Origin of the sequence: Streptomyces sp. NPDC127114, assembly GCF_042677525.1 — a bacterium.
GTDB lineage: Bacteria > Actinomycetota > Actinomycetes > Streptomycetales > Streptomycetaceae > Streptomyces.
Window position 1 is genome coordinate 221,310 of the sequence record NZ_JBHXTJ010000004.1, and the last position, 57,671, is coordinate 278,980.

General features: G+C 69.5%; 49 protein-coding genes and 3 pseudogenes (1 of these 52 only partly in view). 43 read left to right on the forward strand and 9 right to left on the reverse strand.

Annotated features, from left to right (window positions below; all coding sequences use genetic code 11):
• Positions 1-157: 157 nt before the first annotated feature.
• Together ACFVGS_RS06540 and ACFVGS_RS06545 are read left to right on the forward strand one after the other, a co-directional pair.
• The gene (locus ACFVGS_RS06540) at positions 158-550 is read left to right on the forward strand and encodes a hypothetical protein (RefSeq protein WP_385691005.1); all 393 of its coding nucleotides are present in this window, start codon (positions 158-160) and stop codon (positions 548-550) included.
• Between the two features lie 330 nt (positions 551-880).
• A complete protein-coding gene (locus ACFVGS_RS06545; RefSeq protein WP_385691007.1) occupies positions 881-2,479 on the forward strand; it encodes an ISL3 family transposase in 1,599 nt (532 codons plus the stop codon).
• 18 nt (positions 2,480-2,497) lie between these two features.
• Here the strand turns inward: ACFVGS_RS06545 and ACFVGS_RS06550 are convergent, their stop codons facing one another.
• The gene (locus ACFVGS_RS06550; protein WP_385691010.1) at positions 2,498-2,764 is read right to left on the reverse strand and encodes a hypothetical protein; all 267 of its coding nucleotides are present in this window, start codon (positions 2,762-2,764) and stop codon (positions 2,498-2,500) included.
• 325 nt (positions 2,765-3,089) lie between these two features.
• Here ACFVGS_RS06550 and ACFVGS_RS06555 point away from each other — a divergent pair, with 325 nt between their 5' ends.
• Positions 3,090-3,911, forward strand: a complete 822-nt coding sequence (locus tag ACFVGS_RS06555; protein ID WP_385691012.1) for a hypothetical protein — start codon at positions 3,090-3,092, stop codon at positions 3,909-3,911.
• 75 nt (positions 3,912-3,986) lie between these two features.
• Here ACFVGS_RS06555 and ACFVGS_RS06560 read toward each other — a convergent pair whose 3' ends face one another.
• Positions 3,987-4,190, reverse strand: a complete 204-nt coding sequence (locus ACFVGS_RS06560; RefSeq protein WP_385691146.1) for a helix-turn-helix domain-containing protein — start codon at positions 4,188-4,190, stop codon at positions 3,987-3,989.
• 41 nt (positions 4,191-4,231) lie between these two features.
• Here ACFVGS_RS06560 and ACFVGS_RS06565 point away from each other — a divergent pair, with 41 nt between their 5' ends.
• From ACFVGS_RS06565 to ACFVGS_RS06670, 22 genes are all read left to right on the forward strand, one after another.
• A complete protein-coding gene (locus tag ACFVGS_RS06565; protein ID WP_385691014.1) occupies positions 4,232-5,047 on the forward strand; it encodes a hypothetical protein in 816 nt (271 codons plus the stop codon).
• 151 nt (positions 5,048-5,198) lie between these two features.
• On the forward strand, positions 5,199-5,594 hold the full coding sequence (locus ACFVGS_RS06570; RefSeq protein WP_385691016.1) for a DUF6221 family protein: 396 nt from the start codon (positions 5,199-5,201) through the stop codon (positions 5,592-5,594).
• A 358-nt stretch (positions 5,595-5,952) separates the two neighbouring features.
• The gene (locus ACFVGS_RS06575; protein WP_385691019.1) at positions 5,953-6,930 is read left to right on the forward strand and encodes a conjugal transfer protein; all 978 of its coding nucleotides are present in this window, start codon (positions 5,953-5,955) and stop codon (positions 6,928-6,930) included.
• A gap of 14 nt (positions 6,931-6,944) precedes the next feature.
• Entirely contained in the window at positions 6,945-7,259 is a 315-nt protein-coding gene (locus ACFVGS_RS06580) for a hypothetical protein (RefSeq protein WP_385691021.1), read from the forward strand.
• A complete protein-coding gene (locus tag ACFVGS_RS06585; RefSeq protein ID WP_385691024.1) occupies positions 7,256-7,783 on the forward strand; it encodes a hypothetical protein in 528 nt (175 codons plus the stop codon). The genes ACFVGS_RS06580 and ACFVGS_RS06585 overlap by 4 nt, the downstream gene beginning before the upstream one ends.
• A complete protein-coding gene (locus ACFVGS_RS06590) occupies positions 7,780-10,368 on the forward strand; it encodes an ATP-binding protein (protein WP_385691026.1) in 2,589 nt (862 codons plus the stop codon). Before ACFVGS_RS06585 ends, ACFVGS_RS06590 begins: the two co-directional genes overlap by 4 nt.
• Positions 10,365-10,754, forward strand: coding sequence for a hypothetical protein (locus tag ACFVGS_RS06595; RefSeq protein WP_385691029.1), 390 nt, complete (start codon positions 10,365-10,367; stop codon positions 10,752-10,754). The genes ACFVGS_RS06590 and ACFVGS_RS06595 overlap by 4 nt, the downstream gene beginning before the upstream one ends.
• Positions 10,751-13,105 (forward strand): hypothetical protein, encoded by a 2,355-nt coding sequence (locus ACFVGS_RS06600; RefSeq protein ID WP_385691032.1) that lies wholly within the window; start codon positions 10,751-10,753, stop codon positions 13,103-13,105. The genes ACFVGS_RS06595 and ACFVGS_RS06600 overlap by 4 nt, the downstream gene beginning before the upstream one ends.
• Positions 13,102-14,223, forward strand: coding sequence for a C40 family peptidase (locus ACFVGS_RS06605; RefSeq protein WP_385691034.1), 1,122 nt, complete (start codon positions 13,102-13,104; stop codon positions 14,221-14,223). Before ACFVGS_RS06600 ends, ACFVGS_RS06605 begins: the two co-directional genes overlap by 4 nt.
• Positions 14,220-14,867, forward strand: coding sequence for a hypothetical protein (locus ACFVGS_RS06610; RefSeq protein ID WP_385691037.1), 648 nt, complete (start codon positions 14,220-14,222; stop codon positions 14,865-14,867). Before ACFVGS_RS06605 ends, ACFVGS_RS06610 begins: the two co-directional genes overlap by 4 nt.
• Before the next feature lie 220 nt (positions 14,868-15,087).
• Complete coding sequence (locus ACFVGS_RS06615; RefSeq protein WP_385691039.1) at positions 15,088-15,675, forward strand: hypothetical protein; 588 nt, start codon at positions 15,088-15,090, stop codon at positions 15,673-15,675.
• A 227-nt stretch (positions 15,676-15,902) separates the two neighbouring features.
• Positions 15,903-16,544, forward strand: a complete 642-nt coding sequence (locus tag ACFVGS_RS06620) for an ATP/GTP-binding protein (protein WP_385691042.1) — start codon at positions 15,903-15,905, stop codon at positions 16,542-16,544.
• 38 nt (positions 16,545-16,582) lie between these two features.
• On the forward strand, positions 16,583-17,290 hold the full coding sequence (locus tag ACFVGS_RS06625) for an SAF domain-containing protein (RefSeq protein WP_385691045.1): 708 nt from the start codon (positions 16,583-16,585) through the stop codon (positions 17,288-17,290).
• Positions 17,290-18,132, forward strand: a complete 843-nt coding sequence (locus ACFVGS_RS06630; protein ID WP_385691047.1) for a hypothetical protein — start codon at positions 17,290-17,292, stop codon at positions 18,130-18,132. Before ACFVGS_RS06625 ends, ACFVGS_RS06630 begins: the two co-directional genes overlap by 1 nt.
• Positions 18,122-19,618, forward strand: a complete 1,497-nt coding sequence (locus ACFVGS_RS06635) for a CpaF family protein (protein WP_385691050.1) — start codon at positions 18,122-18,124, stop codon at positions 19,616-19,618. The genes ACFVGS_RS06630 and ACFVGS_RS06635 overlap by 11 nt, the downstream gene beginning before the upstream one ends.
• Positions 19,618-20,526, forward strand: coding sequence for a type II secretion system F family protein (locus tag ACFVGS_RS06640; protein ID WP_385691149.1), 909 nt, complete (start codon positions 19,618-19,620; stop codon positions 20,524-20,526). Before ACFVGS_RS06635 ends, ACFVGS_RS06640 begins: the two co-directional genes overlap by 1 nt.
• Positions 20,523-21,404 (forward strand): type II secretion system F family protein, encoded by an 882-nt coding sequence (locus ACFVGS_RS06645; protein WP_385691053.1) that lies wholly within the window; start codon positions 20,523-20,525, stop codon positions 21,402-21,404. Before ACFVGS_RS06640 ends, ACFVGS_RS06645 begins: the two co-directional genes overlap by 4 nt.
• 45 nt (positions 21,405-21,449) lie before the next feature.
• A complete protein-coding gene (locus ACFVGS_RS06650; protein WP_385691056.1) occupies positions 21,450-21,686 on the forward strand; it encodes a hypothetical protein in 237 nt (78 codons plus the stop codon).
• An 83-nt stretch (positions 21,687-21,769) separates the two neighbouring features.
• Positions 21,770-22,129, forward strand: coding sequence for a TadE family protein (locus ACFVGS_RS06655; protein WP_385691059.1), 360 nt, complete (start codon positions 21,770-21,772; stop codon positions 22,127-22,129).
• Entirely contained in the window at positions 22,129-22,578 is a 450-nt protein-coding gene (locus ACFVGS_RS06660; RefSeq protein ID WP_385691062.1) for a TadE/TadG family type IV pilus assembly protein, read from the forward strand. Before ACFVGS_RS06655 ends, ACFVGS_RS06660 begins: the two co-directional genes overlap by 1 nt.
• Positions 22,575-23,036, forward strand: a complete 462-nt coding sequence (locus ACFVGS_RS06665) for a pilus assembly protein TadG-related protein (RefSeq protein WP_385691064.1) — start codon at positions 22,575-22,577, stop codon at positions 23,034-23,036. Before ACFVGS_RS06660 ends, ACFVGS_RS06665 begins: the two co-directional genes overlap by 4 nt.
• Before the next feature lie 4 nt (positions 23,037-23,040).
• Positions 23,041-26,382 (forward strand): LysM peptidoglycan-binding domain-containing protein, encoded by a 3,342-nt coding sequence (locus ACFVGS_RS06670; protein WP_385691066.1) that lies wholly within the window; start codon positions 23,041-23,043, stop codon positions 26,380-26,382.
• A gap of 658 nt (positions 26,383-27,040) precedes the next feature.
• Here the strand turns inward: ACFVGS_RS06670 and ACFVGS_RS06675 are convergent.
• Complete coding sequence (locus ACFVGS_RS06675; protein WP_385691069.1) at positions 27,041-33,268, reverse strand: DNRLRE domain-containing protein; 6,228 nt, start codon at positions 33,266-33,268, stop codon at positions 27,041-27,043.
• Between the two features lie 604 nt (positions 33,269-33,872).
• On the opposite strand from ACFVGS_RS06675, the gene ACFVGS_RS06680 reads away from it, so the two are divergent.
• Together ACFVGS_RS06680 and ACFVGS_RS06685 are read left to right on the forward strand one after the other, a co-directional pair.
• Positions 33,873-35,660 carry a helicase HerA domain-containing protein gene (locus ACFVGS_RS06680; RefSeq protein ID WP_385691072.1) on the forward strand — a complete coding sequence of 596 codons (1,788 nt, stop codon included), beginning with the start codon at positions 33,873-33,875 and terminating at the stop codon, positions 35,658-35,660.
• Positions 35,661-35,949: 289 nt separating this feature from the next.
• Positions 35,950-36,810 (forward strand): annotated as a pseudogene (locus tag ACFVGS_RS06685) (IS5 family transposase); the annotation flags it as partial.
• Here the strand turns inward: ACFVGS_RS06685 and ACFVGS_RS06690 are convergent.
• Together ACFVGS_RS06690 and ACFVGS_RS06695 are read right to left on the reverse strand one after the other, a co-directional pair.
• Positions 36,799-37,149: a hypothetical protein gene (locus ACFVGS_RS06690; protein WP_385691074.1), complete on the reverse strand. Its 351-nt coding sequence runs from the start codon at positions 37,147-37,149 to the stop codon at positions 36,799-36,801. The pseudogene ACFVGS_RS06685 and the gene ACFVGS_RS06690 sit on opposite strands and share 12 nt — an antisense overlap.
• A 51-nt stretch (positions 37,150-37,200) precedes the next feature.
• Positions 37,201-38,004: a hypothetical protein gene (locus tag ACFVGS_RS06695; protein WP_385691076.1), complete on the reverse strand. Its 804-nt coding sequence runs from the start codon at positions 38,002-38,004 to the stop codon at positions 37,201-37,203.
• Between the two features lie 160 nt (positions 38,005-38,164).
• Here ACFVGS_RS06695 and ACFVGS_RS06700 point away from each other — a divergent pair, with 160 nt between their 5' ends.
• From ACFVGS_RS06700 to ACFVGS_RS06715, 4 genes and pseudogenes are all read left to right on the forward strand, one after another.
• Complete coding sequence (locus tag ACFVGS_RS06700) at positions 38,165-38,428, forward strand: hypothetical protein (RefSeq protein ID WP_385691079.1); 264 nt, start codon at positions 38,165-38,167, stop codon at positions 38,426-38,428.
• A gap of 1,364 nt (positions 38,429-39,792) precedes the next feature.
• A pseudogene (locus tag ACFVGS_RS06705) lies at positions 39,793-40,412 on the forward strand (IS5 family transposase); the annotation flags it as partial.
• A gap of 98 nt (positions 40,413-40,510) precedes the next feature.
• Complete coding sequence (locus ACFVGS_RS06710; protein WP_385691081.1) at positions 40,511-41,116, forward strand: SMI1/KNR4 family protein; 606 nt, start codon at positions 40,511-40,513, stop codon at positions 41,114-41,116.
• Positions 41,117-41,393: 277 nt separating this feature from the next.
• Positions 41,394-42,071 carry a hypothetical protein gene (locus ACFVGS_RS06715; protein WP_385691083.1) on the forward strand — a complete coding sequence of 226 codons (678 nt, stop codon included), beginning with the start codon at positions 41,394-41,396 and terminating at the stop codon, positions 42,069-42,071.
• 1,018 nt (positions 42,072-43,089) lie between these two features.
• Here the strand turns inward: ACFVGS_RS06715 and ACFVGS_RS06720 are convergent.
• From ACFVGS_RS06720 to ACFVGS_RS06730, 3 genes and pseudogenes are all read right to left on the reverse strand, one after another.
• Positions 43,090-43,287, reverse strand: coding sequence for a DUF397 domain-containing protein (locus ACFVGS_RS06720; protein WP_385691085.1), 198 nt, complete (start codon positions 43,285-43,287; stop codon positions 43,090-43,092).
• Entirely contained in the window at positions 43,284-43,790 is a 507-nt protein-coding gene (locus tag ACFVGS_RS06725; RefSeq protein ID WP_385691151.1) for a DUF5753 domain-containing protein, read from the reverse strand. The genes ACFVGS_RS06720 and ACFVGS_RS06725 overlap by 4 nt, the downstream gene beginning before the upstream one ends.
• Positions 43,791-43,992: 202 nt before the next feature.
• A pseudogene (locus tag ACFVGS_RS06730) lies at positions 43,993-44,220 on the reverse strand (helix-turn-helix domain-containing protein); the annotation flags it as partial.
• 284 nt (positions 44,221-44,504) lie between these two features.
• Here ACFVGS_RS06730 and ACFVGS_RS06735 point away from each other — a divergent pair.
• The 10 genes from ACFVGS_RS06735 to ACFVGS_RS06780 all read left to right on the forward strand — a co-directional run bounded on the left by ACFVGS_RS06735 (position 44,505) and on the right by ACFVGS_RS06780 (position 51,970).
• A complete protein-coding gene (locus ACFVGS_RS06735; RefSeq protein ID WP_385691087.1) occupies positions 44,505-44,684 on the forward strand; it encodes a hypothetical protein in 180 nt (59 codons plus the stop codon).
• Positions 44,681-45,190, forward strand: coding sequence for an ATP-binding protein (locus ACFVGS_RS06740; protein WP_385691089.1), 510 nt, complete (start codon positions 44,681-44,683; stop codon positions 45,188-45,190). Before ACFVGS_RS06735 ends, ACFVGS_RS06740 begins: the two co-directional genes overlap by 4 nt.
• Entirely contained in the window at positions 45,187-45,357 is a 171-nt protein-coding gene (locus ACFVGS_RS06745; protein ID WP_385691092.1) for a hypothetical protein, read from the forward strand. Before ACFVGS_RS06740 ends, ACFVGS_RS06745 begins: the two co-directional genes overlap by 4 nt.
• Before the next feature lie 86 nt (positions 45,358-45,443).
• On the forward strand, positions 45,444-45,842 hold the full coding sequence (locus ACFVGS_RS06750) for a hypothetical protein (protein WP_385691095.1): 399 nt from the start codon (positions 45,444-45,446) through the stop codon (positions 45,840-45,842).
• A complete protein-coding gene (locus ACFVGS_RS06755) occupies positions 45,839-46,984 on the forward strand; it encodes a hypothetical protein (protein ID WP_385691097.1) in 1,146 nt (381 codons plus the stop codon). Before ACFVGS_RS06750 ends, ACFVGS_RS06755 begins: the two co-directional genes overlap by 4 nt.
• The gene (locus ACFVGS_RS06760) at positions 46,981-47,865 is read left to right on the forward strand and encodes a lactate dehydrogenase (protein ID WP_385691100.1); all 885 of its coding nucleotides are present in this window, start codon (positions 46,981-46,983) and stop codon (positions 47,863-47,865) included. Before ACFVGS_RS06755 ends, ACFVGS_RS06760 begins: the two co-directional genes overlap by 4 nt.
• 5 nt (positions 47,866-47,870) lie before the next feature.
• Positions 47,871-48,977 carry a hypothetical protein gene (locus tag ACFVGS_RS06765; protein ID WP_385691102.1) on the forward strand — a complete coding sequence of 369 codons (1,107 nt, stop codon included), beginning with the start codon at positions 47,871-47,873 and terminating at the stop codon, positions 48,975-48,977.
• 328 nt (positions 48,978-49,305) lie between these two features.
• Entirely contained in the window at positions 49,306-49,584 is a 279-nt protein-coding gene (locus ACFVGS_RS06770) for a hypothetical protein (RefSeq protein ID WP_385691105.1), read from the forward strand.
• Positions 49,578-50,168 (forward strand): RNA polymerase sigma factor, encoded by a 591-nt coding sequence (locus tag ACFVGS_RS06775; RefSeq protein WP_385691106.1) that lies wholly within the window; start codon positions 49,578-49,580, stop codon positions 50,166-50,168. The genes ACFVGS_RS06770 and ACFVGS_RS06775 overlap by 7 nt, the downstream gene beginning before the upstream one ends.
• Entirely contained in the window at positions 50,165-51,970 is a 1,806-nt protein-coding gene (locus tag ACFVGS_RS06780) for an IclR family transcriptional regulator C-terminal domain-containing protein (protein WP_385691109.1), read from the forward strand. Before ACFVGS_RS06775 ends, ACFVGS_RS06780 begins: the two co-directional genes overlap by 4 nt.
• 791 nt (positions 51,971-52,761) lie before the next feature.
• On the opposite strand, the gene ACFVGS_RS06785 is transcribed toward ACFVGS_RS06780, so the two are convergent.
• Positions 52,762-52,959, reverse strand: coding sequence for a hypothetical protein (locus tag ACFVGS_RS06785; RefSeq protein WP_385691111.1), 198 nt, complete (start codon positions 52,957-52,959; stop codon positions 52,762-52,764).
• Positions 52,960-53,568: 609 nt separating this feature from the next.
• On the opposite strand from ACFVGS_RS06785, the gene ACFVGS_RS06790 reads away from it, so the two are divergent.
• Both ACFVGS_RS06790 and ACFVGS_RS06795 read left to right on the forward strand, forming a co-directional pair.
• Positions 53,569-57,183, forward strand: coding sequence for a LamG domain-containing protein (locus ACFVGS_RS06790; protein ID WP_385691113.1), 3,615 nt, complete (start codon positions 53,569-53,571; stop codon positions 57,181-57,183).
• Between the two features lie 221 nt (positions 57,184-57,404).
• On the forward strand, positions 57,405-57,671 hold the start of the coding sequence (locus ACFVGS_RS06795) for an RHS repeat-associated core domain-containing protein (RefSeq protein ID WP_385691115.1). The gene runs 6,192 nt beyond the window's last position; only the first 267 of its 6,459 coding nucleotides appear in the window; its start codon is at positions 57,405-57,407; the stop codon falls past the right edge of the window.

Consider the following 57,671-nt stretch of genomic DNA (forward strand, 5'->3'; position numbering starts at 1 on the left):
TTGGAAGAAGGCCGGAAACGCCGGCCAGGGCAAGCGGCCCCCAGGTATTCGCGCGTTCCGCGGCAGCCCTCTGAGCGAGGGCTCATTCAGCGGGGTGTGGCTCCGACTGGGAGTTACCGGTACATCCAGCGTTAACCCGTTTTCAAAGGAGACGAACGTGCGATCCATCCCCTGGCCCCGCAAGACCGCCCTGACTGGCCTGGCGCTGGCCGCCGGCGCCAGCGCCGTTTTGGCGGGCGGCTCGCCCGCGGCCGCTCAAGACACCAACTGGGTCTGCTGGGCTTCCGCCGGCAGCACAGTGGGCTGCGTCCGGGTAACGACCAGCCACACCAAGATCGAAGTGTGTGACACGGCCAAGAACAACATCGGCGTCTACGCCGAGTTCTACCTGAAGAACAACCGAAGCGGCGAGATCGCCCACGACGTTGTCAGCGACTCCAATGGAGCCGACCCCGGTTGCGGAACCTACTGGACCGAGACCGGCTGGGTGATCACCAGCTTCCGCGGCATCGAGCGCGGCACGACGAGCAGCCCCTGGATCACCGCCTGACGGCACGCCCCACACCCTTGAACCCTGGTGGGCCGTAGCCGTGCCGCGCGGATGAGCTGACCGTGGCGGGCCTTCGGCAGGATGCGAACCGCCGCGTCCCTGGCAGATGGAATGCCGGGGACGCGGCGCCAGTGCAAGAGGCTGGCCTACAGCTCGATCTGGATGGGCTCCACGTCGGTGAACTCCACGTGGCTTCGTTCACTTCATGCGGTTCTGGTCCAACTTCTGTGGTGTGCCTACTGCCTGTGACCGTTGATCTTGCTCGCGCGTCTTCCGAGATCGTCTGGAAACGGCCGGTGACGGCGGCGTTCGGGCTGATGGTTCTGGGCTGTGCGCGAGGTACTGCTCCGGCTAGAAGAGCTGCTCTTCCTGTCGGCTTCGGAGATTAGGGTCGTGTCGGTGCAGGACGACGGCGACGTGATCCGGATCGGTGTCAGATCCCGGACGGCCAAGGCTCGCTGCCCGGGCTGCGGAGGCTGGTCGGGGCGGGTGCACGGCTCCTACCTGCGGTTTCCCGCCGATCTTCCCGTGGCAGGACGGCGGGTGGTGCTGCGGCTGCGGGTCCGGCGGTTCACGTGCGAGGACGCCTCATGCGGGCGGCGGACGTTCGTCGAGCAGGTCACGGGCCTGACCCGCCGACACAGCCAGCGGACCGAACGAATGCGGTCGGCGCTGGCCGAGGTCGGCCTCGCGGTGGCCGGCCGAGCCGGCGCCCGGCTGGCCGACGTCTTCGGGGCGAGGGCCAGCCGGAACACGGTCCTGCGACTGGTCGACGCGCTCCCGGAGCCTCAGCGGCGGACCCCGCGGGTGGTCGGTGTCGACGAGTACGCGATACGCAAGGGACGTGTCTACGGGACAGTCCTGGTCGACGTTGAGACCCGCCGACCAGTTGACCTGCTGCCGGATCGCGAGGCGGGCACGGTCGCGGCCTGGCTGGCCGAACGCCCGGGGATCGAGGTCGTCTGCCGTGACCGTGCTCCGTTCTTTGCAGAAGGTGCCGGCATCGGGGCACCCACCGCCGTCCAGGTTGCCGACCGTTTCCACCTTTGGCGCAACCTTGGCGAAGCCGCCGAGCGGTGTATCTCCCGCCATCGCTCGTGCCTGCGCGCGACTACCTTCGAGACTGCCCCGGAGAGGGCAGAGGTCCAGGCACCGGCGGACGGCGGCTCGCCATGGCCCACCGGACACCGCTTCGCCGACCGCACCCGTGCCAAGCACGCCACCGTCCACGCGCTGGTGGCCGCCGGCCACAGCCGACGTTCCATCCAGCGTCAGCTCGGCATGACCTACCGCACCGTCCAACGGCTGGCGGACGCCGCGGCCCCGGAAGACCTGTTCCAGGGACAGTGGCAGAACCGCAGGACCAAGCTCGATGACTTCAAGCCGTACTTGAACGAACGGTGGGTTGAGGGCTGCACGAACGCCTGGACCCTCTGGGAAGAGATCAAGGCACACGGCTACCGCGGCGGCTATGGAGCCGTCCGTGCCTACCTACAGCCGTTTCGCACCACCCCGACCGCACCGGCAGCCCGACCACCGTCGCCGCGGACCGTCGCCGGGTGGATCCTGACCCACCCCGACACCCTGCCGGAGAACGAGCGACTCAAGCTGAAGTCAGTGCTCGCGCACTGCCCTGAACTGGACGCGCTCACCCGCCACGTCCGCGCGTTCGGGAGGATGATCACCGAGCTCCAAGGCGACCGGCTCCCGCAGTGGATCGAAGCGGTCCGCGCCGACGACCTGCCGAGTCTCCACGCCTTCGCAAACGGTCTGGAACGAGACCTTGCCGCGGTCACTGCCGGACTGACCCTGCCCTGGAGTTCGGGCGTCGTCGAGGGCCACGTCAACCGGATCAAGATGCTGAAGCGACAGATGTATGGACGCGCCGGCTTTGCGCTCCTGCGGAAGCGAGTTCTCCTCGCGTCCTGAACCTGAGCCGGTCGGCAGCTACTCCACGAGACCGAAGCCGTCGGGGAACGCCTCCAGGAATTCACGGCGGCCGGGATCTGTCTCGGCCGCCGTCATCGCCTCGATCAATTGCTGGAACTCTCCACGCTGGGAGTCCGACAGGCGATCCACCATCGCGGCGACACCCTCCAGTGCCTTCACCGCATCGTCCTGATCCAAGTGATCATCGTCCGCGCTCTCGACGAACCAAGCGAGGTCCACAAGCGCCTCCGCCAGGGCGCGGGTCAGCGACGGGTACTGCGACATGGACGATCCCCCCGAAGGCGACGGCTGCCGAACTCTCCGCGCACCCAATCACATGCGGCTGACAACACTCCCTGTCACCTCGCCACAGAAGTTGGACCAGAACCCATTCTCATCGACAAAGCCACGCGCGTACGTCGCGAATGCATGAGCATTCCATTTCCCTGTCATCTATTGCGGATTTAACTGAATCGACGCAGTGTTGCTATCGTTCATGCGCGGTCGTAGCGTCGAATAGTGGGGACAAACGCACCTCCTCAGCGTGGCAGCCTACCGATGTTGACCACGCGACCAGGCTGCACCACTCAGATACCCCCTGGAGACGGGCATGGTTGACTACAACGAACCCGTGAGAGCGACCGTAGACAACGGCACAGCGCTGTCGGGCGACAGCAAAAACTGGCATGGCGTTTTCGGTAAATCCACCGGGGGATACGGAGTCAAGGGGGAGGCTGTCGGGACCGCAGTCGCCGGAGAGAGTTCTTCCTGGTACGGCGTCTACGGGGCTACCACCGGTCAGGCGTCCAACGGTGCCGCAGGCGTGTATGCAAGCGGTGGCTCCAACGGATACGGGATCTACGCCAAGGCCTATCTTTGGGCAGGAGTCTTTGAGGGGCGCGTCAGGATCTCACCGTATGTCGAGGTACCAGGCTCCTTCATGGCCACCACCGCTGGGCAGTTCTCCGCCTTCTTCGAGAAGCCCATCAAAGTCAAGGGCGGAGTCCGAGCGTCTGGCGCATACGCGGAGATGTTTGACGTGGAGAGGGAGGTCCATCCCGGTGCTGTGCTGGTCATAGGAGACGACGGCCTTCTCGCACCGTGCACCGCGGAGTGTGACACCAGGGTGGTTGGCGTGGTGCTGGGCGACGGCGACATTCCCGGGACGGACAGCGATGGTGAAAGCGAGCTGGAAAGCGCGGAGGTGAGTTCGCATCAGGTAGCGGTCGCGCTGGCTGGCCAGGTCTACGTGGTGGTTGACGCGCAATATGGGGCGATTTCTCCGGGTGACCTGCTCACCACTTCGCCGTCGCCCGGGTGTGCAATGCAGGTGAAGGACAGGGCGCGCGCCTCAGGCGCGATCATCGGCAAGGCTCTGTCGTCGCTGGACAAGGAAACCGGGGTTGTTCGCATGCTGGTGATGGTGACTTGACGAGCCCGGTCAGACGGCTGCGCTCGCAACTGCTGCGCTAGGGGACCGGGTGCGAGTAGTTGAGGTTCAGAGTGCCTACTGTGTGGGGGCTTCGAGCTGGCGGGGCACTGCGCCGGCGCGCAGCTCGCGCAGGTCCGAGATGTGGTTGTAAAGCGTGCCCGGGGAGACGCCGAGCAGCTTGGCGATCGAGGTGATCGAGCGGCCGCGGTCGGGCAGCAGGTCGCGGGCGGCCTTGATGACTTCCTCGGTGGCGACGGTGGGGCACCTCGGGTGGCAAATTCAAGCCCAGAACATGCCCTGTACTACGTACGATCAACGGCATGACGGACAAAGAGGGCCAGTACATCCGTCAGTTGCTGTCCCTTCTGGACGGCACGCGGCGGCTCGATGCACACACCCAGGAGAACCGCGGTCAGTGGGAGGTCCAGCCCCGCAGCTCCTTGGCGGGTGACGATGCCAAGAGCCACCCTCACCAGGTGTCCCACAGCGCGTGGCATGCCCTGACGGTGGCTGTCGACCACCTGCAGTGCCTCCGCTCGTCTCTCATCACCAACCGCGGCCCGAGAAGCGCTTCCGCCCTGATCCACACCCACGCCCAGGCCTCTCTGGCACGGGGTGTTTTCGAGAACGCAGCCCGCGCGGTCTGGCTTCTGGAGCCGGCGAGCCGCCTGGAGCGCATCACCCGACGACTGGGACTGCAGGCAAAGGAGGTGGAGAGCGGGCACCGGGTGCGGGAGCTGGTCGGAGCACCGATCGTCAAGACGAAGGAGGAGCGCCTCCAGAGCCTGGAAGACCTGCTTGTCGCTGCTGGCGCTGCGCCCGCCGACGCAAGGAAGGCCCTGCGGGGCAGTAACCGCCCCTCCTACAAGCGCATCGTCCGAGCAGCAGGCCTGGAGTTGGGCATGGGCGAGGACGAGGCTGAAGTGATCTGGAGCGCATGCAGCTCGCTTGCGCACGGGGACGTCACCGGGACGCTGGCGTTCCTGGACCACCAGGTCGTGGCGTCAGATGGGAGCGTTGCCCTGGCGCAGGTCACCGGGAGCATCTCTCTGTTGTACTACGCCACGCACTTCGGGGTGAAGATGGTCGACCGAGGCTTCCGTCTGTACGAAGAGCGGGCGACGGCGCACATCTAGGTTCGAGCTTAGGATCGCTCTCACAGAAGTCGTTCGTAACGAAACTATTGAGTGTGATGCCCCCGGATCGCTGATCGTTCGGGGCATCGGTACGTCTGGCTCCAGATAATCTTTCTTCTCAAGAGCCAAGATCGACGCAGGGGAGAAGCTGTTGGAGACACCCCAGACTGACCCCATTCAGGAGATCTTCGACTTCGTCAACGACCAGCTCGACGCCGACGAGCGGGTCGCGCGCGAGGTGGGGTACGACCGGATCGAGGCCGTCGACTACCTATGGGGATCCCAGCACCTGCTCCTCCAGCAGGACCAGGGCGAGTCGAAGACGACGATCGAACTGCCCGCCGGTCTCGCCCAGCACATCGCGCGCCACGACCCGGTGCGGGTGATGAGCGAAGCCGCCTTCAAGAGGGCAGTGCTGGAGGTCTACCGGCCCCGGCCGGTAGAGCCGTCCCGCCAGGAAGGCGCCGCGGAGATCCCGCAGATGCTTCGTCTGCTCGCCGCGCCCTATGCGTCACAGCCCGGATACCAGGAACGGTGGAGGCTGTGAGCTGGGACGAAGAGGTAGTGGACGCCGAGGCCATCGGCGTTCTCCTACCGGCGCGTCGTGATCAGAGCGTCATCGCACCGGAGTTGGGAACCAAGTCGTAGGGCGTCCGACTCCACAAGGAGCGGGCGCCCTACGTCGTACTCGCCACCTGCACTGTTACCGAGCTGTCGGCCTCTGGCGTCGGCGACGCGTCGCCATGGCGAGTGATTTTCCACAGCCACCCACGTACTCACCATCAGGGATACCAATAGGAGTTATGGCCACGTGACGCCTGGTGCGTACTGGTGGTCAGCGGCATGGTGAGTGGCCTGTCGAGAGTCGGAGTGTCCACTTCCTCCGAGCTCTCCCGGGAGCCACCATGGCCCTCTCCTCGCCCCGCCGTGACCGGCGGGGCACCCGTTCTGTCGACACCGCGGACACTCCGCGTCTCCTGCGGATGCGGCGTGCCGCCCTCGTAAGGGCCGGGGTGTGGGCGGCACTCGCCGCCGGCCCGGTTGCCCTGCTGACCGGATGGTCGCGGCCCGCCCCGGCAGGGCCCACCCAGCCCGCACCTGTGGTCCGCCCGTCGACACTGTCGGCCCCGTCCGACAGCCAGGGGCCGGCCGGGTTCGCGGAGCTTTTCCTCGGCGTGTGGCTGCGCAGCGGAACCAGCGAGCAGAACCCAGCCACCCGCACGTTGAAGACGATGGCGCCCTCCGTGCGGCCGCCCGCGTGGGGTGAGAGCCCCGTTGCCGTCGACGAGATCGTCGCGGTGCGAACCGTCTCCGCAGGTGACGGCGCTTGGACCGTGACCGTCGCCGCCGACATGTCGGACACGGCGGGGGAGAAGAGCAACGAGGGTGCCGGCGTGCGGTACTTCACCGTCCCGGTCACCGTCACCGCTCAGCGCGGCACCGCCGGCGATGCGTGGGGTTTCACGGCCGGGTCGCCGAGCGAGGTCGCTGGCCCCGCTCTCGCGCGGCTGCCGGACTCCCCGTTCACGACGGCGGTGACCGAGCGGCCGCTCGCCGAGAGCGTGACGGGGTTCCTTACCGCCTACCTCGGCAGCGCGGGCGGCGCCGAGCGCTATCTCGCCCCCGGGACCGTCCTGCCGCCACTGCCGCCGACCACCTACCTCACCGTCGAGACACAGCGGGTCCTTGCCGACCGTCCGGACCGTGACCACAAGCCGAGCCAGGACGGAGCACGCATCCGGGTGCGGGCCGACGTCGTCGCGACCGACTCGGCAGGCCGACGGTGGCCGCTCACCTACGCGCTCACGCTGACCGCCCGCGCCGGCCGCTGGGAGATCGCCGCCCTCGACTCCGGTTCCTCCACCTCCACGACCGCCTCCTGAAGGAGACCACTGCCATGAACACCAGCCCCGTCGTGCTCGCCGCCGCTTTCGAGAACATCGGCAACGGCCTGTTCAGCCTCGGCGAGAACTGGTCCGAGCGGGCCCTGAAGCTCTTCCTCATCGCCATCGTCGCCATCACCGTCATCAAGAAGATGTCGATCAAGGCCGGCATCGGCGCCGTCCTCGGCCTGGCGATCTGCCTCGGCATCTACTACGCCCGCACCGACCTCGCCGACGCCTTCAAGCAGGAGATCACCGACCTGCAGTCCGCCCCCGCCGCCCACCACACCCCGCACAACGGCGACGGGGCACCCGGGCCCATCGCATGAGCACCACCACCGCGCGCACGGGCCGCAGCTACACCCTGGCACGGACCTTCCCCTGGGTGATGGGGAAGATCGGCGACTTCGTGCTGTGGCTCGGCCCCTACAACGCACCCCAGCTGATCATCCTCGGCGTCGGTGTCTTCGCACTGATCAAGACCTTCGCCTGGTGGTGGCCGGTCCTCGGACCCATTCCGCTCGGGGCCCTCGGCTTCGCCGTCTGGGCAGCCCGCGCCAGCCGGATCGGCGGACGCATGCCGCTGTGGGTCGCCTACGGACTCCTCCAGCGGGCCCTGCAGCCGGCCTCCGGACGTATCGCTGGCCGGACTGCCCGCCCGGCCGGTGCCCACGCGCTCACCGGCTCCTTCCTCATCGAGCACACGGCCCCGGGCCCGGTCCGCCCGTCGTCGCGCAGCGCCCGCCCCACCGCGCACACAACCAGGCCGTCCACCTCGCGTACCGCTTCGGGCCCGCTCCCGACCCCGCTCCAGCAACTCCTGCACACCCGACGAGAGGAGAGCCCACGATGAAGGTGCAGATCCGCCACATCGTCGACCACCTCGTGTGGTCGACCTCCGGCACTGTGTGGGCGATCTGGTCGCTCGCGCCCCACGGCTCCCGCTACATGAGCGACCGCACCCGCGACGACCTCCAAGCCCAGCTGACGACTCTGGTCCGCTCCCTGCCCGGCAGCGCGAGCATCTACGGGCTGTGCGCCAGGGTCGACCCGGCCGAGGTCGTCGCCCGCACCGTCGAAGGCGTCGACTATCACCGGCACGCGGCATGGGCCGAGGTCGCCGACGCCCAGCTGCGCCTGCTCGCCGGGGAGGACCTGGACGAGCCGGTGGAGATGCACCGCCGCACCCTGTGGCTCGCGGTCCCGCTCACTCAGGCCGGGACCAAGGCCCAGTGGTTCGCCGGCGTCGGCTCCGTGTGGTCGGAGCTGTCTGGTCTGCTCGGCCTGGCCCCGGCGCCGGTCTCCGCGCGCGAGGTCACCGAGTACCGCGAGCAGGCGGCGCGTCTGGAGGCGGAGCTCGCCGGAGCGATCCTGCTGCGCCGCGCGCTGCCCGCCGAGATCGTGTGGATGCACCAGCATGCCGTGGCGCGCGGCCTGGACGGCGAACTCCTCGGTGAGGCCGAGCAGTCTGCCCTGCGCGGCAGCCGCCTGGAGCGCGGGAAGCTCCGGTCCCCGTCGCACGCCGACCTCGGGCACGTACGCCTCCTCGAGGGCGGCACCGGCACCAGGCTGGCCAATGAGGCCGGTCTTCTGAGCCGGCAGGGCCGGGTGGCCGGTATGGTCACCCGCCGGTGGCTCCAGGTCGACTGCGAGTCCGGCACGTCCTTCCAGGCCCACCTCGCTCTCGCGGAGATCCCTCGCCACTTCACTGCGGTCGGGGCGGAGTTCTTCGCCGAATTGGACCGGCTCCCGTTCGGCGTTGACTGGGTCGTCGACATGACGCTCCTGGCGGCGGAGAAGGTCGTCGCCGCCGTCACCAAGAAGAAGCGGGACCTGGTCGACCAGGCCGAGCAGTACGCCGCCCGCCGCGCCACTGGCCTGCCCGAGGCGATGCACGATGCCGCCGACGACCTCGGTGACCTCTCCGCCCGGGCCTCGCGCACCAGCGTCGAGGTCGAAGTCCAAACCGTGACCGCGATGACCGTCTGGGGTGCGACCCCGGCGGAGTGTGACCAGCGCGCCGCCGCGCTCCAGGCACGGCTGCGCGCCGCGAACTACCGCCTGGTCCGCCCGGTCGGCGGCCAGGAGGAACTGTTCACCCTCGGCCTGCCGGCCACCGCGACGCCGCCGGCCGTGCGCCAGTACGTCCAGCACCAGCTGGGGGAGGACTGGGCGATGCACCAGGCGCTCACGGGCCAGTCGTTCGGCGACCCGACCGGGGCGATGGTCGGCTTCTCCCAGGACATCGGCACCGCCCACCCGGTCCTGCTCGACATCGCCGACGCCCCCGCGAAGAACGCCTCCGCCTCCCTCGGCCTCGCCGGCGACCTGGGCGGCGGCAAGTCCACCCTCCTCAAACTCTTCGCCGGCAGCATCGTCGACCGCGGCGGCAGGGTCATCGCGATCGACCGCACCAAGAGCCGCGAATGGGCCCGCTACGCACGCGCCGCAGCCGAGGGCCGATGCCAGGTCGTCGACGCCGCGAGCGCCGAGCTGTCCATCGACCCCCTGCGCGTCTTCGCCGATCCGGCCGTCGGCGCCCGCTACGCGCTCAGCTACCTGACCGTGCAGCTCGGCGTCGGCCCGATGACCGAACACGGCGCGCTGCTGAAGAGCGCTGTCAAGCAGGCCGCGTCCTCGGTCACCCCGTGCATGGCCGGCGTGCTCACCGCCCTTGAGGAGATGGCCCAGGAGGACAGCCCGCGCGGGCAGCGCGCCGATGCCCTGGCGGAGTGGCTGCGGGTTGCCGCCGACGAGCCGCTTGCGGCGTCCGTGTTCGACCCTGCCCTGCCGCCGCTCGACCTGCTGTCCGCTGTCTCCTCGGACTTCGTCGTTATCACCACGACCGGGCTGACCCTGCCGCCCAGAGAGGCGGCCACGAACCCGGAGCTGATGCGCGGCCAGCCGCTGGAGGCACTGATCGGCCGGGCCGTGCTCTACCTGATCGCAGCGATTGCCCGCGAGACCGCGTTCACCGACCCGCGCTTCACCTTCCTGCCGCTGGACGAGGCCTACTGGCTCACCTCCTCCGCCGAGGGCCAGGCGCTGATCGACGAGATCGTCTACGACGGACGCAAGCACGGCGCCGGTACCGGCCTTGGGTGTCACGACGTCGACGAACTCGGCACCTCCACCACCCGCGGCCTGCTCGCCTACCGCTTCCTCGGCCGCACCGCCGACCCCGTGCTCGCCGCGCGTGGCCTGGACTGGCTCGGTCTGGACGGCACGGACGAGGACCTGGTCCGCGTGGTCACCACCGACCTGTCCCCGTTCGGCAAGACCGAGCGGGCCGGCGAGTTCCTCGCCCGCGACCCGCGCATGGCGATCGGCCGCTTCAAGGTCCTCGTCCCCGACGTCGACCGGATCCTCGCCGGCATCTTCACCACCCCCGCCTCCACCACGACTTCCGAGCCCGCGACAGCAGGGAGCACACGATGAGCCACACCTTCGCCCGCCCGCGCTCGGAACGCGCTGCCCGGTGGCTCACCGCAATCCTGCTCGTGGCCGCTGTGTTCGGTGCCGTCATCGCGGTCAACACGGCCCTTCCCAGCGCGTGGTGGCCCCGCACCGGACAGGCCTTCGCCATTGAGCCGACGACCCCTCTCGACCCCGCGCAGGAGGAGGCGTGCGACCTGATCGTCGGCCCCGCGCACGCCTTCTGCCTCCAGGCCGGCCGCCCAGACACCGTCCGCGCCGCCCCGCCGGCCCCGGCACCCGCCGCCGCGGACAGCTCCCACATGCTCGCGGCCGGATCGCTAGCCCTGGTTCTGGCCGTCCTGGCCGCCCTGGCCGGCGTCGGCACTGGGCGCCGGAGGGCTCGATGAACCGCACCATCTGCCGATTCCTCACCGTTGCCTCGATGGCCGTCCTCGTCTGGGCGGCCGGCGCGGGCGACGCCTTCGCCGCAGCGAGCACCAGTGGTGGTGAGGGCGGGATCCTGGGGCCGCTGAACGTTCCCTCGTCCGAAGGCGTCCCGCTCGACCGCTACGAACTCGACCCAATGCCCTCAGGCGCCGACTTCCCCGACCCGGCCGGCGCCGCGACCGGCACCGTGATGGAGATGGACGACTTCGGCGACCAGGTCCGCCGGTTCCTCGGCAGCGGCATGTTCGCCTTCGCCCGTACGACCACCGGCTTCTCGAGCTGGCTGATCGACTGGGTCTACCGCTTTCCCGTCATCGACAAGCTCACCGGCCCCGCGCAGACCCTCTCCGACGCCTACGAGCGCCAGATCATCGGCCCCCTCGGGCTCGCCGGGCTCTGCCTGGCGTGGGCGTTCGTCTTCGGCCTGGTCCTCGTCATGCGCGGCCGCGTCGCCCGCGGCGCCGGTGAAATCCTCCTCACCCTCCTCATCGCCGGCATCGCCGCCACCACCGCCGTCCAGCCGGCCGTCCTCCTCGGCTACGACGGACCCGTCCAGCAAGCCCAGCGCGCCGCCCTCGAAGCCGCCACCATCACCGCCCACTCCGGCAACCCCACGCCATCGGCATCCAGCCCGTGCGACAGCATCGCCGGCCCCGCCCGCACCCTCTGCCTGCAAAACCAGGCCAAGACCAGCCCCGGCACGCCGGCGAAGCCCGACCAGACGAAGCAGTGCGCGGGCGTGGCCGGCCCCGCCCGCGACACGTGCCTGACCGGCGAGCGGCCGCTGAACGCCGCGGACGTGTCCAAGCCGATCAGCGACACCCTCACCGACACCCTCGTCGTCAAGCCCTACATGCTCCTGCAGTACGGGCAGGTCATCGACAAGAACAGCCCCCTGTACGCGGTGCACCTGAAGTCCGTCACCCCGCCCGCCCCGCCCTCGGAGAAGGCGCGGGAGGAGTGCCGGCTCATCAAGGGCCCCGCCTACGACTACTGCCTGGCCAAGGACGCGACCTGGACCAACCGGGCCGAGGAGTTCAAGAAGCTCGGGCCCGACGGCGAGGCGGTCTTCGCCTACATGCGCACCAACGAGTGGGACAAGGTCATCGGCGCCTTCCTCGTCCTGGTCGCCGCGATCATCCTCGCGCTCGTCGTCGTCCTGCTCGCCGTCGCCCTGATCACCGCCCAGTTCGGATGCGTCATCGCCGCTGTCGGCACCGTCGTCGTCTTCGCCCTCGCCCTCCTGCCCGGCCCCGGCCGCGGCGTGCTGTGGAGGTGGTGCGGTTACCTGGCCGGCTCGATGCTCGTCCTGTTCGCCGTCGCCGTGTTCATCCCGCTGTTCGGCGTCGGAGCCCGCGCTGTCCTCGCCGACAGCGACAGCTCGCTGATCGAACGCCTCGTCGTCCTCGACTCCCTCGCTGTCACCGCGATCGTCCTGCAGCGCCGCATCATCCAGGGCAGCCGGGCCTTCGGGCAGCGCTTCGCCCAGCGCATGCGCTACGCCAAGGTCGGCGGCAGCCACATGATGGGGGAGAGCGCCGCGCAGACCGCGGCCGCGTTCTCCGCCCTCGGCTACGGGACCGGCACCGCAGGCGGCGTGCTCCCCGCACACGCGGCCCTGCTCGGTCGCTCCGGCTCGTTCGCCTCCGAAGCCCTCACCGAAGGCCGACGGGCCCTCGCCCCGCTCGCGCTCGGCGCCCGCGCCGCCAACACCCTGCTCATCGGGCCGCCGCGCCAGCCCGTCCAGCCCGACCTGGTCGGCCCCGACGGCCTGGTCCTGGCCCCCGACCACGCGGGCCGCGGCCCCCAGGGCCGTCGCTCCACGACCGCTGGGCTCGTGCCGGCAGGAAGCCGTCTCGAGGCCTCGCTCAAGCGCACCCGCGTCGGACGCGTGCTGGTTGGCACCACCAAAGCCGCGTTCTACTCGAGCGTCGGCGCCCCCGCCACCTTCACGCGCCTGCGCCGCTTCAACACCGCCGCCTCCCAAGACCTCCACCACGAACTCGGCCGCCAGCGCGCCCACTACGGCCGCGTTGCCGACCGGTGGTTCGACGACACCGCCGCCGCGTTCGGCGCCGGCCCGGCCGCGGCCGCCCCGGCACCGGGCGAGCAGCGGCGCTCATACGGGGCCACCGCCACCCATGCCCCGCCGCGCCGCCGTAGGCGTCGCGCTCACGGGCCGACCGCCACAAGCCCGGCCACCGCGCCTGCGGCACAGGGCGAGGACGAGCCGCCGCGTTCCTGGCGCCGGACCTGGCGGGACAACCACGGCCCGACCGGCGGCATCGAGCGCGCGGGGGAGGGCGAATGAGGCGGCGTGGACTCGGATGCGGCGCCGTGCTCCTGGCCGCGCTCGTGCTTCCCGTGGTGCTCCTGGCGGTCGCCGCCGCACAGAACACCCAGCCCAGGGCGCCGGCGATGCAGACGGTCGGGCAGGTCGCCGGGATCCCGCAACGGATGCTCGCCGCCTATCACAACGCCGCCAGCCGCTTGCCCCGCGAGGTCCCGTCCTGCCGCGGCCTGACCTGGGCCGTGCTCGCCGGGATCGCCCGCATCGAGTCGAATCACGCCACCGGCCGCACCATCAGCCCCCAAGGGGACATCGCCCCGCGCATCCTCGGACCCCTCCTCGACGGATCCGGCACCGGCGGCAACACCACCGCCTTCCCCGACACCGACCACGGGCGCTTCGACGGCACCGCGACCGCCGAACGCGCCGTCGGCCCCTTCCAGTTCCTGCCCTCCACCTGGACCACGACCGGCCGCGACGGAAACGACGACCAGGCAGTCGATCCCCACAACGCCGACGACGCCGCGCTCGGCGCCGCCGTCTACCTCTGCGGCCGTGACCGCAACCTCACCGACCGCACTCAGCTCAGGGCCGCGATCTACCAGTACAACCACTCCGATGCCTACGTGAGCGACGTCCTGGGCTGGATCGACCGCTACAGCCAGCTCGCCACCGGTCAGATCCCCATCGGGCAGGGTGCCACCGGCACTGCCCGCACCGTCATCGACGCCGCCCTCGCGCGCACCGGCACCCCGTACTCCTGGGGCGGGGGCAACGCCCAAGGACCGAGCACCGGCATCTGCTGCTCACCGAGCGGAAAGAGCGGCACCCAGATCGTCGGATTCGACTGCTCCGGTCTCACCCTCTACGCCTACGCACAGGCCGGCATCCACCTGCCCCGCACCGCAGCCCAGCAGGCCGGAGCCGGCAACCGCATCCCCGCCACGGCAGGCGTCGGCGCCCTCAAGCCCGGCGACCTCGTCTTCTTCGCCTACGACCCCACCAGCGACTCCACGATTCACCACGTCGGCATTTACCTCGGAAACAACCAGATGATCAACGCCCCCCGCCCAGGAACCCTCGTCCGCACCGAACCCCTCTGGGACCACGGGTTCGCGGGAGGGACCCGGCTGCTGTGACCGGCCACCCCGCCCTGTGCCGGCGCCTCCTGCTCACTGGCGTGCTGCTCCTAGTCGCGGGGATCGCCATCCTCACCCACGGCCGCCAGGAAGAGGCCACCACCACCGCGGCCCCAGACGAACACCCCGCTACCAGCACCTCCCTCGTCCCCCGCACCCCAGCCGGCATGACGCCAGCTAGCCAGCCGCCCGCGACGGGACCCGCCGCGACCGTCACCCGCGCGCTGGCACCCGGCCCGGCCGACACCGAGCCCGAGCTACCGCCGAGCGGTCTGCCGCTGTCGGGCGAGGGCCCCGCAGGCGACCCGGTCATCCAGAAAGTCCTCGACGACTCGTTGCCCGCCGACCTTCCCGCACCCACCGCCCGCCGACTGGTCGCCCTCGCCGTGCGCATCTGGCTCGCCGAGACCACCGGCGCCGGCCGCGAACAATGGCCGACGTACTTCACCGACCGGACACTGCGCGCCCCGTACCGCGACGTCCGTGTGCAGGCCGCGATCGCCCGCCGCGGCGACGGCCCCGGCGAGCGTGCCACGGTCCGGCTGGTGTGGGCCGGAACCAGCGCCTCGGGGGAGACCCAGGACGGTCGTCCCGCCACCGTCATGCTCGAACAGCGCGGGGAAGAGTGGGTGCCGGTCCGATGACTGACCACGGAAATTGCCGGCCGCCTGGAAGACGCTGTGCCGAAATCGCCGGATTCATTGCGGTACCGGCCCGCATAGTCCGTCAAGTTCGCTTACCGGCTGTGTAGTTCGAGCCAGTTGAGCGTAACCTTGTGAACCGACCTTGCGGTTTGTTTCTGTAGCGGCGAGCGCGGTACGCGCAGGTGAGACCGGTCGGCCGCATATGCCCAGGAGGAACTCGATGCAGCGCACGACTACTTCGAAACACCTGCGAAAGGCCGCAGTTGTTGCCGCTGCCGTAGTGATGGCAACCGGCTGCACGACGAATGAGCCGACCTCTTCCAAGCCGCCGGCCACGGTTTCGGCCACGCCTACGCCCGCGACGGCCTCGCACACTCCGGAGAACCCGGAGGAGTCGGCCAAGAAGCAGGCCGTCGACACCTACCTTTCTCATTGGAAGGAGGTGGAGAAGCGCTACGCCGATAAGACGGGCAAGGCAGGTGACCTGAAGCAGTACGCAGCCTCCGCTGCTCTGTCGCAGGTAGAGACCGACAGCGCGAACATGCGGAAGAAGAACGTGCTCATCCTCGGCACGGTCTCCGTGGACAACCCGACCGCTGTGAGCGTGGACATCAACCGCAAGGTCCCGAACGTCGTCATCTCCAGCTGCATGGACATTTCCCACTGGCGAGTCGTCGACGCGGAGACCCAGAAGCCGGTCTCCCTCCCCAAGGAACGGCTCCTTCGGTACGTCATCAAGGCCACTGTCGAGAAGTGGCCCGAAGGCTGGCGCGTCATCCGTGACGAGCCGCAGGGCAAGAAGTGCTGACGCGTCGACGCGCGGCGGCCGCGGCCGTCCTCGTCCTCGGCGCTGCGACGCTTGCCGCCGTCCCCGCCTCCGCGGACACCCCCGGAGGCGGAACGGGCGATACGAAGTGCGGCCCCTTCATCTGTCAGGTGGAGGTTGACGTGCCGGGATCGACGGGCGGTAGCGGCGGCCCATCCGGCTCGGGCGGTAGCTCGGGTGGCGGTGGTGAGAAGCCCGCCACGCAGCGTGTGTGCACGTACAAGAAGCTGGACCCGCAGCCGCCGGCCGACAGCCTGGACTGGGAGGGGCACAAGCCCGGCGACGGCGCCGTATACACGGAGAGCTGCACTACCGACGGCGGATTGTTCACGGTCACCAGGAACGTCTGGGCGGCCACGCCGCCCGGCCCGGCCGCTGTCGATCCGGCAGTTCTGGCACAACAGGCCGTGGATCAAATGGTGCTGCGCGGCCCGCAGATCGGGATCACCCCGAAGCCCGGCGGGATGGGCCTGGTCGGCATGCCCGTCTACCTGTGGACCGAGACCGGTCCAGAGACGTACGGCCCGAACGTCGCCTCGGCGTCCGCCGGCGGCATCACGGTCACCGCGACGGCGAAGGTCGCGCGGATCGCGTGGCAGATGGGCGACGGGAAGACCGTCACCTGCACCACCCCTGGGACGCCCTACAAGGCGTCGTTCGGTGCCCGGCCTTCGCCGGACTGCGGCTACCGCTACACGAAGGCGTCCACCGAGGGCTCGTACCACGTGGTCGCGACGTCGACCTGGGCGATCGACTGGCAGGCCTCGTCCGGGCAGGGCGGGCAGCTGACCCAGACCCGGCAGAGCTCGGTCGACATCCGTGTGGGCGAGCTCCAGGCCGTTGGCAGCTGAATCCCTGCGTCGCATTCATGAGGAAAGGCGAGAAGAGCGTGAGTAAGACGGCTGTTCCGGCCGGTGCGGGCTCGGTGCCCGCGCAGGCGGCGCCCCCGCAGATCCCCAGCGCTACGGCCGGGTTTAGGGCCCGCAGGCGGCGCCCCGGCATGTACGCGCTCGCCGTGGCGCTGATCGCCGCCGGCGGCAGCGGCGGGTTCCTCGCCTTTCAGGCGACGGGGGAGCGGACCCCGGTCCTTGCCGTGGCCAAGTCCGTCCAGGCCGGCGACGTCATCAAGGACGCCGACCTGATCGAGGCCCAAGTGCAGCTCGACCCGGCCCTCAAGCCGGTCCTGGCATCCGACCGCGACGAGATCGTCGGCAAGCGGGCCGCGGTCGCCCTGACCCCGGGCTCGATGCTGACCCAGGGCCAGGTCACCACCCGCACCCTGGTCAAGCCGGGGGAGCGGCTCGTCGGCATCGGGCTGAAGGCCAGCCAGATGCCGGCGACCCGCCTGTCCCCGGGAGACAAGGTGCTCGTGGTCGCCACGCCTGCCGACGGGCAGACCACTGTTGCCGGTAAGGACGGCGAACGCCCGGAGCCGCAGCAGATCGCCGCCCGGATCGTGCGCGTGGGGGAGAAGCAGGCCTCGACCGGCGACACGGTCGTCGACGTCGCGGTCCCCTCCCAGTTCGGTCCCGCACTCGCCGCGCAGGCCGCGACCGGGAACGTCGCCCTGGTCGTCGACGCCCCCGGAGAGTCCTGATGGCCGTGATCACCCTGGTCGGGCTGCCCGGTGCCCCCGGCGCGACGACCAGCGCCCTTGCGCTGTTGCGGACCTGGCCCCTGGAACCAGGCCGGCGCATGGTGCTCGCCGAGTGCGACCCGGACGGCGGGGCGGTCCTGCCCGGCGCTTTCCAGGGCGAAGTCGGAGCCGAATGGGGACTGCGGAATCTGGCCCTGTCCTCCCGGACCCAGGACCTCGTCACCGCGTTCTGGCCGCAGCTGATCGCCGTGGAGAACGACGAACGCCGCAGCGAGCGCAACCGGCTCCTGCTGCCCGGCCTGACCTCCATCGACCAGGCCCCCAGCCTCACGCCCGTATGGGGGCAGCTCGCCGACCTGTTCGCCGGCATCGAGCAGCACGGCCACGACGTCATCGTCGACCTCGGGCGCGCGGGCGCCTTCGGCCCGGCAGGCGTCCTCGCCCTGCGCGCCGACCTGGTCCTCGTCGTCGTCCGCGGAACCATCCGCAGCCTCCACGCCGCCAACTCGAGGATCAAGGCCCTGCGCACGCTGATGGACGGCGAGACCGGCCGCGGTGCGGGAGCGCTCGGCCTGCTCCTCATCCGGCAGGGGCCCAACGGTCCCCGCGAGGTCGAGAGCGAGCTCGGAGTGCGTGTCGTGGCGAGCCTGCCGTACCGGCCGGACGAGGCCGCGGTGCTGTCCGACGGCGCCCCCGAGGGCGGCAAGTTCATGACGTCGAAGCTGATGGCCGCCGCTCGTGACGCGACCACGCCGATCCGCCAGCACATCGCCACCCGCCGGGCCCGGCTGGCCTCCCCGCTCCAGCAGCGTCTGCAGGGAGGTGTCCCCGGTGCGCGCTGACCCCCTGCACCCCGCTCCCGTCCCGCACAGCACGCCGACCGCGCAGCCGATGCCGCCCCGCCCGGCGGGACCTCCCGCTCAAGACCCGCGTCGCACGGCCCGCGCCGGCAACTCGGTCCTGGCCGCCTACGAGGCCGGCCGGGCCGCCGCGCCGCGCGTCCGGGTCGACGCGAAGGCTGCCGGCGAGCTCAAGCGGCAGGTCAACAACCAGCTGCTGGCCGAGGCGAAGACGAATCCGTCGCTCGTGGGTAAGGTCCGTGAGCAGCGGGCCCGTGCCCTGATCAGCGAGCGCGTCGCCGTCTGGGGAGATGCCGCGCGGCAGACGCGCGTCGTCACCCCGGCAGAGGAAGACCAGCTGGCCGCGCTCGTCTTCGACATGCTCTTCCGCTCCGGCCGTCTCCAGCGCTACCTCGACGACCCGCGCATCGAGGACATCTACATCAACGGGCACGACCGGGTGTTCCTGAAGTACGCCGGCGACGGTGACCCGGTTCCCGCCGAACCGGTCGCCGAGTCCGAGGAAGAGCTCCAGGAGCTCGTGCGCGACCTGATCCGCAATTCCGGGCAGTCCGGCCGGACCTTCTCCACCGCGAGTCCCGACGCCGCGATCCGCCTGCCCGACGGCTCCCGCCTGCAGGCCCTGCACCCCGAGATCACCGGCGAAGGCACCTTCGTCACGATCCGCCGCCACGGCCTGCAACACGCCACTCTTGAGGACCTCGTCCAGGCCGGCACCATGGATGCCACGATCGCCGCCCTGCTGCGCGCCTGCGTGAAGGCCCGCCGCAACGTGATCGTCGTCGGCGAGCAGTCCTCCGGCAAGACCACCCTGATGCGCGCCCTGCTGCGCGAAATCCCGCAGCATGAGCGGTTCGGCACGATCGAGACCGAGTTCGAGCTGTGGGCGCACAAGAACGGCTACCACACCCAGGTCGTGCCGATGGAGGCCCGCGAGTCCAACGGCGAACGCGTCAACGGCCAGACGACCGGCGAGATCACCCTGCTCGACCTGATGTACCGGGCCAAGCGCATGAGCCTCAAGCGCGTGGTCGTCGGAGAGGTCCGCGGCCCGGAGATCACCGCGATGATGCAGGCCCTGACCAGCGACCGGCCCGGCAGCATGTGCACGATGCACGCCTCCGAGCCGCACGTCGTCTTCGACCGCATCGCCGAGCTGTACCTGCTGGCCCGCGGCAACTTCTCCGAGCAGCTCGCCTACCGGCAGATCGCCAACGGCCTGCACTTCGTCGTCTTCATGTCCGTCGACGACACCGGCCGACGCCTCGTCTCCCACATCCTGGAGATCACGGGCATCGGCGAGATGGGCCGCCCCGCCTACAACGAGATCTTCCGCCCCGCCTCCGAAACCGACCTGCGGCCGGTGCCCGCCGCCCCGCTCTCGGCGCGCTCGCGCCGGCGCCTGGAGGCAGCAGGGTTCCCCGCGCACGTGCTGGACCAGCAGCCGGCCTGGGGAGTGGGTGCGTGATGGGGGCTCTCTGGTGGACGCTGTGCGGCTCGCTTGTCGCCGGCGGCGTGCTCGCCGCGATCGTCGCCACGATCGGGACGACCGCCCCCAAGGCCGCGGGGCCGGCCGCGCGCCTGCGCACGGCGTGGTCCGGTGGCCCCGGTACCCAAACGCAGGCCGCCCGGCGCCGCGCCCTACTCACCTCCGCCGGGGTCGTCTTCGTCGTGGTGTGGTTCGCCTCCGGCGCGTTCGTCGCCGCGCTGCTGCTGGGCGCGGGCGTCATCGGCGTCCCGTGGCTGCTCACCCCGACCGCCGGCGGCAAGGCACGCATCACCAAGCTGGAGGCGCTCGCGGACTGGACCCAGCGTCTGTCGGAGATCCTGCGCCTCGGCTTCGCCCTGGAGCAGGCGCTGATCACCAGCCGCAAGAACCCGCCGCCGGCGATCGGCACCGAGGTCGCCGAACTCGCCGACAAGATCAAGGCTGGCTGGCAGAGCGCGGACGCGCTGCGCGACTTCGCCGACCGCCTCGACGACGTCACCGCCGACAAGGCCTGCGCGGCCCTGATCCTGTGTGCCGTCGACCCCGGCCCCGGTCTCGCTCAGGTCCTTGAGGACACCGCCGCCCAGCTGCGCGAGGAAGTCTCCGCCCGCCGCAAGATCGAAGCCGACCGTGCCAAGTCCCGCACTGCGGTGCGGACCATGACCCTCATCTGCGCCGGCCTCGTCCTGGCCGGCTTCCTCATCCCCTACACCGCCCCCTACACCACGCTTTTGGGCCAGATGGTTCTCGCGCTGCTCGGGGTCGCGTTCGCCGCCGTGCTGTGGTGGACCCGTCGCCTCGCCAGCCACCAGCCCGTGCCCCGCTTCCTGATCAACGACCCGCGCAGCCGCGTCAAGCAGCCCGACACGGTGGGGGAGAGGCCATGAGTCAGACCGCGCTGATTGTGTGCGGCGCCGCCATCGGCGCCGGAGCGGCCCTCCTGGCCGGCGAACTGCTGCCCTCCGCACCGCGCCTCGGCCCTGCCCTGCGGCGCCTGGACCCGCCCGCTTCCCGCCCGGGACAGCAACCTGCCCGGCAGCCTGCCCTCGGTGGTGCGTGGGCCGGACGTCTCGCCGAGCGTATGCCTGGCCGGCTGCCGCGGGCCGACCTTGACCTGCTCGCCCAGAGCCCGGAGCAGTTCGTCACCAACAAGGTCGCCCTGGCCCTGCTCGGACTGCTCGTGCCGCTCGTCCCCGCGCTCGGCTGGGTGCTCATGGGCCTCAGCGTGCCGCTCTACCTGCCTGCGGTCGCCGGTGTCCTGCTCGCGCCCGTGCTGTGGTTCGTGCCTGACTGGGCGGTCAAGTCTGAGGCGGCCAAGGCGCGCACCGAGTTCGCGCACGCGGCCGGCGCCTGGATGGACCTCGTCGCCACCCGCATGGCCTCCAACGTCGCCGCCGACCAGGCCCTCGAAGACGCCGCCCGCATCGGGCAAGGGTGGGCCTTCGCCCGCATCCAGGAAGCCCTCCTGCGCGCCCGGACGGAGAAGTCCTCGCCCTGGCAGGCCCTCGACGACCTCGGCGTCCAGCTGAACCTGCAGGTCCTCACCGACGTCGCCGACATCATGCGCCTGTCCTCCGACGACGGCGCCTCCGTCTACGACACCCTGCGAAACCGCGCGAAGAGCCTCACGGGCGAGCTGCTCACCGCGGAGGCGGCCCGCGCCAACGCCGACAGCGAGAAGCTCCACACCCCAGCAGCACTGCTGGCCGTCATCGCCATGATCGCCATGGCGTTCCCGGCCGTCCTCAACATCTTCTCCATCTGACTGAACCGCCCCGGGCTCCGCCCGGCCGACCGGAAGGATCCCCTCGTGAAGAGCCCGCTCCTCTACGCCCAGGCCGCACTCACCGTCACTGCCGCCGCCCTTCGCGCCCGCCTCGAGTCCGCGGCGCAGCAGGTCAAGGACGACGGTGACCGCGGCGACAGCCCCATCTCCACCGTCGTCATCATCGTCGCGGCCGTCGCCGGAGCCCTCCTCATCGCCGGCGGACTGGCCGCCGCCTACGGCCGGGCCAACGGCAAGCTCAACGGCATCCTCGGCGGCTGACGCCCGGATACCTGGACGCCACCATGCCCCCGCTCAGCCGTCTGATGCCCGCGCCGAACGACCGGGATCGAGGATCCGCCCCCTTGCAGGTGGCGATCATCTTCCCGGTCGTCATCCTGCTCATCTTCGCGATCGTGCAGGGCTTCACCATCGCCTGGGCCCACAACGCCGTCGCCACCGCAGCCCGCGAAGGCGTCGCCGCAGGGCGCATGTACGAGGCGAGCCCGCAGGACGGCGCTGCCAAGGCCCGCCAGGCAGCCGCCGACCTCGGGGGCAACCTCCTCACTGACGTCCATGTCTCCACCACCGGCAGCTCCACCGACCGGTTGCGCATCCGCGTCGAAGGGCAGGCCGTCTCCCTCGTGCCCGGACTCGCCGGAATCACCGTGACCTCCACCGCGTCGGGCCCCGTCGAAAAGTGGACCGTTCCGGGAGGCGACTGATGCTCGGCCGTTGGAAGGCCGCGCTGCGACGCGGCGATCAGGGAGATGCGGCGATCGAGGCTGTCATCGTTGTCCCGCTGCTCCTGGCGCTCGCCCTGGTTGTCATTGCCGGCGCCCGCCTGTCGCTGGCCGGGCAGAAGACAGACGCAGCCGCGCAGGCCGCCGCCCGCGCCGCCTCCCTCGAACGCGACCCCGCCGCTGGGCAAGCCGCCGCTCAGGCCGCGGCCGCCGACGTCCTCGCCCACCAGGACCAGCCCTGCACCTCCACCCGTGTGCGCGCTACGACCAGCGGACTGGGTGCGCAGCTCGGCCAGGTCTCCTCCGTCACCGTCACCGTCTCGTGCACCGTCCCCCTCGGCGACCTGCTTCTGCTCGGCGGAGGCCCCGGCGTTCGCACCGTCTCCTCCTCCTTCACCTCCATCGTCGACGCCTACCGGGGACGCGGATGACCACGAAGAACCGTTCGCTCCGCCGCCACCTCGCGCGCCGTCTCGACCGCGCCGACGACCACGGCGGCATCGCCCCCTTCGTCGCCATCGTCACCGTCCCGCTCCTGCTGCTCGGCGGTCTCCTCGCCATCGACGCCTTCGGCGTCAGCCGCGCCCATGAACGCACCGACGCCGTCGCCACCGAAGCCGCCCGCGCCGCCGCCCAGGCCATCGACCCCGCACGAGCGGTCACCGGCGAAGCCGTCGTCGCCGACCCCGCCAAGGCCGCTGCGGCCGCGCGCGCCTACCTCCAGCGCGCAGGCGCCGACGGCACCGTCACCGTCACCGACGCGGGCCACCGGATCACCATCCGCGCGACCGGCACGTACACCGGCGTGTTCGTTCCCAAGACCTGGACCGTGAGCGCCACCAGCTCCGCCACCCTCCTCCACGGCATCAACCAACCCGAGAAGGACTGACCCGATGCCCGCTCACCGCTCCCTCGGGCGGCGCCTGCCCCGCGCCCTGGCCAGCGCGCTCGTCCTCGCCGCCGCTACCGCCGGCCTGCCGTGGCTGCTGTGGCAGGCCACCGCCGCCGTCTGGGCACCCGGCATCGACGCGGTCACCCACCTGCTCACCCGCCCCGACACCGGCAACGCCTTCGTCCTCGCGCTGTGCGTCGTCGGCTGGATCGCCTGGGCGAGCTTCACGCTCTCGCTCCTGGTGGAGATCCCCGCCCAGCTCCGCGGCCGCACCGCTCCCCGCCTCCCAGGCCTGCGCCTGTCCCAGCGCGCGGCCGGCACCCTCGTCAGCGGCATCATCGTGCTGTTCGCCTCCAGCACCCTCGCCTCCGCCACCCCGGCCCTGGCCAACCCCACCGCCAGCCAACCCGTCACGGCGGCCGCGCCCGCCGCCGTCACGCCCCAGCCCAGCACCACCCAAGCAGCCACCACCGCGGCGCCGGCCGCCGAGCACACCTACACCGTCCGCGCCGTACGACCGGCCGAAAGCCTGTGGTCCATCGCCGAAAAGCTCTACGGACACGGCGAGCTGTACACGAAGATCGCCGACGCCAACGAGGGCCGCACCATGGCCGACGGACGCGTCTTCCACGCCGACGCCCCCATCCAGCCCGGCTGGATCCTGCGCCTGCCCGACGAACCCACCACCGCACCGGCCGCGCCCGCCCACCCCGCCGACAGCCACACCGTCGGGATGGGCGAGACGCTGTGGGACATCGCCGAGGAGGAACTCGGCGACGGCGAGCGATACAACGAACTCTTCCAGGCAAACAAGGGCGTACGGCAGCCGGACGGCGCCCGCCTCACCGACCCCGACGAACTCCAGATCGGCTGGAAGCTCCAGATTCCCCACACGACCGGCCCAGCCGAACGCCCCGCGCACGACAAAACCGTGCCGCCCGAGCCGCGCCCGGACGATGACATCCCCACTGCCGACACGGCCACACCGCCCCCGGCCAAGCCCACGGCCGAAGCCACCCCGCCCCCGACCGAAGCGGCTCCGACGCACGCGGCATCGCCCACCGCCACCGCGACGGCCGCTCCGACCACGCCTCCGGCCTCGACCGCACCTCCCGCTCCCGCCCCGGCCACGAGCGTCCCCGCCCAGACCGGCGCCACCACCACGCCGGCCACATCCGCGCCCGCGGCGCCGACGTCGCAGCCGGCCGACGACCAAGAGGATGGGATCGGCGTACGTGAGGCCGCCGGAATCGGGATGCTCGCCGCCGGCGGGCTGCTTGCCGCCCTGGGCACCAAGCGCCTGCTGCAGCGCCGCCGACGCAAGCCCGGTGAACTGCCCGCCACCACCGAGCACGCCGCCGAATACAGCCTGCACGCCGCCGCCGAGCCAGGCAGCCTGCAGCTCCTTGACCTTGCCCTGCGCACGCTCGCCCGCCACGCCGCCGACCAGCACGTCGAACTGCCCCAGGTTGCCGGAGCGCGGATCACCGCCCGCACGGTCGAACTCCTCCTCGCCCCCGCAGAAGCCGACCGCGACGACGAGGACAATACGACCGCCGGCGAGGTCGTCCTCGCCCCCTTCACCCCGCAGGGCACCGACCGCTGGGTACTCGACCGCGCGCAGGACCTGCTCGACCCCGACGACGCCGCTCTCGTGTCCGCCCCCTACCCCGGCCTGGTCACCCTCGGCACCGACCCCGACGGCAACCACCTGCTCATCAACCTCACGGTCTCCCGCGTCCTGCTCCTCGACGGCACCCCCGACGCGGTGCGCGACACCGCCCGCGTCCTCGCCCTGGAAGCCGCCACCAGCACCTGGAGCGACCACTCCGAGATCCTCACCGTAGGCCTCGGAGACGAACTGCCCGCCCTGCTCCCCACCAGTCGGCTGCGCACGCTTCCACACCTGAAGGCCGCCCGCACCGACCTCGCCGAACTCCTCCTGGAACAGCGCCAGACCGCCAGCTCCGACGACGCCCCGATCCGCCTGCCCTGGACGCTCGTGTGCGCCGCCGACATAGACGAAGACGAAGCGCGGCTCCTCGCCGACACCCTCACCGCCGCCCGCGAACTCCCCGTCGCCCTGGTCCTGCCCGCCCAGGGCACCGCCGGCGCCTTCGGAACCTTCGACGACGCCATCCACCTCGCCGTCGGCACCACCACACCCCAGTACATCGACGCCCTCGACAGCGACCTGATCGTCCAGTCCCTGCCGGAAGCCGACCTCGAAGACGTCCTCGACCTCCTGCGCACAGCAGACGAACCCGCCCGCCCCGCCGAAGGGGCATGGACCTCCGTCCCGCCCGTCCAGATCACCGTCACCACGTCGAGCAACGGCGAGCCCGATCCGGCCGGCCTGTCCGCGACCCCGTTCGCCGCTCTGAGCTCGAGTACGAGGCCCCTCGCCTCCGTCCCACCGCTCACCCCGCCTGCCCCCGAACAGCCGGAGCCGCCTCAGGCAGCCCCGAGGCCGGACACCAGCCACGGCCCGGAGGCCCGGCAGGGGAAGGCGGAGCCGGAGCCCGAGCGGTCCGTCGACAACACCTCCGAGACGGACAACCCCACCGGACCCTTCACCGTCCCCGCGCCGACCGTCGAGCCGCCGACTGAGCCGGTCGACCTGCATGCTCCCGAGGTCCAGGTCCTGGGACCGGTCACCGTCACCGGCATCTCCGCCTCCGGCCACGGACCCAAGCTCGCCCAGCTCGCCGCATACCTTTACTTCAAGCCCAGCAGCCCCGACGCCGTCGCCGAGGCCATGGACCCGCGCCGCCCCTGGTCCAAGACCACCCTGCAGACCCGGATCTCCGAACTCCGCAACCGCCTGGGCGCCGACCAGGACGGCAACCTGTACCTTCCGCGCGACCGGTCCGGCATCTACAAGCTCTCGCCGAAGGTCCGGTGCGACTGGGACCGCTTCACCAAGCTCGCCGAACGCGGCCTTACCAAGGGGCCCACCACCGGAACCGCCGACCTCGAAGCCGCCCTCGGCCTCGTCCGCGGCCGCCCCTTCGGCGACACCCCGCCCGCCTGGGCCGCGACCCGCGTCCAGGAGATCCTCGCCCGGATCACCGACACCGCCCACACCCTCGCCACCTGGCACCGCACCGGCCCCCACCCCGACCTCGACGCCGCCCGCCGCGCCATCCGCCTCGGGCTCGACATCGACGACAGCGCCGAACTCCTCTACCAGGACTGGATGCTCATCGAGGACCAGGCCGGCAACCACAACGGCGTCCAGACCGCCTACGAAACCCTGCTCACAATCAACCGGCGCCTGGACGTCAGCACCGAACCCGACACCGAGGCCATCTACGAGCGCATCGTGACTCGCAGCGCCTGAGCAACTCACTACGCCTGGCCCACGCCTCACCAGTCCTCGACCCCACTGAAATCGCGCCATGGTAGATCGATCTCGATCAAGAGCGGCCCTCTTCGTCCAACCCTGGCTCCCCATGAGGCGGCCACGACCGGGCGACGCTGTCATCGGCTACGTCGCCCGGATACTTCAGAGACGTTCGACCGCTGTCAGAAGACCGCGAGAAGGAGTCCTGCTGCGACGAGAGTGACGGCCACGACAGACCGTGAACTCAGCAACAAGGCGACGCTCCGGGTGCGGAGTGTGTTCGTATTCAGCCGTGTCGCAGCCGCCGGCTGGGGCTGTGCGCTTACGGTGCTGAATCTTGAGAGTCGTCCCGTTTGTGATTCCGGCGATCGTGAAGGTTATCCACGGTCCAGAACGTGAACGCCACAAAGACTACGGAGTACAGCATTGTTGGCACTACAGACGGGCCACTGTCTCTGAAAATTTGCTCCAAAAGCAACCAGAGAACCAAGGCGGCGCATCCAGCCGACAGACCCCAGGAGGGGCCCTTCCACTTCTTCGGAACATTCATCTGTCTGGCTCTTCTTATTCGATGGTGGGAGGTGTGGGGTGGGCCGTGTCGTGGCCCACCCCACAGATGCAGCTTAGAGATGGTGCCTAACTATCGCCTGATCGCCTATCTCCACCACCGCCCCTTGCGGATCGCTCTGAGCTTACCGCGCATGAGCCTCCAGCCGTTCTTCCAGTGCCCCCAGCCTTCGGTTACTCCGGTCCACGCAGCGAGTCCGGCCCATGCGCAGGCGGCGAAGCCGCCAGCATTCGTGACGCATCCCTGACGTCTTGCCCAACTCTTGGAGTGGCTGAGCAGACGGCGAGTGCCTCCCCTTTTGTAGATCCGGTAGGCGGCTCTTCCGTAGTGCCAAGCACGCTTCCCAGCTCGGTAGGCCTTAACGACCCTTCCTGCCACACCCAAGAAGGGGCACCACGAAAAGCATACGGACCCTGCCGAATAGAGGAAGCTGACGGTGTTGTTCTTGCTCCGGCAAGTTTCGCTCCAGGGATTCCAGCAACGCTTGCCATCGAGGTCGAAGTTGTTTACAGGGTCACCGTGAGCGTACTCATATGCGTTCGCGCTTCCTCCGTAGACGGGGTCTGCGGAGAGGAACCGCCCGGCAGCCGGCTCGTACAGGCGGACGCCCATGAGCGTGAGGCCGGTGAGGGTCTCGCTGGATCGCTGCTTGCCGCCGAGCCAGTTGTAGCGAACGTCAGGCTGGCCGGCGCGGGGGTTGCCGTACTCGTCGTTGTCCAGCACCAGGGGTGCGTCTTCTACGTCCAGCGGGAGCTGGAGTGCGACGTCGCCGTGGATGTTGGTCAGTTGGAGGATGGTGTTTCCGGACGCCGCGGTGGTGGCTCCCAGATCCCCGGAGGCAGACTCGACGTTACGGCTCACTGTGCCGTCAATGGTGTCCTCGGTGATCCAGCGGGGGTTGTCGCCGTCGCCGTCATAGTGGTTGACCTTGACCGCAGTCTGCGTCCAGGTACCTCCGCCGTTCTCCTCCACGGTCCAGGAGCGGCGGCGCTGGTTGGCGTCGAGCTGCCAGGTCTGGCGCTGGCCGTTGGCGGTCTGCTGGTGGACCAGGTCGTTGGCGTAGTAGCCGATCTGGCTGCCGAGCAGGCTTGTGGTGCGGCCGAAGGCGTCGTAGACGTAGCCGGTGTCGACGAGACGGTCGGCGCTGTCGTAGGTGTGGGTGGTGGTGGATCCTCCGGTTGTCGGGCAGGCGGCGCCGGCGGCGCCTTCCGCAGTGGTCTTGTTGGTGCGGTTGGTGCGCTTGTCGAAGCCGTACGAGCGGCGGGTGCAGGTGTCGCCGACCGTCTCGTCGACCGTGGTGAGACGACCGGTGGCGTCGTAGGTGTAGTCCTGAGCGGACCAGCCGGCGTGTTCGGTGACCTGGCTGTGGACGGATTTCTCCACGGTGTCGGAGTAGACGACCTGGCCGTCGCTATCACGGGTGTAGACCCGGGACGTGGCGGCGCCGGTGGTGTCCTCGGTGACCGTCAGGATGTAGCCGCCGGGGAGCTTCTCGGTGGCGACGGAACCGTCGGCGTCATAGGTGGCGGCGAAGGTTCCGGCGACCGAGTCCGTGGTCGAGGTGACCAGGCCACGGGGCTCAGCGGTGGCGTCGTAGGTGTAGGTGACGGTGGACGGGGCAGTGTCGGCGGTCTTGACCGGCCGGTTCAGCAGGTCGTACTCGGTCCGGGTTGTTCCGCCGTCGGCGTCGGTGTAGGCGACCTGGCGGCCGAGCTTGTCGTACTCCTTCGTGATGGTGCCGCCGGTCGGTGACGTCGTCTTGACCGCCTGGCCGGTGGCCGGGTCGTACTCGGTGGTCGTCTCGGGGACGGCCTGGCCGAGCCCGCCGGTCATGGCCGTCTTGGTGAGGCGGCCGGCCCCGTCGTAGGTGTTGGTGGTGGTGCGGGTGACGCCGTTCGCGGTCTCGGTTACCTTGGCCGGGTTGCCCCACCAGTCGTACTCGGTGGTGGTGGTCGGCAGCTGGGACGGGTTCGAACCGCCGCCGGTGATGGCGCCGGCCGGGCCGGTGGAGCAGACCTGGTCGGCCCACTCCGGGCGGCCCTGGCAAGTGCCAGTGCCGGTCGCGGACCAGTAGGTGGTCACGCGGGTCGCGGCGTCCGTGCCGGTCGCCTCTGGCAGGAGCTGCTTGGTGACGCGTCCCTGGTCGTCGTACTCGGTGGTCTCGGTGATCGCGATACCGGCCGGGTCCTTGATCGTCTTGACCGGCAAACCCTTGGCCCAGTCGTAGACGGTCTGCGTGACACGGGCATCGGTCATGATCGTCGAACCGAAGACCTCGGCGCCGCTGGTGACCTTGGTGATCTGGTTCTCGATCTTGGCGGTGCCGTCGGTCGGGCGGCCGGCGTCGTACTCGTTGACCGTCCAGGAGCGCGCGACGGCCGATGTGCCGCCGCCGGTCGGAGTGATCCGCCGCAGCGGGCCGAACTCCTCCAGCTCCCGAACACCCTTGGAGTCGTACACGGACTTTGTGGACAGCAGGTCGGCGCGGTCCTGGGTGGACAGGCCGAGGATGCCGAGGTCGGTCAGCGCGGCCTGATCGGCCGTCGTGCCGCCGAGCGCCAGGGCTCGGTTGCCTGCGGTCAGCTCGCGGACGGTGTTGCCGAAGCGGTCGTACTCGGTGGTGGTGACGTTGCCGCCCGGGTCGACCGCGTTCACCTGGCGCCCGGAAGCGTCTGTGTAGGTGATCGACGCACGGCGGTAGTCGCCCGAGCCCAGCTGAGCGCCGTCGTTCGAGGACGGCACCTGGTCGGCGGGGAACACCGCGGTCGCGTCCGTCGGGGCGTCGGTCTGACCCCACGCCGCCACGTCCGAGACGCCCAGCTGGTACGGGGCACTGCTGCCGGTCAGCGGAACGTCGTAGACGATGCTCGTCGACGCGGTACCGGACTCCACGTCCTTGGTGCCCTGCTGCAGACCGGAGCGGTTGACCTTCAGGAGCATGCCGTCACCAGCGGTGGCGGCGTTGCCCGCCTTGCCGTAGGTGAACGACCACGGCAGCTCTCCAGCCGATGTCAGCTGCGTGACACGACCCGCGCTGTCGTAGGCGTACTGCGTCTTGAGCGACGGCGTGATCAGCGGGTTCCACGTCTCGCGCAGACGGCCCGAGGCATCGTAGGCGTAGCTCTGTACCGTCTTGGCGGTCGCGGCGGCGGCGCCGGGTTCGGTGGACCAGGCGCGGATCTCCTTCACCTGGCCGGCGAAGTCGCCGAACACGGTGTCGGTGCCCGTGGTCGCCGTGGCATAGACGTACTCCAGTGCGCGGCAGCCCTTCGTGGACGGCGTCGCCGTGCACGTGGTCGCCGAGGCGGCGGAGGTCGGTGCGATGACGCGCTTCGGGCGGGCCAGCTTCTTGCCGTCCGTACCGGTGACGGTCTCGGAGATCACTGTTGTCGTGGACTGCGCCAGACCGTCCATCGTGCTGGACGCGACCTGCCACGACGTGGACGCCGTATCCGGCTTGGTGAAGACCGTGACGGTGCCCTCGGTGTCCTTGAGCGTGAATGAGCCCGCGAGCGAACCGGTCAGCGTCAGGTCTTCCGCGCCGGTCTCCGGCTTCCAGCCACCGGTGTAGGTGGCGGTGAATCCGAGTTCCTCGCCGTCCACGTCGACCAGTGCGACGGAGGTGGCGGAGGTCTTCTTGAGGTAAGCCCACTCCGATTCGGTGATGTCCGCGGTCGTGCCGGCGGTCCACTGCGGGCCGAAGATCGTCGCCTGGCCGTCCTGCTTCGCGCCCGCATCGGGGCGCCGCGAGGACGCCGTGCGCGAGACAGACAGGCCGAACAGCGAGGTGTCGGTGGCCGAGAGCGTGTAGTCACCGGTCAGCAGGTTCACCGAACCCGGGCCGGCTTCCTGTGACGGCGCGGTGCCTGCGTTGCGGTCCACGGTGATCTCGTTGACCGGGGAGTACACGGTCGTCGAGCCGTCGGTGAACGTGGCGCGAACCTCGATCGGTCCGTCCTCGGCGAGGGTGTCGGTGATGTTCCACGTCAGACCGGCCGGCTTGCCGTTGGACACACCCACCGGCCAGCCGGAGATCGTGTCGGAGCCCTGCCGGACGTCGGCGACCGGCACATCCTTCCACGTGTCCGTCTCGCCACGGCGGTACTGGTAGGTCACGCCGGTGTAGGAGGTCAGGCCCTCGGCCGACAGCGCGACGCGTCGGGCCGGGCGCTCGCCCTGGCCTGGGGTCAGCAGCGCGGCACCGGAGCCGGCGTAGAAGACGTGCGACGCTTCGGCCGAGTAGTTGCCGGCCGCGTCCTTCGTCCGGACCGTCACGGTGTGCTTGCCCGCCGGGAACGACAGCGTCTTGGTGACCGCGGCGCCCGTGGTGGATGCCAGCGTCCATGCGCCGGAGTCCAGCTTGTACTCCACTGCCGCCACGTCGCTCGCGGGCGGGGTGAAGGTGAAGGAACCCGAGAACGTGCCATTCGTGTCAGGGGCACCGGACCAGGTGTTGGCCGGGAAATCGGCCGAGGAGATGGTGCTCTTCGCTGGCGCGGTTGTGTCGATGTTGATGTTCCGGAACGCCGCCCACGCACTGTGGACCTTGCCGTCCCACGAACGCGACCGCCACTTGTAGGCACCCGACGGCAGCGGGTTCGGCGGCGACCAGGTCACCACCGAGCCCGACGGGTAGTACGCGGAGGCCGCGGCCTGCAGCCAGGCCGTGCCGTTGCGGTCCCAGATCTCGATGTCGAGCCTCATGGGATCGCCGTCGCCGTCGACGGCCTTCGCCGACATCGCCGGCGTGGAGTCGTTGGAGTAGAAGTTCGGGACCGGGCTGACCAGCGTCGGTACACCAGGCGGCGTGTTGTACGTAACCGACATGTACGGCGTGTTCGACGCCGCATTGCCCGAGTTGAACCGCTTCCACCCGTACGGGTCGGACTCGTCCGTCGCCCGGATGCCCATCGTTGCCGTCGCAACTCCGGCGCCGGCCCAGTACTGGCCCATGGCGGTCATGTCGGCGCTCACCCAGCCGTCCGCGCAGGACGACGAGTAGCCCTTCGTCGACGTCGACGACGCCCAGTTCTTGAACCACGTCGGCTGGGCGGTCCAGCGCGTGCTGGTCGACACCGGGGCGACGTCCCAGATCTCCCAGCTCTTGGCCGTGCACGACCAGGAGTGGAAGTTCCACAGGTTCAGCTTCGCGCTCAGGATCTGCTTGCCCGCGATCTTGGCCATGGGGAAGGCCAGGAACGAACGGGCGATCTGACCGGAGCCGTTGTTGCCCAGCTTCAGCTCCGTCGACGACGACATGTCTGTCGTATAGCCCTGCTGGACAAAGGTGTCGAAACTCGGACCGATGTTGACCGCAGGGTCCACCGTCACCGGGAACTGCGTCTCGGCGGCGGCCAGGAACGCCGTATCGGGGGTCAGGGTGATGTCGACCTGGTCGCCGTTCTGCGTCACCTTCAGACCGACGTCGGCACGGTGTGTGTGCTCGCCGGACCTCGGGTCGACGTAGGCGTCCCACATCACCGGCGCTGGCAGCGCGCCGACCTGCTTGCCGGACTCCGTGTCCACGAACGTCACCGAGCGGTCCTCGTTCGCCCGCGCGGTGATGCCCTTGGCGTTCAGCGTCAGCGTCACTGAACCGTTCGCGTCGATCGCGGAACGGTCCTTCAGCTCCAGGAACTGCTCGAACCCGGTACGGGTCGACTCGACGAGCAAATCGGTCGCCGTCATGACGTTGGCATAGCGTGCGGTCGTTCCCGACAAGGCCGGCTCCGGCAGCACGCCCCGCCACGACAGGCCGAGCTCCTTGCCGTCGCCCGCGTCCAGGGTGACCAGCGGAATCGGCTTGGTGCCCGGCTCACCGGCTTCACCGGAGGCCTCGACCGCCGCTGCCTCGGCAGCCGGCGTCTTCCCGGCGAGCTCCAGCCCGAGGGGATGCGCCTTGGCCTCGATCGTGCCGTCCACCGTCTTCGCCAGCTCGACGTCGACGTCCTGCCACGTGTCGGTCTCATCGCGGAACCGGACCTGGCCGGCGGACGCATCCAGCGTCACCGTGCCGTTCGGGTTCGCCCACGTCGTCGTCGACTCCGTCCGCTCCGACAACGCCTCAACGCGCCTACCGGACAAACGGGCCGCAACCTGCGCCGACGGAATATCGGCGGCTTCCGTTGCGTATGTGGCGGAGCTGTCGGCGGCAGGCGGCTGCGAGGACAAGGCGACCGCCTGGCCCGTCGCCTCCACCACGACGGCCGTCTCGACAGCCAGCACGCCGGCCACAGCGAGCGCGACCCGGGACAGGGTGCGGTTGCCCAGCCACCTACCCCCCACTCGCCTTGGCGGCGATATGCGGTCACTCATGGTCAGAAAACCCTCCCCTTGACGAAGTCGCACGTGCGACTAGCGGAGGAGCATATTCCCTATGTAAAGATCTTGTGAGAGTGGGTGTGTCTTCCTATGCGCGACGGATCTGCACGTTCGCCGGCGCGGCCGATATCCATCGGTTTGGCCGTCGACTGCGCGCCGGAAGCCACGTCGATTCCTCCGCCCGCTGAAGGCACGTACGGCTCCGGCCGACGGAGTAGCGCCGAAGGGCTGCTTGAACTCCTGCAGGTGGGTGCTCCGCTCCCAGTACCTGGAGGACCTGTCGCACCTGCGAGATCGGAGCGTCAGCCGTCACTCAGCGGGCGAACGTCTCTAAAGCGCGTCAGAACCTGAACAAAGCCACCGGTTGACGTTCCTGCCCAGGAGGTCTGCAACGGCCACCAGCACCAGCACCAGCTCGCCCATCGGTCCGCTGTTGCGGCCGGCCAGGATGAGTAGCGCTGCGATGGATGGTGCTCACCAGAGGCCTTCCGAGGAGGCGTTGCCAGGTCGTGACGCCCGACGAGCGCACGTGGTGAGCGCCGTGGTGAGGAGAACGGCGAAGGGTGGGGCGTTCACGACTCTGCGCTTTCTGAGGAGCATGATGTCTTCCTCCCCGCTCGCCCGCGACCTCGACGAGGCCCTGGACACCCTGGCCACCGCGGCCGGGAACTTCTTCACTGGGCGGGACCTCGACGGGGTGCAGCGCACCGATGCCACGTTCTGGCGCCCGGGAACCCGCGTCCTTGCGAAGACCGAGGGACCGGTGCGCCGCGCTTCGTACCGGGCCGGGTGGCAGCGCCTGGCTGTCCGCGCCGCGACTCTGGCCGCTGCCGCCGGCGGAGGCTACGGCTACTGGCAGCACCCCGCCGCCGCCCTCCAGGCCCTCACCTACGGCAGCCTGGTCGCTGCGGCCGCGGCCGCAGCAGGAGGCATCGCCCTCGGCATGGCGGGCCGGGAGCGGCGCGAGCTGATGCGTGAGTGGGTCGAGCCGCTCCACCAGGCGCTGGTCGGCCCTCTCGGCATCCCGGAAGCCAGCGACCCGCGCCGCTACCTCCATGTCCCCGTGAACTTCACGGACGACGACGCCGAGATCCGCATCGACCTGCCCGCGCATCTGAAGTTCAACCGCGACCAGATTGCCGAGCTCCTCATGCAGAAGCTCGCCCTGCAGAACGCCTCCTTCTCCTGGAGGCTCGCAGGACGCGATACCCACCTCATCGTCAAGAAGAAGCATCAGCCGCCCGCCCGTCTCAGCCTTGACGACCCCGACGTGCGCGACCTCCTGGCCAGCATGCCGGAATCCGCTCCGCTGATCGGGCTCGGTGCCGGCAAGAAGCCTGTCTCCGTCGACCTCGACCACGACTCTCCGCACGTCCTGATCTCCGCAGGCACCGGCGGCGGCAAGTCCACCATCCTGCGCACGATCGCCAGCCAGTTCCTCCACAACGGAGCCGACGCGTTCATCCTCGACTTCAAGCGCATCAGCCATGGCTGGGCCCGCGGCGTCCCCGGGGTGACGTACTGCCGCGACATCGCCGACATCCACGACGCGCTACTCCGCCTCGGCCACGAAGGTCAGCGCCGGATCCGGCTCGCCGAACAGCTCGGCGACGACGTCCTGGCCTCCAAGCCGGAAAAGGTCGGCCCCCGGATCGTGATCCTCCTCGAGGAGGTCAACGCGACGATGAAGCAGCTGGCGAGGTACTGGGACAAAATCCGCGAGACCGGCGATCCGAAGACCTCTCCTGCCATCGACGCGCTCGCCGAGATCCTCTTCATGGGACGACAGGTACGCCTCCACGTGCTGCTCGTCGCCCAGTCCGCCACCGCCCGGGCGCTCGGCGGCCCGGAGATGCGGGAGAACTTCTCCACACGCATCCTCGTCCGCTACACCCTCAACGCTTGGCGCATGCTCGTGCCCGAAGTCCATCCCGCCCCGAAGCCGACCCGTCACCCCGGCCGCGTCCAGGTCGTCCTCGGCGGTATTGCCCGGGAAACCCAGGTCCTCAACCTCTCCGAAGCCGAAGCCCGCGCCTGGGCGATGGCCGGCGCCCACACGACCACCAGGACGGCCACGACGACCACCATCCTGTCCAAGCCCCCCGCTGTCGAACCCCAGCCGATCCCGGCACCCACACCATCCCAGCCCGCGCCCACGAGCACCGTCGATGACGATCTCGTCGGGCTCCGCCAGGCACAGAGGGACCTTCCCGCCATCTCCCTTGCCGCCCTGCGCTGGGCACGCGCCAACGACCCTGAATTCCCCGACTGGGCCGACAAGCGTGGCGCCGAACTCCTCTACTGCGTCGGCGACCTCAAGCGATGGGCACGCAACCGGCCGCGAGCCAGCCGCCCGACCAGTGACGCCGAGGAGCCCGGCGCCTGACGACCGGTCATGGCATGTGGGAGACGGGCTACACCTCGTCGGTGCGGCCGCCAGCCCCGAGCGTACGGCGCGCGCTCGGCGCCGTCGTGGGGCGGCCACCGAGAACACCTCGGTCGCGCAGCGCATCAAGGTCGTCAAGGCGGATCTCAGGGAGCGCACCGAGCAGGTCGGCCTGGGCGGCGCGAATGGGAGCAGGGGCCACGTGGGGCCCTGCGCCGAGCGTACGGCGAGCGGTCACGCGGCCATCGTACGGCGGCGGTTGACGACGGTCCGGCGGGATCTCCAGCGACGTTGTGGCCGATGGCGGGACCACAGGCAGGTGATCGACGGGATTCTGCACCGAGTTCGGACCGGGGTTCAGTGGCGTGACCTGCCCGAACGGTTCGGCCCGTGGAAGACGGTCTACGAACGCCACCGGATGTGGTCCGCGGACGGAACGTGGGAGCGGCTGCTCCAGCAGGTCCAGGCCGCAGCGGAAGCGGCCGGCGAGATCGATCGGGACATCTCGGTCGACTCCACCATCGTCCGTGCGCATCAGCACGCGGCCGGCGCCCGGACCAATCCGCCGCCGGCACCCGCTTCAAAGGGGGAAGCGCCGGCAGAACACCAGGCGAGACACCGTGGCAGAGCCTTCTCGCCCGCCTGGTGGAGGTGGTGCTGGAGGTGAGGGCCTGGGTCGCTCGCGGGGCGGGTTCACCAGCAAGCTCCACCTGAGCGCCGACGGCCGCTGCCGTCCGCTGTCCCTGGTCGTTACCCCAGGTCAGCAGGCAGACTGCACCCAGTTCAAACCGGTGCTGGAGAAGATCCGCGTCCCGAAGATCGGGCCGGGCAGACCCCGCAAGAAGCCGGACAGCGTCGCGGCCGGCAAGGCTTACAGCAACGGGCCTTGCCGCGAGTTTCTACGCCGACGGGGCATCCGGCACACCATTTCGGAGAAGACCGACAGCGGGCCGCCCGGCTGCGCAGAGGTTCCCGCGGCGGACGGCCACCGGGCTTCGACGAGGAGCGGTACAAGAAGCGCAACACCGTCGAACGCGCGATCAACCGTTTGAAACAGCACCGGGCGGTCGCCACTCGCTATGACAAACGCGGCTATGTCTTCCTCGGAACCGCGACAGTGGCAGCCCTCGCCATCTGGCTACGAAGGTGACTCCGCAGACGATGCCTCGTCGTCGTTGCAGCCGTGGTCGGCCCACTCGGTGAGGAGCTCGGTCAAGCTTGCAAGCGGCGTTGTCATCGGCCACGGCGCACGTTCTTCGCGGCCCGTCCACGTCAGGTGAACCATAGCCCAGGGGAACGGCCGGTCCGCGACGCTGAACAGGACGTCGTCACATCCTTCGCATCGTGCAACAGCACTGGCCTGCACTCCATGCAGTGGATGCCCAGGGGGAAGCTCGCGATGCAGTTCCAGCTCGAAGTTGTGCATGCCACCATCGGGCACCCACCACGGGGCGGGCAGGAGCGACGGGTCATCCGGCATGTGCTTCATCACAGCATCCTTGCAGAACCCCTGGGTGCACCTTGATCGGCCGGACAAGTCCTAGCCCGGACGGCTTCGAGAACGAGTAGGTCCGGGCTTGTTGCCGTCAAGACTCCCGGTCAGCAGGTCTTGCGGTTGGTGAGGTGGGGGCCCAGATAGCCGACCACGACCTTGCCCGGTGACACCGCGGCTGTCGTCGTAGAAGTAGAGTCGCGGGGAGATCGTTCCCTTCGAGCCGAGCTTCAAGTGCGCATACATCGGCATCCGCCCGCTCGGTTCGAGTTCCATCGGGGCGGGGAAGATCCGCTCGCCGCCCCATGCCATCTTGGTGGCTTCCGTCTCGCCCATCGCGATCTGCTTCGCAGGGAAAATCCGGGCGCCGGGCACGGGGACGGTCTTGCAGAACTCGAAGTACCCGTCGTTCACGAGCCCCTCCTTCTGTGCCTGCGCGTAGGAGTCGAGCGACCGCAGACCCTGCCACGCCTTCGCTGCCCAGGTACGCGCGAGCTCGTGGTCGTCAAGCGACAGGACGATTGCCATCTCGGCTGTGAACAGGACGTGCTCCAGCTCGCCCAGGCGCTGCGTCAGCTCCTCGAATGACGCCGGCTGCGCGGCGGCCTGCTCCAAGACGACCGTGTCCGCAGGCCGGCCCTGCGCATGCAGCCGCTGGCGCAGCACCCGAGCCTCGTTCTGTGCGCGCTCGACGTCCTCCAACGTCAGCAGGTGGTCCTCGAGCTCCTGGTGGTAGCTCTCGGTCAGCTGCTGGAGCTGCTGGCGAAGGTGCTGCACGGTTCGCTCGGCGAGTGCTTCCCGGCGGCGGGTCTCGGACAGATCCCGGTCGCCCTCGGACAGGAGCTGCGTCAAGACGTCGTTCTCCTCCCGAAGCGCCGTGACCTCCTTCTCCAGGGCATGGGCGGGGACCGCCTGGGCGTGTGCGCGGCACGACGTTTTTTTCCTGCTTGCGCTGCTGCTCGTCCGGAAACGAGACGGTCAGCAGCGGCCCAGGTAGCTCCGCTTCCCGCGCGTGACGCTGGACCTGCCGGGCGACAAGCATGAACGCCAGATCCTTTGGCGCACTGATCCGCGCACCGGTGAGGAGTCGGTGCCGGGGCCCGTCGGGCGCCCAGGCCGGATCCACGTCGGGCAAGAAGGTGCGCACCGCGCCGGGAGCGACCCGGTGATGCTCGCCAATCACCTGTCGGAAGGCGCCGACCGCCTCGACGTCGTCCAAGAGGTAGAGGGAGGCATCACCGGCGCACTTCGGCATCATCTTCTGGAGCCGCTGTGACCACAGAGAGTCTGGCTGCAGAGGGCGGGCTGCGACCACAACAGGGAGGCGCCGATCGGGATCGCACAGGACGTCCACTAGCGCGTCGACTCCGCCGGTGTCCACGACCTGGGCGTGCAGCGTGAGGTGAGCGAGACCGTCACGGGGCCGTAGCGCTTCCACGAGCTTCTCGACCAGCGCCGGTCGCGCCGGCCGCAGTGCGGTGATGCCGTTGTCGAAGCACTCCAGCGTCACGCACACCGCCTGCTTGGCAGCGACGGGGGCGACGGCGGTGATAGTGACACGCCACGTCGCTTCCGGGTTCCTCGCGGAGCTGGATCCGCAGCCCGTGCTCGGCGCCGTCAGCGTGGTAGGAGGCCTGGGTTGTCAGTACGACGTGGTCGCGTAGGAAGTGGGTGCCGGTCTCCAGCGGGGCGGGCTGTCGGAACTTGTCGCTGAGCCACTGGGTCGTGATCCGGCGGACTTCCGGGATGATGCCGGTACCGGACGGCACGCAGAGGACACTCTGGAACGCTAGCGGAGCTGATGGTTCAACGGCAGGCGCCGATGCCTGCCGGGGGATGGTGCTGCGGGCGGTTCGCGTCACGGGCTCTAAAGATCCATTTCGGCGTACGGAACGGGCGGGCTGGCCTACGAAGTGCTCGGTCACCATTGACCTCCAGCGGGCGAGAGCTCACATCCTGCCCAACCGGAGCCCTGCTCGCTGGCCTGCTGGGAATCTCGTACGTCTGCCGGCCAGGCGCTGGCCCTTGGTCGCGGCAGAGCCGTTGGGGCGCCCTCGGAGCCCGGTGCGTAACTGAGAGGCATCTGAGAGCGCGGGTGTACGGGAACGGCCCGGCTCCCCCGGTAAGGACGGGGGAGCCGGGCCTCGTTCGCCTGTCTGAAGGTCAGACCTCGAAGGCAGCGGCGAACGCCGTGAACGCCGCGAACTCGCTCGGGGTGAAAGTCAGCATCGGCCCTGGACGCTTGTAGTCCGAGGACCAGTTGAAGCCATAGGGACTCCGGAGTGTGTTCTGGTGCGTCAGGACATCCCGCAGGCCGCCCGTCGGCGTACATGCCGGAAACGATCCCGCTCGGATGATCGGGGACGCTCTGGAAGAAGAGCACCGGCGTATCCTCCACTCCCAGAGCATCGCGTAGGTCCTCTCGGCTCTTCACGCGGTCCGCGGCCGGAGTGGGGGCGGCATCGGGGGCGCGCCGTATGCGCAGACCGTCGTTCATCAGCTGGTACACCTCATCCGGCCGGAGGTAGACCGTGGTGTCGCCGTTACGGATTGGGACCGTCCAGCTGCCTTGATGAACTGACCGTTCTCGGTGATCCCACGTGCCACAAGCGCCCACCGCTCCGACTCGGGCAGCGCCGGTTCGGCCCGTCCGGGCCAACCGCGCACCGCCGGTTCACCGAGTGGAGCCGGGCCCGGGTGTGGGGCAAGCTGCACCGCCTGGTCCTGGACGAACTCGGAGCCCGCGGCGCCCTGGACTGGTCCCGGTGCGCGATCGATTCCGTGAGCATGCGGGCGACGAAAGGGGGGCCCTGACAGGTCCGAATCCCGTAGATCGCGGCAAGAAGGGATCAAAGATCCATTTGATCACCGAGCGGAACGGTCTGCCGCTATCGATCGGAATCTCGGCTGCGAACACCCATGGCAGCCAGGGGCTGGAGCCCTTGGTGCGGGGGCATTCCGCCGATCCGGTCCCGCCGCGGGCCGCGCCGCCGTCGACCGGCCAAGCTGCACGGTGGCAAGGGATACGACTTCGACCGGCTTCGCACGTGGCTCCGCTCCCGCAACATCACACCGCGCATCGCGCGTCGGGACATCGAATCCTCCCAGGGGGCCGTCATCGGTGGACCGTGGAGCGCACGGTGGCGTGGCTGTCCGGGTGCCGCCGTCTGCATCATCGCTACGAGCGCAAGGCCGAACACTTCCTGGCGTTCGCCGGCATCGCCGCCGCCCTGATCTGCTACCGCAGGCTGACAGCCTGACCGGCGAGCCCTCCGGGCTGGGATGATCCATGCCATACCCCGAATACCCCAAGAGGGCTTGCTTCCCGCACAGGCGGCACACACCAACGAGGAACGCCATGACCGACTACCTGGCCGCCACCATGGCGATGCTCGGCCCGGCGCAAAACCGCTGCCCGGACCCCACGGCTTGGGACCAGCTCCACGCACAACTCGACATCCGGCTGCCGACCGACTACCAGGCCCTCGTGGATGCATACGCTCCCATCCACCTCAACGGACACCTGTACCTGTTCCATCCCGCGACCGAGCGATGGAACCTGGGCCAGTGGATCACGGACACGGTCCGGGCCTGGAACGACGTGCCCTGGGATGAACTCGACCTTGACGCCGACGAAGATCCCCGTGTGCTGTTCGGACTCACGGAGCTGAGCTTCGGCACCCGCAACGGACTGTGGCCGATCGCCAGCACCGACCGAGCCGAGATGATCTTCCTCATGGCCGCGGACGACACGGCCCCTTGGTTCCTGGTCGAAGACGGCGAAGGCGGCTGGGCACGGTACGACATGAGCTTCGCCGAATGGCTCTACCGCTACCTCATCGGTGAAGACATGGCCGGCCCCAACACCTCCGCCTTCTACCCCGGCCCGGTACAGCTGTGCCGACTTCCGATGACCACCGACGAACGGCCAGAACCGTGGAGCGGGCCGGACCGCGGCATGTAACCCTTCCGCCACGACAGCCACAGGCGGTCACCAGTTCCCGGAGAACCAAACGAGATGACCTCTAAACCCCATTGCTGGCGCTACTAGCCGAAACGCCTGCCCTGCTTCTATGGGGTGCGAGGACTGGCTTCCGCAAGTTGGCGCTGTCCAGACAGGGCGAGTGACTACGGGGTCAAAGCAGAAGGTTCCGGGTCAATCCATCTATATTTGGCGAGACTACGGCACCTGGAATGAGTTCCTTGCGAGTTACGGCTATCGGTAGGCGGAGGGAGAACTGGTGAACTGGTACAAAGACGAGCATCTTGCACGTGAAGTGGCAAGCATGACGCCCACGCAACGCCGCAAAGCAGCCATCCTAGCTCTATGGCGTCTCCAGGCGCCGTTGATGGGATTGGCCATGCCGCAAGAGTGGGGGATCGACAGGCAGGTCCTGGAAGCGGTGGAGAGAGCGAGCGAATCAGCTCTAAAGAATGCCGAGGATGGCTCATTGCGTGCTGCCGCGGAGGAGATTTCGAGGGCCTCCATCTTTGCGGATGAGGGTGACCTTTATCCAGAAGGGAACCAGGAGCTTCAACTGGAGGTTATGGCTTCCTGGATCCACCTGTGCGAAGTCTGGGAGGAGATGCGCCCCGAGGCAACCAAGAGCATTCTCATGAAAGTGCGCCAGTTGACGATTGGTGAGGACGCAGGTGTCCAGCAATCACTTTCGGTGATCGCTGGCGAGGTTGAACGTCAGACCTATCTTGAGGGTGTCGACGGAACACTGGCCGAGTATGGACTTGGATATTTCGGCACGCGGAATATTGAAATCGAGCGCCGATGCAATAATGTGATCCTGAGGTCCTCCGATGGCCTGGAACTCTGGGAAATTGGGCCCGGAAGAGAAGTTCGGCAACTCTGCTACGAATTCGGTAGCGAGATCTTGTCGGTCCTCAAGGACGGTTCCTCCTTCTGATGTTGACGCCCCTCACTCTTCCTCTTGCTTACTCCAGACGCGACGAATGCGAGGCCGGGCCCCGCTAGGGGTCGGGCTCCAATCGGCAGCACGCTTCGCGAGCTGTGCGACGGGCATGGACTGTGTTTTCGTCGCCGCTGGCTGCGGCGTAGATACCGCGACGACCGGCCTTCGATGTCGTCGTCCAGGCGGGGCTCGCCGCCGAGGCCGCGGCTGCCTGCAGGAGGTCGAGCTCAGGCGGAAGACGGAAGCTGCTGGGCGGCGCGGCCCGCGCTGCCGGGAATTTCTTCGCCGGGCAGGATCTCGACGGGGTGCAGCGCACCGATGCGACGTTCTGGCACCCAGCAACCCGCGTCCCCGCGAAGAACGCAGCTGTGCGCCGCGCCGCGTACCGAGCCGAGTGGTAGCGACTGGCCGTCCGCGTTGCGACCCGGGCCGCCTTCAGCAGCGACGTCCCGCTACTGGAAGCAGCGGACGCCGCCCTCCAGGCGCTCATGTATGGCAGCAGGGTCGCGGCGGCCGCGGCCGCCGCTGGAGGGATCGCCCTCGGAGTGCCGGGCCGGCAGCGACGCGAGCTGATGCGCGAGTGCGTCGAGCCGCTCCACCAGGCGCTGGTCGGCTCACTCGGGATCCCATAAGCCAGCGACCCGCGCCGCTACCTTCATGTCGATCTCGTTCACGATGGCCCAGAGCACGGCAGTGCTCACCTCTACCTGGACGGGGACCACGGAGCCGACGACGGTGGGCTGCGCGCTGACAGCGCCGTACGCCAGGGCCGACGGCGGCTGCCTCACACGCGATGCGCAGGAGCGGGTGCCCGGGCGAGCGTTCGACCCGGTGGCTGTCCTCGAGACGGGACAGCCAGTCGTGGCGTGCGGCGGGGGGAGTCCAGCTCACCCTCGCGACCGGGGGTCGGCCGGTCACGAGAGCAGTGGGTCCGGCAAGAAGCCCGTTCTGTGACATGGGAACGGCCCGGTCTCCCCTGACGTACGGGGAGCCGGGCCCATCGTGTGAGAGGTCAGACGTTGAGCGTCGAGGCGTAGTCGACGAACGCGGAGAATTCCGCTGGCCCGAACGAGAGGGTCGGGCCGGTCCTATGCTTCGAGTCGCGGACGTACAGGACGCCGGGCATGTCCGCGACCTCGACGCAGTCCTGCTCGCCGGCGCTGTACGAGGACTTGAACCAGGCCGGGCTGTCCGGGGCGGGTGCGGTCATGAGTGCTTCTCCTCCATGATTTTCTTGATGGTCTCGCGCGACTCGTCTGGCGATTGCGCGGTGGCGACGATCTGGTCGAAGGCCTCCTCGAAGATCGTCACGTCGTTGGTCCCTTCCACGAAGGTGCCGCCGCGCAGGTTCTCCAGGTTGACCACGGTGGGCCACGGCGAGGGGAAGCTGACGATGCTGAACATCCCAGCCAGGCCGGGATGCCCTCCGCAGTCGAGCGGCATCACCTGGACCGTGATGCCCTTGCGGGTGGAGACCTCCAGCAGATACGCGAGCTGATCGCGCATGGCATTGGGGTCGGGGAACCTCTGATGTAGTGCCGCCTCACCGATCACCGCCCACAGGCGCAGTGGGTTCGGGGAGCGTTCGAGCACGGACTGCCGGGCCAGCCGGAGGCGGGAGAGAGCTTCCTTGTCCTCGTCGGTCCGGGTGATGGCGGAGGAGTTGATGACCTGCCGGGCGTAGGCGCCGCGCTGGAGCAGGCCGGGGATCAGGTTCGGTGATGAAGAAGCGCACCGCCTCCGCGTCGGTGTCCACGCTCAGAAGGTCTTGGTAGGAGTCCCCGACGGCACCGAACCCTGCCCACCAGCCCTTCTTGCCGGCGTCCCGGGCGAGGGCGGCCATGCCGCCAATGAACTCGCGGTCGGTGACACCGTAGTGACCAAGGAGGTCTTCGACCTCCTTGGTGGAGATATGCCGTCGCGCGTTCTCGATCTTCGACATGGTGGGCTTGTCCCAGCCCATGAGCGCCGCGGCGTCTTCGAGGCTGAGGCCAGCCTCGTCGCGCTTTGCCGCCAGCTGCTCTCCGAGGCGGCGACGCCGCAGGGTGGGCCTGGCTCTCTGGTTCGGCATTACTCCCCCTTCTGCCTTGCCGGGTGACGTCATGTCACCCACGGGTGCGTGCATCCCTCGCTCGGGTCGCATTGTGCCCGCGCCGGGTTTGGCGCGTCGAGGGTGGACAAGAATTCGGGTGGGTGCGCCTGTTGCGCACCCGGTGGGTTGAGGAGCACTCTAGCTCTCGCAGAGAAGTGACAGTTCGTCACGGAAAGATCACTTGTGGCGCTCCGTCACCAGGTCGGGCACGCCTGCACGACGCCCGACCTCGGCAGCCACCAGGCCCTGCGATCCCTCCCCGACCCCCGTCGGGGACGGGCTCCTGGTGGCCGCCACCACCTCAACTCGGCAGCCTCCAACGCAGAGGAACGGCGATGTCCACGCCCAACCCGAGCACCACCCCGAAGCCCACGCCCGACCGCAAGGCCCACCCCGGGGCGCAGTTCGCTCGCGCCCACGGCCCTGCCGCCCGCTGGACCTCCGACGCCGGCGACCAGTACTTCGACCTGTTCAGCGCCCCCAGCTTCCGCCGCACGAGTGGAGCCGCCAGGTGACGAACAACCTGATCGCCCGCGCGCTGCCGGACCGCCGGCGCACCCTGCAGAACAACCACGTCATCAAGGTGAGTGTCATGCCGGACCACATCACCCCCGTCTCCGTGGACCCGCCCAGCTACCGCGCCAACTACGTGGCCCGCGACACGGCCCCTGGCAAGGCCCGGCACGGTGTCGTGCTCGCTCTGAAGACTTGGGGTCTGGAGGAGTTGACCGAGACGGCTGAGCTCCTGGTTTCCGAGCTGGTCACCAACGCCGTGGTTCACACGGACTCGCGCACCGTCGGTGTGGTGGTCACCCGTACCGGCGAGAGGGCTGTCCGCATCATGGTGCTGGACACCGACCGGGCCGAGATGTCCGTGCGGGCCTGCCCGAGTGGTGAGGAGGAGTCTGGCCGCGGCCTGTTCCTCGTCGCCGTCCTGGCTGACCGGTGGGACGTCGAGCGGGTTGTCACCGGCAAGCGGATCTGGTGCGAGCTCGCCGCAAAGCAGGTGGTGGAGCCGTGACCGCCCCCCGCCGCGAGCCCGTCGAGGCCACCGCCCAGGACCTGCACGATCAGTGGGCTGCCTCCCGGCTCGACGACGCGTTGGAGAACCTGGCTGACTTGGTCGGCGCGTTCTTCACGCTCGAGGACTCCGACGGCCCGGACGACCCGCCGGCGGTGAGCCCGTGAGCGGCGCCGACCGGAGGGAGTTACACGCCCCTGGCCCCGACCCTCTCGGTGCGCCGCGCGTCGGCCGCCATGCAGGAGGTTCGGCCGTGATCCACTGCGAGGCGTGGGCCGGGACCCCGGCCGAACCGCACATCTGGCTCCTGTCCCGCGAAGCCGCCCCGACTCCGTGGGGCGCCGTGCGGCGGCTGACGGCGGCGGCCGAGCACCTTGCCGACCGGCTCGACGACAACCCTGGCGACAGCCGGCCCTTCCCGGGGGCCACCCTGCGCCGCTGGATCGACGACCGTCTTGGGCACGAGGACATCGCGTTCCGGCTCACCCGTCACGCGTACGTCCCGGAGGCGGTGAGTATCACCGGCCCCGGGCACGTCCTCTACACCCTTGCCGCGATGCCCGCCGCCGGCTGCATCTGCCGCCGGCCCCGCCCGAGTTCCACCGTGACGGATCCCGCGGTCCGCGCACTGACGGGCGGGTGGTCGGCGTGACGCCCCCGGCGGCGGCTGACCTGCTCGCGATGGCGGGCGAACAGGTACTGATGGCGGCACGGTCAGTGTGGCCGGGCGCCGAAGTAGTGCCGGGCCCGGTGACGCCCAGCGTCACCAGCTACGTACAGCGGCTCACCATCGACGGCCGTGACCTGTACGCGAAGGTCTCGGTCTGCGGGGTCTCCCTGGTGTCGCTGCTGCGCGGCGCGTGCGGTGACCTCGCAACCGTACGGGCCCGGCAAGCGGCCTACCTGGTTTCGCCTGACTCGCTCATGGCACGCGAGGCCGTCCAGCTGCGCACCCTGGCCGGCCCCGCCGGTCTCAGGACGGTGGCGCTCGCCGGATACGCCCGCGGCGTCCTGTTCACCGAGCCGGTGACAGGCCCGACGCTCACGGATCTGATCGCGGCCGAGCCCGGCCGCACACGTGAGCTGCTCGGCCTGGTCGTGCGGGACGTCGCCGAAGGTCTCGCACGAGAGGGCGTCGCCGAAGCCGTGGAGAGCGCACCGATCCGCGAGCGCGGCATCTCCGGCACGTTCGCCCGCAAGTTCAACGGCCTGAGCGGCCCGGTCTACCTGCGGCAGACCGGACACGGCGAGGTCCTCCAGACGGTGGCGACTCGGCTGCGCCGGACCCGCCGGATCCCTCCCACCCCGGCAGGGACGGTCGTCTTCGGTGACCTCAAGCCGGAGCACGCCACCTTCCCCGCGGACGGCGGGCGGCCGGTGTACCTGGACCCGGGCCTGATGCGCGGTCACGAGGTCGCGGACACGGCCAAGCTCATCTCCCGCATGGCGCTCGGCCTGGTCGCCTGCCGGCCGGCCGCCGTCGGCGTGATCCTGTCCGGGCTCGACTCGTTCGTCCGGGCGTCCGCCCGGCGCCTGCCCGCCGACGAGCGGACGGGATGGATGCGCGAGCTCGTCCTCCTGGTCCTCATGGACACCCTCAACATCCTGACCACCTACCTGACCGCCCCGGCGGACCTGCCGCTGTCCGCACACGCGGCCGGGGTGAGGGATCGCGCCCGCCACGTCACGACCCTCCTCGACCACGCCACGGCCCCGCTCGCGGCCACCGAGGACGGGGCGACGTGGTGGCGCCTGTATCTGACCCGCGTACGAGAGGCGGTAGCCGCACCATGAGGATCGGACTGATCGGAGCCGGAGCGGTCGGGCAGAGCGTCGGCGCGCTCCTCGCCGCCTCCGGCTGGTGCAACGAGCTGTTCGTCGCCTCCGGTTCGCAGGCCAGCGCCCGCGGGCTCGTCACCGATCTGGAGGACCTGACCCAGGTCACCGGAGCACCCATGCGGGTCACGGTCACCACCCCGCAGGCCATGGGAGCCTGCGACGCCATCGTGCTCTCCCCCCGCGCCCCCTTCACCAACCGGGCCCCCAGGGACGTGAGGATGGCCGGGCTCATCGCCAACGCGCCGCTCATCGTCCATCTCGCCCGGCAGCTCACCCACTACACCGGCGTCGCCGTCATGGTCACCAACCCCGTCGATGTCCTCGCCCGCCTCTTCGCCGAGCGGAGCGGCTGCCAGAGGGTTGTCGGGATCGGCGCGGCGACCGACACCGCCCGCTACCACCTCACCCTCGCCCGACACCTCCGCGTCCCCGTCAAAGCGGTCCGCGGGCACGTGATCGGCGAGCACGGCGACGCCGCCGTGATCTGCGCGTCCACCACCACCGTCCACGGCGAGCCCGTTACCGTCCCCGTGCAGCAGGTACGTGACGAACTCGCCGCCCGGCCCCGCCGGATCAGCGACGGCATCGGGCGCACCCGCCTCGGCCCCGCCGGCGCCGCCCTGGACGCCCTCACCCACAGCCTCGGCATCGCCGACGGCATGACCGAGGTGTCCGTCCGTCAGGAGACGGGCGTCTGGCTCGGGATGCCCGTGCACTACACCGACGGGACCCCAGCCCTGTGTCCGCCGCCGCTCGACGACTCCGAGTCCGCCCAGCTCGACGCGGCCACAAAGAAGCTCCACACCGCCTACACCCGACTCACCGAGGAGATCTGACCCGCATGGGTGCCGTACGCATCACCACCGCCGACGGCCAGGCCGTCACCGTCACCAGCATGACCGACACCGTCCCCGCCTGGGCCACCCGCTACCTCGGCGGCTGGTGGAGCGCCGAGCCCACCACCGAGATCGACGGCCCCACCGTCTCCGCCGACCTCGACGAGGCCGAGCTCCTGGCCCTGGCCGACGTCGTCGAGCAGGGCGACGCGGAGACGGTCGAGTACGCCGGCGCCGAGCTCCTCGTCGTCCGCAACGGCGGACTGGTCACCGCAGTGCAGGAAGACCGCTCGCTCGCCTACCGCTGGGACGAGGACTGGCGGCTGCTGCGGATCGTCGGCACCGACGAGACCGACATCGCCACCGCCGCCGCCCGCCTCGCCCGCGAACTCATCCGCGCCCAGCTTCTCGCTGACGGATGGTCCATCCTCCACGCCTCCGCCGTCACCGACGCCGACGGCGCCACGATCCTCACCCTCGGCGACAAGGGCGCGGGCAAGACCACCACCGGCCTCACCCTCGCCCGCGCCGGCTGGCAGCTCCTCGCCAACGACCGGATCTTCGCCCGTGTCGACGAGCACGGCGTGGTGCAGGTTCTGCCCTGGCCGTCCGCCGCGGCGTTCGGCTTCGGACTCCTCGACGCGTTCGACCTCTTCGAGACCGTCCGTACCCGCCTCGCCTCCGGCGAGCAGATGCACCCGACCCAGCACCAGAAGGTCACCGACGCCCTCCTCGCCGGACGCCGCGAGCCGCTGTGGAAGGCGAACGGAAAGGAGCTGAAGCCGCAGTTCTGGCCCGATCAGCTCACCACATGGCTGTCCATGCCGCTCGCCACCGAGGGCTACGCCGTCGGGATCCTCTACCCGCAGATCACCGCTGGTACCGCGCCCCGGCTCACCGAGAACAGCCGCGGCGTCCAGCGCGGCGACTTCTTCACCGCCGTCACGGAGGACCGCTACCCCGACATCTTCGGCCTGCTGTCCACCCCCGGCGACCACACCTCCCTGCGCGCGCACCTCGACGCCCTGTCCCACCAGGGACTCGTCATGAGCCACGACCCGGCCGCGAACGCCGCCATCCTCAAGGAAGCCGTGGCCCGCCTCGGCGTCTGACTCCCCGAACCGGCCGGTCCATACCCCATGGCGGACCGGCCACCACCCCGAGCCGGGCCCGCGAGAGACATCGTCGGCGGGTTCGCACCGCATGCTTCCGCGACACCATGTCCCAACCGAAGGGCGCTCGAGAGCAGGGTGACGCGAACAGGGTAGGAGCCGTTCCCGATCGAGCTCGATCAAGAGCGGCTCATACTCCTCCATTCTTCGGAGATCTCTGATCCCAGAGGGAGAACAGCGAGGATTGGGCCGTCAAGGAGTCGAAAGGCGCGCATCCCACGCGCTGCCTCCAGAGCGAAACCGGAGAACGACTCACATGACGTGGTCCATGGACTGGGCCGGCCTCGTCCCGGCCGCCGCGGCCGCTGTGCAGATCGCGGCCGTCGCGGTGCAGGCCTACTGGGAACGGCGGCAGCGCACAGTGCTGATGCGGCACACCGATGGTTCTTCCTGCCCCGCGCACACCGACGACCCAGTGACCGTCACGGCCGGAATCACCGTCCAGGTGGGCATTGTCGCGACGGCGCCGGACTCGCCCACGGTGATCGTGCACGTGAGCGAGAGCAGGATGCTGCTGCCGCTGGCGAAGGAGCGTGATCGGTGGTAGCGGGTGAGGCCTCTCAGGAGTCGGAGCCAGACCTCGCGCAGCGCCTGGCCGACTGCTACAAGACCTTCCTGGTCGCGGAGACGCTGATCTTGCTCAAGAAGTTCGGCGGCAAGCTCACGCGGCACGCGTGCCGGGACGTGGCTCACGAGGCGTACATGAAGGTCGCGGACAAGGTCCTGTCCGGAGAGCTCGGCCCAGAGACCAACCTTCCCGCCTACCTGCGGGCGGCCTCCAGGAACCTGGCGACGGACGTGCTGAAGGCGCAGAAGCATCTCGCGCTCCTGGACGAAGCAGACCTGCTGCCGACCGTGCCGGCCCAGGGGCAGCCCTTCGACGCCATCGAGCCGATGGAGGAGCTGGTCATCCCCACGATCGACGCCATGCCGCGGACACAGCACCGCAAGGTCGTCCAGCTCCAGAGCCAGGGTCTGAGCGATGCGCAAATCGCCGAGACCCTGGGCATAACTACCGAACGGGTCCATAAAGACCGGCACACCGCCGTGTCCCAGCTGCGCGTCAGACTCGGCGCGCACATCCGGAACGGCCATCGAAAGAAGACGCAACGCGGGGGGAAGGACAGGTGACGGATGTGAGCCTCAACGAGGGCAGTGGTGGTCGCCCGGCGCTCGAAGGGCCGGCTGAGCTGCTGACGCTCGTGACCCGGCTCTCGGGGCCGCCGGACTACTGGGACCGCCCTCATGGCGACTTCGGTCCCCTGACTCACCTGTACGAGCTCGACGCCGAGCAGCGCTCACGCGCGAACTCGATGTACCGGCTCGGCTCCAAGGCCCTGCTGCGACGTGAGCTGGCCACCGCGGCGGACCTGCTCGGTGAGGCCGCCTCGGCCGGGCACCCTGGTGGTCTCTTCCGGCTCGCCGTCGTCGTTCTGCGCACGAGCGAGGAGTGGCGAGACGAAGCGCGGTTCCTCCTCGAGGAGGCCGCCCGGCACGGCCACGGCGACGCCCGCCGTCTGCTCGACGACACCAGCGACCACCCCGCCGGCGAGGCAGCTGGAGCACCCGTCGAGGACCCGCAGTTCCTCGACGAGATTCGCCAACGGCTCTCCTCGACACATCACCCGGCCCGCTCGGAAGCACCACGTGCCCAGGCCCTCACCGGCCCCCAGCCAGCTCTGCCGCAGAAGCCTGGAGCGGAACAGGAGCGGGTTGACGAGGGAACCCTCAGGCCGGGCCTTGTCCTTGTCCCGCCCCCTGTGCTGCCGACACCGCACGGGCCGACCCCGAGGGTGGAGGACTCACCCGATCTTGAACGGCCACGCTTGACGGCTTTGATCGGGGGACTGTCCCTGGATGTCCCCGACCTTCAGCCCCCGCCTGCGGCCGCTACTCCGACGCCCGGTCTGGGCAGCAGCGAGCCCTGGTGGTCGGCGAGCGCACTGCGGCCGGCAGTACTGACCGACATGGCCCGCCACAGCAACACCCCTGCCGTCGTGCCCGCCCGCTGGCAACTCACCCAGCGGGCCCGCGACATGCTCATGCTCGTCCACACCTCAGACGGCATCGACACCAGAACACTCGCCCGCCGGGCCCGGATGCCACTGGACGTCGCCGCAAGGATGCTGCACTGGCTCGCCAACGAGGGCTTCGTCGAATCCCGCGACACCGTGCACTTCCCCGGCCCCCTGATGATCCTGGCCACGGGCCACGACCCCGAGCAGACCCTTCTCCAGGACACGCTCGGCGCGCTCCGCGACGAGCTGGACGCCGCCGTCTACGTCAGCACCTACACCGACGGAGAGATCACCATCAGGCAATCCGCCTTCAGCACCACCGCGCCGCCCGTCGACGAATGGGCGCCTTTCCGTGACACCGCCCACGCCAGCGCCGTGGGCAAAAGCCTCCTGGCCCAGCTCGACTTCAGCGGCCGTATGAACCACCTCACCCGCTACCCCTCCGTCGCCCTGACTGAGCGGACGATCACCAGCCGCCGCGCCCTGATCGAGACGCTCGACGCCCCCGGCCCGCATTCGGCTCAGTTCGACCTCTTGGAGTACTCCGATTCCGCGCTGTGCGTGGCCTACTCACTCGGACTACCCGGCCGAGCCTCCAGCATCGCCCTGTCCCTGCCGGCCACAGAGCACCAGCGTCTCGTCGACGCCGCACGCACCCTCAGCCACCGCGCCACAGGGATCCTCCTCGCACACCTGCTCGCCGACGACATGCATCCCGCTACCAGTCCCGGGGCTGCTTCCGAGTCCAAGACCGCAGGGCCCCCTCCGGCGCCCGCAGCACGCTCCGCTGCACCTGGCCAAGCTGAGCCGGGCGGCACGGACTCCGCGTCGTCCGTAGCCGTGCCCAGCAGCGTCCGTGCAGCGGCGAAGCTCAACGGCACGACGCTGCCCGAGCTGAGCAGGAGGGCAGGGTGACGCGGAGGGGACGGGAGTCCTCTACTGGCCGAGGGCGCCGCCCGGTCAGAGGCGGAGTGCGTCGTGTCCGCCACTCGGTTGAGGACGCGGCAGGCCTTGGCCGCGATGGCGGGTAACGCCGACCGGCGCGCGGGGGGCATTCGCGTTCCGCCCCGGTACTGCTCAAAGGGCTGGGCGACCGCGCCCACCCCCTCCGGCCAAGACCTCGTTCCTTCCTGGTGAACCGACAGCATTGGCGCTATCCCGGGTCAGCGGCCGCGTCGAGGGCCCGGCGGAGCTGGTCGACGCCGGGTGCTCCGGCCGGGCCGTCGGGGTGCGGTAGATCCGGCAGACGAGCGATGGGATGGCACCGCGCTCGGCGAATGGGTCGCGGCCGTCGATCAGGATCGGCGGAGAGTCGGTGAACCGAGACCGTTCGGCCTCGGCCAGGTCAGCGATCACGCGTGTTGCGATGTTGCTGACGGTCAGCCCGGCGGCGTCCAGAGCCTGTCGCAGCCTTTTCTCGGGGAGCTGCTGGTGGGGGCAGTCGGGCACGGCCAGGATCTCGATCTCTATGTCTCCAGGGTCGCGCGCGCCAACACCGTACGGGCCGAAGGGACCGACCCGCCCCGGCATCGCGCCGAGCTTCGGCGCCCCGTCCTTCACCCGGTGCGGTCAGGGATCATCTGCCGTCGCCTTCGTTCCAGACCTGAGCGACCGTTCTAGACACGCAACGGGCCCCGGGGATCGGCCATGACATCCCAGGGCCCGGCTCGGGGGTCGCACCGTCCAACGATGCCGCGTCCCCAGTGTCACGGTGTGGCCGGCCGCGGCTCCTCCAGGACGTCGGCGACCTTCCTCGCCATCGCCGCGATCCGCTGCGGTAGGTAACGGTCCAGGGAGTCGACCTCGTCGCATAGCCATGCCCGCAGCCCGTGCAGACACGCCTCGGTGAACAGCTTCTGCTGGTCCTCCCCGCGCACCTGAGCCTGTTCAGTGCCGCCGGCCACGGGTCGTGCAGCATCCGGTTCTCCGACGCGTGCAGCATCTCGTACGGGAGTGCCTCACCCAGCAGGCCGGATGGCCTATGTGCGCTGTTCAGATCGCTGTGTGACCCCGCGCTGGCCCGCAGGGTCCGGTTCCCGACAGGCGAGTGTTCTTGATCACTTTCGGTGCCACTCCTTCTTCGGGACCGATCGCACGGCCGTAGGGGGATCTCCTGATCTGCAGGGCTTCCGGATCTGTAGTCGCTGGAGTGAACGGCGCTTATCGTGCGGTTAGTTGCTCCCTCGCCAAGCCGTCCCTAGCCGACAACCCTTCGTAGTCGATAGCTGCTCAATCCCTCCCTCCGGCAGCTCATCATGTCGCTGTATATCCGCTATACAGGATGGAATTCCCCCTTCCGGACATGTTGAGCATCCCCTTGACGTGACTCCTGGCTATGTCGTTGGCTGACGCACCGACTGTGAACTTTGCGCTGTGCAGGGGTGGGGATTGTGAAGAGACAGTGGGCGCTTCAGCGTGCCCGAAGCGCCGTGGTCGCCCTGTCAGCTATGGCCGCGGGCGTGGTGCTTCCGGTTCCGGCGGCCCACGCGGCTGTGCCGGCCGTGGATTCGCCCGTGCTCGACGAGGCGCATCAGGCGCTCGAAGAGGCCAAGGAGACCGGTCAGCGCGTCGAGGTTGAGGGCGAGCGTGGGGAGCGGACCTCGGTGTTCGCGAATCCCGACGGTTTCACCTTCACACTGGAGCAGCACACGGTGCCGGTGCGCGTCGCCACTCCCGGCGGCGGATGGCAGGCTCCGGATGCCACGCTGGAACGCCGCGCGGACGGGACCGTCGGGCCGAAGGCGGCTTCGGCGCAGATGTCCTTCTCGGACGGGTCAGACAAGGCACCGCTGGTCAAGATCTCTGATCAGGGGCGCTCGCTCGAGCTGGACTGGAAGGGCGACCTTCCGGCGCCCGAGCTCGACGGGGCGAACGCGGTCTACCGCAACGTGCTGCCGGACGTCGACCTCAAGGTGACGGCCACCGTCGAGAGCTTCCAGCAGGTCCTCGTCGTCAAGACGCCCGAGGCGGCCACGAACCCGGCGCTCAAGGAGCTCACATTCGACCTGAAGACGGACGGCCTGTCCGTCCGCAAGGGCGCAGCTGGCAACCTGGCCGCCGTCGACGGCAACGGCAACACGGTGTTCCGGTCCCCGCCGGCCCAGATGTGGGACTCCGCCGGCAAGGCGTCCACCGAACCCACCGCTGAGCCCAGCGCCACATCCGGCACGGCTCCGCAGATGCTCCGGACCACCCTCGCCACCGACGACGTGCAGCCGCCTGCCGGCGACCCGTCCGAGCAGGCGGCCTCCGGCACCGGCCTGGAGCCGGGCCAGGGCGACAACATCTCTCGCATGGACGTCAGCGTCACCCAGGACAGCCTGTCGGTCGTCCCGAACGCGGACATGCTGACCGGCACCGCCTCGGATGCCTACCCCCTGTTCATCGACCCCACCGTCACCTGGGGCGAGTCCGAGCGAACGTTGCTGAGGTCCGACGGCTACGAGTCGTACGGCTGGGGCAACGGCGACGGCACCGGTCAGGGCGCGGGCAAGTGCGGCTCGTGGAACGGCTACTACTGCGGCCCGGGATACGTCCAGAAGCTGTACTTCGAGTTCGGGCCGGAATCACTGCGCGGGAAGAAGATCCTGGATGCGACGTTCCGGGTGACCGAGCCGTGGGCTTTTCAGTGTGATCCACGCTGGGTCGACCTCGTCCGCACGAACAACATCTCCTCGTCGACGACCTGGTCCAGCCGTCCCGCCGAGCTGGACTGGATGGTCGACCGTTGGGTGTCCGCCGGGCGCGGCTCGCTGTGTGACCCGAATTCCCCGGACGCGCCGATCGAATTCAACGACAACCCGGAAGAGACCAACGAGAACCTCACCCCGACCGTCCGCGACTTTGCTGCGGGCAAGTTCTCGCGGCTGACGCTCGAGGTCCGCGCCCACGACGAGGCGGACACGTCGGCCTGGAAGCGGTTCAAGAACGACGCCGTGCTGGCCGTGAACTACGTTGCGCTTCCGGCCGTGCCGACCGACGTGAAGATCATGAGCGGCTCGAGCCCGGCGTGCGCCACCAACAAGAACACGCCCACGGTCGTCGACGACCCGACGCCCACCCTGACCTCGACCCCGCAGACCGCGGCGGGCGGCGAGGCCGGCGCCAAGCTCCACGTGTGGTGGCGCATCGAGACCCTGGGCGCGGACGGCGTGACCTGGACCGGCTCGGGCATCAGCAGCCCCACGGGCACGAACTTCGTCGGGGACAACATCAAGCAGACGGCGTCCTGGCCCACCGCGTTTCCGGTGGCGGAGGATGGGATCCTGCGACGGGTCGCGTCCCTGACCCAGGTGTTCTACGACGACGGCACCTACTCGCAGTCGTCCGGCTACAGCAACTGGTGCTACTTCACGGTGGACCGTGCAGGCCCCAAGCCGCCGACCATCACCTCGGACGGCACGTACACCGTGTGCCAGGCCAATGAGTGCCCGCCGCAGGGCGGCCCTGAGGTCGCGGGCACCTTCACCTTTGGGCCCGGTGGAACCGACTCCGCCGTCAAGTACTACGAGTACTACCTGTCGGCGCCCGAAGCGAGTTCCGACTCGTCTGCGTGGACGCGACTGGCGGACGGAGCAACGAAGGCCACCATCACGCCCCCGATCGATGGCAAGTACACGCTGCGCGTGCGTGCCGTCGACACCCTCAACCGGCCCGGCACCGAGTCCTCCGCAGAATTCAACGTGGACAAGGGCCCCGGTCCCGTCGCCCTGTGGCACTTCGACGAAGCGACCGGCGACGCCCTGGACAGCGCTCCGGCAGACCCCGCCGCACATGTGACCCTCAGCAGCACAGCGGCCGCCCGTGACGATCGTGGTCGGCGAGGCCTTCTGAACGCCACGGCCGACCCGAAGGTCTTCGACAAGGGCCTCACCCTCGCAGGCGCAACCGGCTACGCCTCGACGCAAGAGCTGGTGGCGCACACGGACGCGTCGTACACCGTCTCCGCCTGGGTCCGCCTCGATGCCGGGGACGCCAACTACACCGCTCTCTCGCAGGACCCGCGCACGACGCAGGACGGCTGGTACAGCGCGTTCTACCTCGGCTACCGTGCAGATTCGAAGACCTGGGAGCTGCGTACCTCTCCCAAGGACGCCACGGACGGCGACATCAGCAATCAGATCGTCAGGGCGACGCGCCCTGCTGTTCTCGGCGCCTGGACGCACCTGGCCGCTACCTACAGCGCGTCGAACAGCAAGATCTCGCTCTTCGTGAACGGCAAGCTGCAGGGCTCGCGCACGGTGGCTCCGTCGTGGGCGTCCGCGGGGCCGTTCCAGATCGGCCGTTCCTGGTGGCGTGGGGCGTACGGCGACTACTGGAAGGGGCAGATCGATGAGGTCGCCGTGTGGCAGCGAGCCCTCGGGGAACGAGAGCTCCTGAATGAATCCCAGCTGGCTCTCCCGGGCAGCGGCTACCAGGCTGGCGAGCTCGTCGCCGACTGGTCGGCCTCCGGTGTCAGCGGAACCACGGCGGCGGACGCCTCCGGCTACGGACAGGCTCTCGGACTGGAGGGACAGCCCGCGATCACGACCGAAGGCATCGTGCTCGACGGGGCCAATGACGCGGCCACGTCCAGCCGTCCGCTCGTTGACGACACCGGCTCGTTCACCGTTGCGGCAGATGTCGCCCTGAACCCCTCGGCGCTTCTGGCGAAGGGCGTCGGCTATGTGGGGCGGGTGGCGGGGCAGCGCGCTGCGAACGGTTCGTCCTGGAGCCTGTCGTACAAGGTGACGAGCACGGAGAATCTGCCCGACCCCGACGATCCGATGGCCCCTGGAAATGAGGTTCCGGTTGGAGTCTGGCAGTTCACCCGATTCAATGCGGACGGTACCTCTCAGACGGCGCAGTTGAGTGCTTCTCAGACGGGCCCGACGGCGGTTGGTGTGATCGCCATCTTCGACGCACGGACGATGAAGATCTCGCTGAAGCGGGGAGACGAAACCGTCACAGCCGACCTGCCGTCGAGCGCGGTCCCGCCGGTTGCGGCTGGGACGGACCAGTTCACTCTTGGCAAGGCGATGACCGGCGGGGCGTCGACGAACTATCTGCCGGCCACTCTCTCGCAGGTGCGAGTGTGGGCCGGCGCGATGGGCGACGACAACCAGCTCCTGGACCAGCTGGCTTCGTGACCTCGCGCCCATGAACCGATCGGGTGGCACCGCTTGTGCGGTGCCACCCGATTTGCACACCGGCGCCGCGTGAGGCGGCACCGGAATGTTTCCATTCCGATTCACCACAATGAGTGGGAAGAGTATCTGTGATATTCGGAAGAAGTAGATCCGGCATATCGCCGGGCACCGTGCGAAAGCGACGCCGACGCTCGCTCGTCGTACTGCCCTTGGCTGCCGCCTTGTCGGTCCCGATCGGACTCACACCGGTCGCGGCGGCCGATGGCAAGGGCGGGCTCGGGCGACCGGAACTGCCGGCGCAGCAGATCACCAAGGTCAAGCCGTTCAACGGCCCGGCGACCAACAAGGCCCGCCAGCAGGTAGCGAAAGACCGGCGGGACAACAGCCTCCAGGCACAGCGGGCCCATGCCGAGCAGAAGCACGCGGCCTGGCCCAAGGCCGGCACCGCGAACCTGGACCTGGCCCTGAACAAGGCGCAGACAGCCGCT

Bases quoted from the DNA above. Each gene is read 5' to 3' on its own strand.
- ACFVGS_RS06550 (WP_385691010.1), bottom strand. From the start codon at position 2,764: ATGTCGCAGTACCCGTCGCTGACCCGCGCCCTGGCGGAGGCGCTTGTG.
- ACFVGS_RS06555 (WP_385691012.1), top strand. From the start codon at position 3,090: ATGGTTGACTACAACGAACCCGTGAGAGCGACCGTAGACAACGGCACA.
- ACFVGS_RS06565 (WP_385691014.1), top strand. From the start codon at position 4,232: ATGACGGACAAAGAGGGCCAGTACATCCGTCAGTTGCTGTCCCTTCTG.
- ACFVGS_RS06575 (WP_385691019.1), top strand. From the start codon at position 5,953: ATGGCCCTCTCCTCGCCCCGCCGTGACCGGCGGGGCACCCGTTCTGTC.
- ACFVGS_RS06580 (WP_385691021.1), top strand. From the start codon at position 6,945: ATGAACACCAGCCCCGTCGTGCTCGCCGCCGCTTTCGAGAACATCGGC.
- ACFVGS_RS06585 (WP_385691024.1), top strand. From the start codon at position 7,256: ATGAGCACCACCACCGCGCGCACGGGCCGCAGCTACACCCTGGCACGG.
- ACFVGS_RS06590 (WP_385691026.1), top strand. From the start codon at position 7,780: ATGAAGGTGCAGATCCGCCACATCGTCGACCACCTCGTGTGGTCGACC.
- ACFVGS_RS06595 (WP_385691029.1), top strand. From the start codon at position 10,365: ATGAGCCACACCTTCGCCCGCCCGCGCTCGGAACGCGCTGCCCGGTGG.
- ACFVGS_RS06600 (WP_385691032.1), top strand. From the start codon at position 10,751: ATGAACCGCACCATCTGCCGATTCCTCACCGTTGCCTCGATGGCCGTC.
- ACFVGS_RS06605 (WP_385691034.1), top strand. From the start codon at position 13,102: ATGAGGCGGCGTGGACTCGGATGCGGCGCCGTGCTCCTGGCCGCGCTC.
- ACFVGS_RS06615 (WP_385691039.1), top strand. From the start codon at position 15,088: ATGCAGCGCACGACTACTTCGAAACACCTGCGAAAGGCCGCAGTTGTT.
- ACFVGS_RS06630 (WP_385691047.1), top strand. From the start codon at position 17,290: ATGGCCGTGATCACCCTGGTCGGGCTGCCCGGTGCCCCCGGCGCGACG.
- ACFVGS_RS06640 (WP_385691149.1), top strand. From the start codon at position 19,618: ATGGGGGCTCTCTGGTGGACGCTGTGCGGCTCGCTTGTCGCCGGCGGC.
- ACFVGS_RS06645 (WP_385691053.1), top strand. From the start codon at position 20,523: ATGAGTCAGACCGCGCTGATTGTGTGCGGCGCCGCCATCGGCGCCGGA.
- ACFVGS_RS06660 (WP_385691062.1), top strand. From the start codon at position 22,129: ATGCTCGGCCGTTGGAAGGCCGCGCTGCGACGCGGCGATCAGGGAGAT.
- ACFVGS_RS06665 (WP_385691064.1), top strand. From the start codon at position 22,575: ATGACCACGAAGAACCGTTCGCTCCGCCGCCACCTCGCGCGCCGTCTC.
- ACFVGS_RS06670 (WP_385691066.1), top strand. From the start codon at position 23,041: ATGCCCGCTCACCGCTCCCTCGGGCGGCGCCTGCCCCGCGCCCTGGCC.
- ACFVGS_RS06675 (WP_385691069.1), bottom strand. From the start codon at position 33,268: ATGAGTGACCGCATATCGCCGCCAAGGCGAGTGGGGGGTAGGTGGCTG.
- ACFVGS_RS06680 (WP_385691072.1), top strand. From the start codon at position 33,873: ATGATGTCTTCCTCCCCGCTCGCCCGCGACCTCGACGAGGCCCTGGAC.
- ACFVGS_RS06690 (WP_385691074.1), bottom strand. From the start codon at position 37,149: ATGAAGCACATGCCGGATGACCCGTCGCTCCTGCCCGCCCCGTGGTGG.
- ACFVGS_RS06710 (WP_385691081.1), top strand. From the start codon at position 40,511: ATGACCGACTACCTGGCCGCCACCATGGCGATGCTCGGCCCGGCGCAA.
- ACFVGS_RS06720 (WP_385691085.1), bottom strand. From the start codon at position 43,287: ATGACCGCACCCGCCCCGGACAGCCCGGCCTGGTTCAAGTCCTCGTAC.
- ACFVGS_RS06735 (WP_385691087.1), top strand. From the start codon at position 44,505: ATGTCCACGCCCAACCCGAGCACCACCCCGAAGCCCACGCCCGACCGC.
- ACFVGS_RS06760 (WP_385691100.1), top strand. From the start codon at position 46,981: ATGAGGATCGGACTGATCGGAGCCGGAGCGGTCGGGCAGAGCGTCGGC.
- ACFVGS_RS06765 (WP_385691102.1), top strand. From the start codon at position 47,871: ATGGGTGCCGTACGCATCACCACCGCCGACGGCCAGGCCGTCACCGTC.
- ACFVGS_RS06770 (WP_385691105.1), top strand. From the start codon at position 49,306: ATGGACTGGGCCGGCCTCGTCCCGGCCGCCGCGGCCGCTGTGCAGATC.